Source organism: Streptomyces sp. BI87 (assembly GCF_025957665.1).
Classification (GTDB): domain Bacteria; phylum Actinomycetota; class Actinomycetes; order Streptomycetales; family Streptomycetaceae; genus Streptomyces; species Streptomyces albidoflavus.
Genome location: NZ_CP110079.1, coordinates 3169375 through 3227045, shown reverse-complemented (window position 1 = coordinate 3227045; position 57671 = coordinate 3169375). Strand labels below are relative to the sequence as shown.

Sequence of the window (57671 nt, the reverse complement as noted above, 5' to 3'; positions counted from 1 at the left end):
GCGAGTCCGACGACGTTGTCGACGACCATCGCCGGCTCGTGGCTGTGCAGATGGGCGAGCTGGAAGGGCTGGGGAAGGGCGGCCCCGGCCTCGCTGCGCTCCTCCCATCAGATCCCGGCCCGCTCCCGCCTCTCCGCCCCCGGACTACCTCCACCTGGCCAAGCTCACCGAGGCCGGCGACCGGATGCGCTTCACGGAAGTGGCCAGGCTGCTGGAGTGGGAGAGGAGCCGCAGCCCGGCCTACGGCAGTACCAGCGACCAGGCCGCCCCGCGCACCCGCCAGGTCCGGGTGCGGACCGGGCCCAGCGTCCGCCCGTCGGCCTTGTAGTGGAAGTCGGGCCCGGAGACCGTCACCACCCCGGCGTACGTACCCCCCGGGGAGGGCGCGTCCGCCGTCGCGGCGGCGCGCACCTCGGCGCGTACGCTCCCGTCGGTGCCGGGGGCGAGGGTGACCGAGTGGACCGGGCGGTCCAGGTCGGCGACGAGGCGGCCGTCCGCCTCGACCCGCAGCGGTGTCGGGCCGGTGCGGGCGGCGGGGGACCGGCGCAGCCAGGGGACGCGGCCGGCCGGGCGCGGCGGCGCCGGGACGTGCAGCTCGCCGAGGACCACGCCGTCGCTGTCGTCGACCAGCAGGTCCAGGCGACGCGGCCGCCCGTCGAGGACCGCGCGGGCCGCCGCCACGGCGGAGGCGGGCACCCCGAGGTGGCGGGCGAGGCGCAGGGCGCCGCCCGAGCCGACCGGCACCATGGCGAGGTCGGCCTCGGCCAGCTCCCGCTCCCGGTGGAGCTGGGTGACGGCGCGGACCAGGGAGCGGTCGTCGCCGATCAGTACCGGCCGCCGCGAGCCGCGCCGGGCCAGCGCGCGGGCGTACTCCCGGGGGCTCTCGGGGAGGCAGAGTTTGACCTGGGCGCCGGCGCTGAGCACGTCCTTGGCGATGCGCACGGATTCCCCGTCGAGGCGGCGGGCAGTGGGGTCCACGATGACCAGCAGCGACGGCGTGGTGGTCGTGGCGGGCTCTCGAGCCGACACCTCGGTCCTTCCTCGGGTAGCATCTTTGTGCAAAGGCCCCTTGCGCTCTTGCGCCAGGGGCTTCGTCTATTTCGGGGCATGCGGTCCGACGGTTCTCGGCCAACGGCGGTCGGCGTGTACGCGTACGCGTGTGCGCCCTGAACCTTGGACATGCCCCGCCCGGAAGGGGTGTACGCCTGTGCCCGCACTCGTGCTGCTCGGTGCTCAGTGGGGTGACGAAGGCAAGGGAAAGGCCACCGACCTGCTCGGTGGCTCAGTGGATTACGTGGTGCGTTACCAGGGCGGCAACAACGCCGGCCACACGGTCGTCGTCGGCGACCAGAAGTACGCGCTGCATCTGCTCCCTTCCGGAATCCTCTCCCCTGGGTGCGTGCCCGTCATCGGGAACGGTGTCGTCGTCGACCCGTCGGTCCTGCTCTCCGAGCTGAGCGGACTGAACGAGCGCGGCGTCGACACCTCCAAGCTGCTGATCAGCGGTAACGCCCACCTGATCACGCCGTACAACGTGATCATGGACAAGGTGTCGGAACGATTCCTCGGCAAGCGCCGGATCGGGACGACCGGGCGCGGTATCGGCCCGACCTACGCCGACAAGATCAACCGGACCGGTATCCGCGTCCAGGACCTCTACGACGAGTCGATCCTGCTCCAGAAGGTCGAGGCGGCGCTGGAGGTCAAGAACCAGCTGCTCTCCAAGGTCTACAACCGCCGGGCCGTCGAGGCCGAGCGGATCGTCGAGGAGATGCTGGTCCACGCGGACGCGATCCGCCCGTACGTCGCGGACACCACGCTCATCCTCAACCAGGCGCTGGACGAGGACAAGGTGGTCCTCTTCGAGGGCGGCCAGGGCACCCTGCTCGACGTCGACCACGGCACGTATCCCTTCGTGACCTCCTCCAACCCGACCGCGGGCGGCGCCTGCACGGGTGCGGGTGTGGGGCCGACGAAGATCAGCCGGGTGATCGGCATCCTCAAGGCGTACACCACGCGCGTCGGCGCGGGCCCGTTCCCGACCGAGCTGTTCGACGAGGACGGCGAGGCGCTGCGCCGGATCGGCGGCGAGCGCGGTGTCACCACCGGCCGGGACCGCCGCTGCGGCTGGTTCGACGCGGTCATCGCCCGCTACGCGACCCGCGTCAACGGCCTCACCGACTTCTTCCTCACCAAGCTCGACGTCCTCACCGGCTGGGAGCGCATCCCGGTCTGCGTGGCGTACGAGATCGACGGGAAGCGCGTCGAGGAGCTGCCGTACAACCAGTCGGACTTCCACCACGCGAAGCCCGTCTACGAGTACCTGCCGGGCTGGTCCGAGGACATCACCAAGGCCCAGACCTTCGCCGAGCTGCCGAAGAACGCGCAGGCGTACGTGAAGGCGCTGGAGGAGATGTCGGGCGCCCCGATCTCCGCGATCGGTGTCGGCCCCGGCCGGACCGAGACGATCCAGATCAACTCCTTCGTCTGACCTGACGGCGAGGCGTACGCGCGGCGGGGCCGCGGGGACCGGAGACGGTGCCCGCGGCCCCGCCGTCTTCCGGGGCGGCCGGTGTCAGGCGAACCGGATCTCGACCGGCTCGGCCTCGCCGGTGCGGGCGAAGACCGGCTTCGGACGGAGCGACATGTCCTCGACCCGGGCGCGGGCCAGGTGGCGCGGGGGGCCGTCCGTCAGGGCCGAGGCGACCAGGTAGGCACGGCTCCCGGGGTCGACCGGGGTGATCCGGAACAGCTCGTTCAGCGGGTACCGGGGCGGGTACGTCGGCATGACGATCAGCGGCCGGACACCGACCGGCTCGCCCTCGTCCTCCGGGACGACCAGGCCGGCGCCGGTGCGGGAGGCCAGTTCGATCGTGAACGTGTCGGGGCCGTGCTGCGGCTGGGCCGTCAGGACCCACTGCTCGGGGCGCTGGTCGCCGATGAGGTCGGTGAAGAGCAGCCCGTCCCGCACGAAGGCGGGGGCGCCGCGCAGCCAGAGGGTCAGCGGCGACATCGGCAGCTCGCGGTCACCTTCGGCCTGGGCCGAGGGGGTGAGGACGGCTCCGGCGGCCAGGGCGGCGAGCCCGGCCACGCCGGTCCTCAGGAGGGTGCGGCGGTCGGTTCCTGCGGTGGTGCTCATGTCGGGTACTCCTCAAGTCGTGGGGGAAATGCCGGTGATGGGCTGATGCACTCAACGACTCCGCGTCCCGTTGGTAACCGGCCTCCCGCGCGTCTCGCCCGTTGCGGGGTATGCGTGGGAAAGGGCCCCGCCGTCCGGCTGCGGGCCGGCCGCAGAGCGAGGGAGCACCGTGAGCGAGATCGACATCCACGACCGGATCGCCGCCGTCCACCGGGAGATCGGTGACCTGCCGTTCCAGGAGAGGGACGGCCGCTCGGTGCTGCTGCGCCGCAGCTTCGACGCCCCCGTCATGGAGGTGTGGGCCGCCTGCACCGACCCCGACCGGATCGCCCGCTGGCTGGCCCCCGTCACCGGCGACCTCCACCCCGGCAACCGCTACGAGGCCGGGGACCTGGCCTCCGGCGAGGTGCTGCGCTGCGAGTCCCCGAACCTGGTCAAGGTCACCTGGGAGTACGGCCCCGACTCGGTCACCGAGATCGAGGTACGCCTCACCGACGCCCCCGGCCGGACCACCGCCTTCGAGCTGGAGCACACCTCGGCCGCCGCCACCGTCGACGCCCTCGTCCGCGAACAGGGCCCGGTCGGCCCCGTCGGCGTCGGCGCCGGCTGGGACACCGCCCTGCTCGCCCTCGACCACCACCTCTCCGGCACCCCCTTCGACCGCACCGCCTGGACCGGCTCCCCCGAGTCCCGCACCTACGCCCGCCTCAGCCACCGGGCATGGGGCGACGCGGCGGGGGCGTACTGGGACCTGGACGCCGACGCGGTCGACGCGGTGGTGGCCTTCGCGGACCAGCACTTTCTGCCGGGGGACGAGGTGGGGGAGTAGGGGTTCAGGGGAGGTCGGCCGGGGGCACCCCCAGCTCCTCCGCCAGCTCCCGCACCCTGCGCCCGACCTCGTCCCGGACGCGGCGTACGGCCGGGAGCTCCTGCCCGGCCGGGTCGTCCAGGGCCCAGTCGCGGTAGGCGGTGCCCGGCAGGACCGGGCAGGTGTCGCCGCAGCCCATGGTGACGACGAGATCGGCCGCGCGGACGTCCTCGGGGGTCAGGGCGCGGGGGCGGGCCCGGGAGATGTCGATGCCGGCCTCGGCCATGGCGGCGACCGCCACCGGGTTGACCGCCTCGGCGGGCGCCGACCCGGCCGAGCGGACCTCGACGGCCTCGCCCGCGAGGTGGCGGAGGAAGGCGGCGGCCATCTGGGAGCGCCCGGCGTTGTGGACGCAGAGGAAGAGGACGCGAGGGCGGGCGGGAGTACGCGCGGGGGCCGGTTCAGGCGCGGGCACGGGCGGGGTTCTCCTCGGGGGTGGGGGCGGGGCGGCCGTCCGGCTCCTCGGCGGGGAAGAACCGCCGGGTCCGCAGGGCCACGTGGACCAGGCCGATCAGGACGGGCACCTCGATGAGCGGGCCGACGACCCCGGCGAGGGCCTGGCCCGAGGTGGCGCCGAAGGTGGCGAGGGAGACGGCGATGGCGAGTTCGAAGTTGTTCCCGGCGGCGGTGAAGGCGAGGGTGGCCGCCTTCGGATAGCCGAGTCCCACGGCCCGGCCGAGCGCCAGCGACCCGGCCCACATGACGGCGAAGTAGACGAGCAGCGGCAGGGCGATCCGGGCCACGTCCAGCGGGCGCGAGGTGACGGCCTCGCCCTGGAGGGCGAAGAGGACCACGATGGTGAAGAGCAGTCCGTACAGGGCGAAGGGGCCCAGGCGGGGGAGGAACTTCCCCTCGTACCAGGCGCGGCCCTTGGCGCGTTCGCCGAGGCGCCGGGTGAGGTAGCCGGCGGCCAGCGGAATGCCGAGGAAGACCAGGACCGAGCGGGCGATCTCCCAGACGGAGACGGCGAGCGTGGTCTGCGCGAGGCCGAGCCAGCCGGGCAGGACGGCGAGGTAGAACCAGCCGAGCAGGCCGAACGCCACCACCTGGAAGACCGAGTTGACCGCCACCAGCACGGCCGCGGCCTCACGGTCGCCGCAGGCCAGGTCGTTCCAGATGACGACCATGGCGATGCACCGGGCCAGCCCGACGACGATCAGGCCGGCGCGGTACTCGGGCAGGTCCGGCAGGAAGAGCCAGGCCAGCGCGAACATCAGCGCGGGCCCGAGCACCCAGTTGAGCACCAGCGAGGGCACCAGCAGCCGCCGGTCGCGGGCGACCGCGCCCAGCCGGTCGTACCGCACCTTGGCGAGGACCGGGTACATCATCACCAGCAGGCCCAGCGCGATCGGCAGCGAGACACCGCTGACACCCGTTCCGGCCAGCGCGTCGCCGAGGCCCGGGACCACTCGGCCGAGGCCGAGCCCGGCGGCCATAGCGAGCAGAATCCACCAGGCGAGGTGGCGGTCGAGGAAGGCCAGGCGGCCGGGGGCGGGAGCGGGGCCGGTCACGACGCGGGGGCCGGGGCGGTGGCGGGGCGGGTCAGGACGGCGGCGAGCCGGTCGGTGGCGGCGGGCAGCAGCCGGTAGTAGACCCAGGTGCCGCGCCGTTCGGAGGCGATCAGTCCGGCCTCGCGGAGCAGCTTCAGGTGGTGCGAGATGGTCGGCTGGGAGAGCGCGAAGGCCGGGGTGAGGTCGCAGACGCAGACCTCGCCTCCGGCCCGCGAGGCGATCATCGAGAGCAGCCGCAGCCGCACCGGGTCCCCGAGCGCCTTGAAGAAGGGGGCGAGTTCGGCCGCCTGGTCCTCGTCGAGCGGGGCGGCCAGCAGGGTCGGGCAGCAGCGCGCGACGGTGCCGGCCGCGGCGCCGTCGGCGGAGACCACCGGAAGCTCTTGTTTCGACATGCGTCTATGTTGACAGCCTTCGATGCAGCGCGCAATCTTGCATCGACGTTCATCGATTCAGCCGCTGCGTCGCAGACTCGGTCCGCGCCTCTGGCCCGCACCCTGTCCGCAGCCCGGCCCCGACCCCAGGAGACCGCCGTGTCCCGTGCCCAGCTCGCCCTCAACGTCCCCGACCTGGACGCCTCCGTCGCCTTCTACTCCCGTCTCTTCGGCGCCGAGCCGGCCAAACTCCGCCCCGGCTACGCCAACTTCGCCCTCACCGAGCCGCCCCTCAAGCTCGTCCTCATCCAGGGTGAGCCCGGCGGCGAGACCCGCCTCGACCACCTCGGCGTCGAGGTCGCCACCACCGACGAGGTCGCCGCCGCCACCACCCGCCTCAAGGAAGCGGGACTCGCCACCTTCGAGGAGAACGACACCTCCTGCTGCTACGCCCTCCAGGACAAGGTCTGGGTGCACGGCCCGGGGCGTGAGCCCTGGGAGGTGTACGTGGTGAAGGCGGACGCCGACTCGATGGGCGCGGGCCACGCCCCGCAGGAGCCCGGCCCGGCGGCGGAAGGCGGGTGCTGCGCGGCGTGAGCGGCGGGCGCCGGCGCCCCGTGACCGGCTCGTTCAGGGTGCGCCCGGTGCCGCCAGTGCCTCCGCCGTCGCTGCCGCGAAGCCCGGCAGGTTGTCGAGCATGATGTTGTGCCCGCAGTCGGGGACGGCGGTGACCGTGACCCCCGCCGCGCGCAGGCCCGGGGTGCCCGCCGGAGGGCCGTCGGGCGTCGGGTGGAGGTAGGTCCGGGGAATCGGCAGGGTCAGGAGCAGGTCGCGCATCGAGGGCGTGGTGCCGCGGACCAGGTGGACGGCGCTGCGGTGCAGGGCCTCCAGGCCCGCCAGGCGCATCGTCGCCCACCAGGCGGGGCCGACCGCGTCCCGGACCTCGCGCCAGCCGCCGGCGAGGAACTCCTCCTCCGTGAACGAGGCGATGCCGCTGCTCCCGGCGCCCGGCGGGGCCGGTGTGGTGCCCGGGTCGAGGTTGGCGTCGACCAGGACCAGCCGGGAGACCAGCTCCGGGTGGCGGGCCGCCAGGTGGACCGCCACCGTGCCGCCCATGGAGTGGGCGACGACCTCGGCGCCCGTGGCCCCGGCCGCCCGGAGCGCCGTCGCCAGGGCGTCGGCGTGGGACTCCAGGCGGTAGTCGAAGGTGGTGGGGCGGTCGCTGAGGCCGAAGCCGAGCAGGTCGACCAGGAGGGAGCGGGGGCCGGCGAGCAGCGGGTGGGTGGCCGCCGCCGCGAAGTAGGCGGGTGAGCCGGCGCCCAGCCCGTGCACGTAGACCCGGGGCGGTGGCTGTACGGTCCGCCCGCCCTGGCCGGCTGTCCCGGAGTCCCCACCGCCTCCGGGGATCTCCACCCAGCGCATCCGGTCCCCGTCCGGCGTCACCACCGCGTCGCGCATCCCGCACCTCCGCCCGGCCCGTCCTGAGCCGCCCCCCGGGCACCCCCGGGCGCGGCCACCCTGACCGCGCTGTCACCGAGCGTAGTCGCCGCCGCTGACAACGGGCCCCGCCGCCGGCCGCCCCCGCAAGCGGACTGGCCGGTACTCCCTGTACCTGCTCTCCGGCGGCCATGTCATCATCGACCGCTCAACCACCCGGCCCCCCGCGTCGTCTGGTACACCGGGACGCCACCACGCTCCCGGCGTGCGTCAGGCGTCCCCGGTGTCCAGCCGATCCGCCCGCCACCCGTACCGTTCCGGAGGACCCGACCCGTACCGAAGCAGCCGCCCTGACCCGGCCTCACCCCCACCCGCCGCTCCGGCCCGTACGCCCCCAACCGGGACGTCGCGCCGGGACGCAGCGCCCGGCCAAGGCCACCGCTCGCTGCCACCTGGCCCGTAGCGCTCCACCGTCCACCTCTCACCCCGCGCGGCTCCACCGCGCGGACCCGGCCCCGGGACAGGGGCAGCGGAGTCACGGCGTCGCCGGCTCTCCCGGTCTCCCGTCAGGGACCGCCGGCCGGAACCGCCGCCCGGCCCGTCGGCGTATTCCACCGGAGTACGGCCGCGGGTGGGGAGTCCGGCCCCGCCCACCTGTCCGCCACACTTCACAGATGCGAGCACCTGTCATGCCCATAGCCACGCCCATACGCACCGTACGTACTGCCCGTACCTCCATAGCCAGCTGGCTCACCCGCCGTTATCTCAGCCGCCTCCGCCGCAAGGGCACCACGCTCGATCTGAACGCCCTTTCCAAGCTCCCCGAACCGGCCCTGCTGCCGCTCCGCCGCAACGGCCTCGACCCCGTCCCCGAGATCGGCGCCCTGCGCGACCGCGAGCCCGTCAGCCGGCTCCCCGTCCCCGCCGTCCCGGTCTGGCTGGTCACCGGCTACGACGAGGCCAAGGAGGTCCTGGGCGACGCCCGCGCCTTCAGCAACGATTTCGCCCACCTGGTCGGTACCAACGGCGTCGCCGAGCACCACGAGCCCGGTGGCCTCGGTTTCGCCGACCCGCCGGACCACACCCGGCTGCGCCGCCTGCTCACCCCCGAGTTCACCATGCGGCGCCTGAACCGGCTCACCCCGCTGATCCACTCGATCATCGAGGAGCGGCTCGACGCGCTGGAGGCCGCCGCCGACGCGGACGGCCGTGTCGACCTGGTCGAGCACTTCGCCCTGCCCGTCCCGGCCCTGGTCATCTGCGAACTCCTCGGCGTCCCCTACGAGGAGCGCGACGCCTTCCAGCAGTTCTCGGTGGCCCGTTTCGACGTGCTCGGTGGCCTCGGCGCCTCCTTCGGGGCCATCTCCCAGTCCCGCGAGTACCTGCGGGGCGTCATCGAGCAGCAGCGGCGCGAGCCCGGCGACGGACTCCTCGGCATGATCATCCGCGAGCACGGCGACGCCGTCACCGACGAGGAGCTGACCGGCCTCGCCGACGGCGTCCTCACCGGCGGCCTGGAGACCACGGCCAGCATGCTGGCCCTGGGCACCCTCGTCATGCTCCAGGACCGCACGCACTTCACGGCGATCCGCGAGGCCGAGGACCCGGGAGCCGTCGCCACCCCGTTCGTCGACGAACTCCTGCGCCACCTCACCGTCGTGCAGACCGCCTTCCCGCGCTTCGCCCGCGAGGACACCGCCATCGGCGGCCAGGCCATCTCGGCCGGCGACATCGTCATCGTCTCGCTGAGCGCCGCCGACCGCGACAAGCGCCTCGGCCCCGGGATGGACGTCTTCGACCCGTCCCGCCCGCCGGCCTCCTCGCACCTCGCCTTCGGCTACGGCATCCACCGCTGCGTCGGCGCCGAACTCGGCCGGATGGAACTGCGCGCCGCCTTCCCCCTCCTGGTCGAGCGCTTCCCCGCCCTCCGCCTCGCGGTCGAGCCCCGGGAACTGGAGTTCCGCAAGCTGTCGATCGTCTACGGCGTGGACTCGCTGCCGGTCCGCCTGAAGTGACGCCGCCACGGCACGGGCGATGTTTCACGTGAAACATCGCCCGATGCCCGGGGCGCGTCCCGGAGGACGGCCGGATTCCCTCGGTTCCGGTACCCGCCGCCGTCCCGGGTACCTAGGGTGGCGGGGTGAGCACTCCGCCGGTCAGACGCCTGACGACGCAGCCGCCGCTGAACTATCTCAGCTCCGCCGAGCCCTGGCGGGCGCTCCTCTACCTGCTCTCCGGGGCCGGGCTCGGGGCCGTCACCCTGCTGGTGCTCGGCGTGCTGATCGGGCTGGGCCTGCTGCTCTCGGTGATCGGTGTCGGGGTGGCGATGCTCGTCGGGGCCATCCTGGTCAGCCTCCCGCTGGCGGAGATCGAGCGCCGCAGGCTCCGGCTGATCGAGGAGCCGGGCACGCCCGCCATCCCGTCCCCGCACCACCCTGTCGAGGAGCCGGGGCTCCAGTCCTGGCTCGCCGTCCGGCTGAGGGAGCCCTCCACCTGGCGGGAGTTCGGCTACGCGGTGCTGCTGGCCACCCTCTTCCTCCTGATCGACCTGGCCCTGCTCCTCCTGGCGGTGCTGCTGGCCGCGACGCTGGTGGTGCCGCCCTGGGCGGCGTACCGCTCGGGGCAGCCCGAGGCTCTGATCCTCACCGCGATCGCCGTCCCGGCGGTGCCCGTCGCGCTCTACGGCTTCGGGGCGGTGGCGGCGCTCCAGGCGCGGCTGGCCCGGCTCCTGCTGCATCCCGCGGCCCGGGAGGACGAGCCGGACCGCGACGCCCGGGTGGTCGAGCTCACCCGGTCCAGGGCCCGGCTTGCGGACGCCTTCGAGACCGAGCGGCACCGCATCCAGCGGGACCTGCACGACGGCGCGCAGCAGCGTCTGGTGGCGCTGGTGATGACGCTGGGCCTGGCCGAGCTGGAGCTGAAGGGCGCCGGGCGGGAGGAGAGCCCGGAGGCGGTGGGGCGTGGCGCGGAGCTGGTCGCCCGGGCGCGAGGGGAGGCGAAGGACGCCCTGACCGAACTCCGCGACCTGGTGCACGGCATCTACCCGCAGGTCCTCACCGACCGCGGGCTGCCCGCCGCCGTCTCGGAGGCGGCCGTGCGCTGCCCGGTGCCGGTCCGGGTCGAGCTGGAACTGGCCGAGCGGCTGCCGCGCCAGATCGAGGCGGCCGCGTACTTCGTGGTCAGCGAGGCGCTGACCAACATCGCCAAGCACAGCCGGGCCCGGAACGCCGTGGTCAGCGGCGGCCGTTCGGGGCAGCGGCTGGAGGTCACGGTCCATGACGACGGGGTGGGAGGCGCCGAACTGAAGGTCGGCAGCGGCCTTCAGGGTCTCGCCGACCGGGCCGAGGTGGTCGGTGGCAGACTCGCCCTGTCCAGCCCGCCGGGCGGCCCGACCGCCCTCACCCTGGAGGTCCCGTGCCCGCGCTCCGCATAGTCCTGGCCGAAGACTCCGCGCTGGTACGCGCCGGGATCGAGGAGCTGCTGACCAAGTTCGGCCACCAGGTGGTGCGGTCGGTGGCCGACGCGGACGCCCTCGTCACCGCCGTCGAGGAGTGCCGCCCCGACCTGGTCATCACCGACGTCCAGATGCCGCCCGGCCACGGCGACGACGGTCTGCGCGCCGCTCTGCGGCTCCGCCAGGACCACCCGGACCTGCCCGTCCTCGTCCTCTCCCAGTACGTCGCCAAGGCGTACGCCAAGGAGCTGTTCTCGCTCGACGGGAGCGTGCCCGGGGCCGCCCGGGGCGGGCTGGGCTATCTGCTCAAGGACCGCATCGGGGAGCTGAGCGAGTTCGTGGCGGCGATCGGGTCGGTGGCGGCCGGCGGCATCGTCATCGACCCCCAGGTCGTCCGCCACCTGCTGACCGAGCGCGACCGCAGCACCCGGACCCAGCTGCTCTCGGCCCGCGAGTCCGAGGTGCTGGCCCTGATGGCCGCCGGCCACTCCAACACGATGATCCGGGACGAACTCCACCTGAGTGAGGGGGCGGTGGCCAAGCACATCGGCAACATCTTCACCAAGCTGGGCTTCTCCCCGGACGACGGCAACCGCCGGGTGCTGGCGGTGCTGGCCTACCTCCGGGGCGCGTGAGAGAGGGGGCAGCCCGACCGGCGGCCCCCTCTCGTCATCCCACGGCCCTGACGAGGACCGTCACCGACCGCCCGGCGGCGTGCCGGCGGGCTCCGGTGCGGGGCCGGCCTCGCCCTGGGGCGGGGTGAAGCCGCGCAGGGTCGGGCTGAGGGTGGCGACCACGGCGATGACGGCGGTGCCCGCCGCGGCGGCGACGATCGCCCAGCGCGGGCCGGCCCACTCCATGGTCAGGCCGCCGGCCAGGGGGCCGAGTGCCGCCGAGACGCCCGACACCAGCCCGATGATCCCGCTGAGCCTGCCCCGCAGCCGGTCCGGGGTGGTCAGCAGCTGGTACGTGCTGACGGCCGTGTTGGCGGTCGGTGCGAAGAAGGCCATGCCCGCCAGCAGCAGGCCGAGCAGCAGCCCGTTGGTCACCGTCAGCGAGACGGGGGCCAGCACCGCCATCGCCCAGAAGACCATCAGTACCGAGTGGCGCTGCCCGAGGCGGCGGTAGAGCCGGGGGGCGGCGAGGGCGCCCAGGAGTCCGCCGACGCCGAACATCGCGGCCATCACGCCGATCTGGCCGGAGGGCACGTCATCCTGCTGGGCGGCCATGATGATGACCAGGTAGACGACCTGGAAGAGGAAGTTCAGCGCCACCGCGCAGCAGGCGGTGACCCGGATCAGCCGGTGCCCCCAGACCCAGCGCAGCCCTTCAGCGGTCTCCTTCCAGAAGCCCGGCCGGCTCTCCCCGGGCTCGGGGCGCGGCGGCTTGGGCAGCCGGATGAAGAGCAGCAGGAAGAAGGAGACCACGTGGGCCACGGCGTTGGCGGCGAACGGCAGCAGGTGCTTGATGCCGAAGAGCACGCCGCTGACGCCGGTGCCGAGCAGCTGGCCGATGTTGCTGCGCGCGTGGTTCATCGAGACGGCGGTGGCCAGTTGCTCCTCGGGGACCACGTGGGGCAGGGAGGCCTCCTCCGCCGGGTCGTAGAGGGAGGCGCAGAGTCCGAGGACGGCGGCGGTGACCACCATGTGCCAGATCCGCACGGTGTCCTGCCAGATCGTCCAGACGAGCAGGGTGAGCACCGTGACCCGGGCGACCTCGCAGGAGACCATCACCACCTTGCGGTTCCACCGGTCGAGCAGGGTGCCGGCGGGCACGCCCGCGACCAGCTGGGCCGTCGCGTTCACCGCGGCGACGAGCCCGGCCTGGGCGGGCGAGCCGGTCACCGCCAGCACCAGCAGGGGGAAGGCCATCAGGGTGGCGTTGAACCCGGCCTCGGTGAAGGTCCTGCTCAGCCAGAGCAGGTTGTAGTCGCGGTTGCGCCAGAGCGGGCGGACGGTCTGCTTCGGGGGGAGGGTCTTTCCCTGGGTGGTGGCCATCACTCGCTCTCCCGTCGGGTGGCGCCGGGCAGGGCGGCGCAATGGCGGGCCAGATCGCCCAGCAGCTCCTCGAAGAGCTGGGCGACCTTGGCCATCGTGCCCGGGTGGAACACGGCCGTGGAGTAGTACCAGGTGAAGCCGAGCCGGCCGTCCACCGCGCTGCCGACCACCTCCAGGAGGTGGGTGGCGTGTTCCTCGGGACCGGCGTCCTCGCCGAGCGCCCCGTGCTCCACCGCGATGAGCCGGCCGGAGCCGGAGGCGGTCCTGGCCGGGGCGGAACTCTCGTACTGGCCGAGGTAGTTGAAGACGACCTCGGCCTCCGGGAGTCCGCGCAGCGCGGCGGCCGGGGAGTCCTGCGGAGCGAGGTGGCGCAGGACGCCGTAGTGCAGGCCGTTCTCCGGGACGGCGCGCAGGTCGCGCCGGACCGACTTCATCAGCCGGGCCCAGTCGGCCCCGGCCCCGTCCGGCGCGGACGTGTCCGGGGGGACGGAGAGGGCGACGGGGTGGACCGAGGTGAACCAGCCGACGGTGCGGGAGAGGTCGACCCCCTCGAAGATCTCCTCCCGGCCGTGGCTCTCCACCTCCAGCACCACCCGCCGGCGTCCGGTCCACCGGCCCAGGGCAAGCGCCAGCACGCCCAGCAGCACGTCGGCGGCGCGGGCCCGGAAGCGGGCGGGTGCCGTGCGCAGCAGGTGGGCGCTCTCCTCGGGGCCGAGGCGGATCTCCACGGTGGCGGCGGTGGCGGCGGAGTTGGGGCCCGGTCCGTCGGCCGGCAGCGGCTCGACCGCCCGCAGGACGTCCGCCCAGTGCGGCAGCTCGTCGTCGGCGGCGCCCGCGACGGCGTGCTCCTGGAGCAGGGCGGCCCACTCCTGGAAGGAGGTGGTACGGGCCGACGGGATGATCTCCTCGCCCGCCAGGGCGCGGTGGTAGCCGCGCTCCAGGTCGTCCAGGAGGACGCGCCAGGAGACCGTGTCGACCACCAGGTGATGGACGGTGAGGAAGAGCTGGTCCGGTCCGTCGCCGCTGGTGAACAGCAGGGCCTTCAGCAGCGGACCGTGGGCGATGGCGAAGCCGCGCTGGGCCTCGACGGCGTGCCGCTCGACCGCCTCCCGCCGTGCCCCGGGGGCCACCCGCGACAGGTCGTGGACGGCCAGCAGCGCGTCGGCGGAGGCCGGCAGCTCCTCGGTGACCCACTGGCGGCGGCCGCCCGCACCGTCGGGCGTGAACCGGCTGCGTAGCGCGTCGTGGTGGGCCACCAGGGCGAGCAGGGTGCGGCCCAGCGCCTCCCGGTCCACCGGCCCGGCCAGCTCCAGCAGGGTCGACTGGTTGAAGTGGTCGGGGTACTGGCGGGTGGCGAAGAACCAGCGCTGGGCCGGGGTGAGGGCGACCTCGCCGCTGACCGGGCCGCGCGCTGCGGGCGATGCCCCGCCGCCCTCGCCGGTCTCGACGACGCGGGAGAGTTCCGCGATGGTCTGGTGGAGGAAGAGGTCCTTGCCGGTCATCCGGAGTCCGGCCTCCCGGGCCCGGGCCAGCACCTGGATGCTGAGGATCGAGTCGCCGCCGATGTCGAAGAACCGGTCGGTGACGCCGACCCGCTCCAGGCCCAGCACCTCGGCCCAGATGCCGGCGAGCAGCCGTTGCAGCGGGGTCCCGGGCTCGGTGTGGCCGGCGCCGGGTCCGGCCACGGGGGCAGGGGCGGGCAGGGCGCGGCGGTCCACCTTGCCGTTGGGGCTGAGCGGCAGCTCGTCCAGGACGGCGTAGGCCGTCGGCACCATGTGGGCCGGGAGGACGGTGCTGAGGAAGGTCCGCAGCGCGGTGGGGTCGGGCCGCTCGCTCCCCGGGTCGCCGGCGGGTGTGGCGTACGCCGCGAGGCGCTTGTGCCCGGTGGCCGGGTCGGTGGCGGCGACCACGGTGACCTCGCCCACGTCCGGGTGGGCGCGGAGCGCCGACTCGACCTCGCCCGTCTCGACGCGGAAGCCGCGGATCTTGACCTGGTGGTCCTGGCGGCCGGTGAAGTCCAGCGTCCCGTCGGCCTGGAGACGGACGATGTCGCCGGTGCGGTACATCCGCTCGCCGGGAGCGCCGAAGGGGGAGGCGACGAACCGCTCACCGGTCAGCGCCGGGTTGTGCAGGTAGCCGCGGCCGAGCCCGGGGCCCGCGATGTACAGCTCGCCGTGGCAGCCCGGGGGGACCGGCCGCAGCCAGCGGTCCAGGACGTGCAGCCGGACCCCGGCCAGTGGGCCGCCCAGCGGCACACTCGGGCTGCTCCCCGCGTAGCCGCCGGTGTGCAGGGTGGCGACCAGGGTGGTCTCGCTGGGGCCGTAGATGTTGCGGAAGCGGCGGCCGTCGGCGGACCAGACGTCGGCCAGGGGGGCGGGGCAGGCGTCGCCGGCCGCGCCGACCGCCCGTACCGTCGGCACCTCGGCCGGGTCGAGCGCGGCGAGCAGCGCGGGCGGGGTCATCAGCACGGTCGCCGCCAGCCGCCGTGCCTCGGCGGCGAGTTCCTGGCCACTCTCGGTCTGGCCGAAGCAGAGGGTGGCGCCGGACATCAGGGTGCAGAAGATGTCCGAGACCCCGCCGTCGAAGCTGAGCGAAAGGTGCTGGAGCAGGCGGTCGCCGGGGCCGATGCCGAACCGCTCGGCGAAGTCGGCCACCGTGTGGCAGAGCGAGCGGTGCGGGATCATGATCCCCTTCGGCCGCCCCGTCGACCCCGAGGTGTACACGACGTACGCCAGGTGGTCCGGGCCGGCCGTCCCGTCCGGGGCGGTGGTGGGCAGGCCCGCGAGGTGCTCCCGGTCGCGGTCGAGCAGCACGGTCGTCGCGGGTGACCCCGTCAGCCGCTCGCGCAGCCGGTCCAGGGTGAGCAGCACCGGGGTGCGGGTCTCCTCGGCCATGGCGGCGAGCCGCTCGGCCGGGTAGGCCGGGTCGAGCGGGACGTACGCGCCGCCCGCCTTGACCGCGGCCAGCGCCGCCACCACCGCGTCGGCCCCGCGCGGCAGGCAGACGCCCACCAGGACGTCCGGGCCCACGCCGCGCTCGCGCAGGTGGTGGGCGAGCTGGTTGGCGCGGCTGTCCAGCTCGGCGTAGCTGAGCGTCAGGCCGTCGTCGACCACGGCGGCGGCACGGGGTGCCCGGCGGACCTGCTCGGCGAAGCGGGCGGTGGCCGTCAGCGCCTCGGGCGGCGCGGCCACGGCTCCCGTCCCGGCCCGCAGCAGCTCCGCGTGCTCGTCGGCGGGGAGCAGGGCCGCAGTGTGCAGCGGGCGGTCGGGCGCGGCGGTGAGCGAGTCCAGCAGGGTCCGCAGCCGGCCGGCCATCCGCTGGACGGTGGCGGCGTCGAAGAGGTCGGTGTTGTACTGGATGCCGCCCACCAGCGCCCCGTCCACCTCCTCGAACTGCACGGTCAGGTCGAAGGCGGTGCTGCTGGAGGGAAGGGCGAACTCCTCGATGCGCAGGCCGTCGAGTTCGGCGCGTCGCTGCGGCGTGTTCTGGAGCACCACCATGGCCTGGAAGAGCGGGGACCTGCTCGGGTCCCGGTCGGGGACCAGCTCGTCCACCAGCCGCTCGAACGGCGCGTCCTGGTGGGCGAGGCCCTCGACCACGGTCTGCCGCACCTGGGTGAGCAGGTCGTGGAAGGTGCCGTGCTCGTCGATCTCCGAGCGGACCACCAGGGTGTTGACGAAGAAGCCGACCAGTTCCTCCAGTTCGGCCCGCTCACGGCCGGAGGAGACGGTGCCCACCGCGATGTCCCGCTGCCCGCTGTGGCGGGACAGCAGGAGCTGGCAGGCGGCGACGAGGACCATGAAGAGGGTGGCGCCACGGTCGGCGGCCAGCTCGGTGATCCGGTCGGTCGTCTCCTCGGGGACGCGGAAGCCGAGCGTGGCGCCGCGGGTGGTCCGTACGGGTGGGCGCGGGCGGTCGGTGGGCAGTTCCAGCGGCTCCAGCCCGCCCAGTCGCTTCCGCCAGTAGCCGATCTGCTCGTCGGCCACCGGGCCGGTGAGCCGGTCGCGCTGCCAGAGGGCGAAATCGGCGTACCGCAGGGGCAGCGGGGGCAGTTCGGGCTCCTCGCCGCGGCGGCGGGCCGCGTACAGGGCCTCCAGGTCGCGGGCGATCACGGCGCTGGACCAGCCGTCGGTGACGATGTGGTGGACGCAGAGCGCCAGCACGTGGTCCTCCTCGCCCAGGCGGACCAGCGCGGCCCGCAGCAGCGGGCCTTCGCGCAGGTCGAAGGGGGTTCCGGTCTGCTCGGCGAGCAGGCGCTCCAGGGCATGTTCCTGGGCCGCGCCGCGCAGGGCGCTCAGGTCGGTGAGGGGCAGCGGCACCTCGGCGGGCGGGCGGATCGTCTGCACCGCCTGGCCGCGGACCTCGTCGAAGACGGTACGCAGCGACGGGTGACGGGCCACCAGGCCGCTCAGGGCGTGCCGCAGCGCCTCGGGGTCCAGGGGCCCGCGCATCCGGAGACCGGTGGGGGACACGTAGTCGGTGCCCCCGGGCTCGTAGGCGTCGAGGAACCACAGCCGCTGCTGGGCGAAGGAGAGGGGGAGCCCCTCGTCGCCCTCGGTGCGGGGGATCGGCGCGGTGGCCGGGGCGTTCTCCGGCCCGGTGAGGGCGGCGGCGAGGAGGGCCACGGTGGGGTGGTCGAAGAGCGCGCGTGGCGAGAGGTCGCGGTCGAGCGCGGCCCGCAGCCGGGAGGTGATCCGGATGCTGAGGATCGAGTCGCCGCCCAGCTCGAAGAAGTCGTCGTCGACGCCGATCTCGTCGACCTCCAGCGTCCGGGCCCAGACCGAGGCGATCAGCTTCTCGGCGGCGGTGCGCGGCGCGACCCGGTCCTCGCCGGCGGTACCCGCCGCCGAGGCGGCCAGCGCCCGGCGGTCCACCTTGCCGCTGGGGGTCAGGGGCAGGGCGTCGGTCACCGCGAAGCGGGCCGGTACGAGGTAGTCGGGGACCCGGGTGAGCAGGGCCCGGCGCAGGTCGCCGCCGGTGGTCCCGGCGGCCTCGGCGGCCAGGACGACATGGCCGGTCAGCAGGGTGCGCCCGGCCTCCTGGCGGAGGCTGACAGCGGCCTGGCGTACGCCGGGCAGGGCGGCCAGGGCTCCCTCCATCTCGCCGAGTTCGACGCGGAAGCCGCGTACCTTGATCTGGTCGTCGGCGCGGCCCAGGAACTCCAGCGACCCGTCGGGCCGGGTACGGGCCCGGTCGCCGGTGCGGTACAGGCGGGCGCCGTGGGTGAACGGGTCGGCGACGAAGCGGCCGGCGGTCAGCGAGGCCCGGCCCCAGTAGCCGCGGCCGACGCCCTCACCGCCGATGTACAGCTCGCCCTCGACCCCGGCGGGGACCGGGGAGAGCGTGTCGTCCAGGACGTGCACGCGGGTGTTGGCCAGCGGGCTGCCGACCGGGACGAAGGCGGCGCCCTCCAGCGCGGCCGGGGCGGGGGTGAGCACGGTGGCGTCGATGGTCACCTCGGTCGAGCCGTAGGCGTTGACCACCTCCGTCTCCGGGCCCACGTGGTCCAGCAGCCGCAGGCAGTCCTGGGTGCGCCAGCCCTCGGAGCCGACCGAGAGCAGTTTCAGCGGCGGCAGGACCCGGCCGCGTACGGCGGCCTCGGCCACCAGCGCGTCGGCGAGGCCCGGGACCAGCTCCAGGCCGGTGCCGCCGACGGACTCGATCAGCTCCAGCAGCCGCGGCGGGTCGGTGACCACCTCCTGGGGGCAGATGGTCAGGGAGCCGCCGAAGGGCACCGAGCGCAGCAGGTCGGCGAAGAACAGGTCGACCGAGAGGCTGGTGACGGAGACGAAGTCGAGGCGCTTGTCAGAGAGGTGGTAGCGCCGCTCCCAGGCGTCGAGGATGTAGCCGAGCTGCCGGTGCTCGATCATGACGCCCTTGGGGCGGCCGGTGGAGCCGGAGGTGTGGATGACGTACGCGAGGTCGCGGGCGTCGGCCCCCGCCGGCTCGGCGGTGGGCTCGTCGGCGGTGCCGTCCAGGTCGAGGACGGCGGTGACGGCCTCCTGGCCGTCGGCGGCACGGGCCCACGCGTCGAGGTGCCGGGGGAGGGTCACCACGACGGCCGGGCGGGTGTCGGCGACGATCTGGGACAGCCGCTCCGCGGGGTGCCCCGGGTCCAGCGGGACGTAGGCGGCACCGGACTTGAGGATGCCGAGCACCCCGACGGCCATCTCGACGCCCCGCCCGCACATCAGCGCCACCAGGGTGCCGGGCCCGGCGCCCCGGGCGGCCAGCCGCCGGGCCAGCGCGTCGGTGCGCTCGTCCAGCTCGCGGTGGGTCAGGACGGTGTCGCCCGAGCGGACGGCGGGGGCGTCGGGGGTGCGGCGGGCCTGCTCCGTGAAGAGCAGGTGGACGGGCCGGTCGGCGGGCCGGTGGTGGACCGGGCCGCTCGCCCGGCTCAGCAACTCCTCGCGCTCGCCCCCGGGGAGCCAGGGCAGCGCGGACAGGGGCCGGTCGCTGTCGGTGGCGGTCTCGGTGAGCAGCACCTCCAGGCGCCGCGAGAGGGCTTCGGCGGTCGCGGCGTCGAACAGCTCCGGGTCGTAGGCGATCTCGCAGTGCAGCCGGTCGTCCTGGTGGGCGGTGAGGGCCAGCGGGTAGCTGTTGGTGTCGACGGCGTCGACCGTGCCGATCCGCAGCCCGTGCTCGGTGGCGCCGCCGTCCTGGAGCGGGTAGTTCTCGAAGACCACCAGGCTCTCGAAGAGCGGCGTGCCAGGCGGCACCTCGCTCAGCGACTGGATGCGGGAGAGCGCCGTGTGCTCGTACGGGCGGGACTCCAGCTGTTCGGCCTGGAGGCCGCGCAGCCACTCCCCGAGGGGGCGGGCCGGCTCGACGCGGGCGCGTACCGGCACGGTGTTGATGAAGAGGCCGATCATCGCCTCCACGCCGGCCAGATCGGCGGGGCGGCCGGAGACGGTGGCGCCGAAGACCACGTCGCGGGTGGCGCCGTGGTGGGAGAGGAGCAGCGCCCACACGCCCTGCACCACGGTGTTCATGGTGACCCGGTGCCGGCGGGCGGCGGCGGTCAGCCGTGCGGTCAGCTCCCGCGACAGGGTGAAGGAGACCGGGACGGCGGAACTGGCGCGGTGCGCCTGGGCGGGCCGGCGGTCGTAGGGCAGCGGGGTCGGCGTGTCGTAGCCGGCCAGCCGCTCGCGCCAGAAGGCGTCGGCGGCCCCCGGGTCCTGTGCGGCCAGCCATTCCAGGTGGTCGCGGAAGGGGCGGGCGCCTGTCCGGGGCGGCTCCTCGCCCCGGCGGAGCGCGGCGTAGGCGCCGCCCGCCGCGGAGAAGAGGGCGGCCGCGCTCCAGCCGTCCAGCGCCAGGTGGCTGGAGCTCCACACCAGCAGCACCTCGTCGTCGGCGGTCCGCACGAGGGTGAGCCGGGTCAGTGGGGCCGTCGCCAGGTCGATGCCGCGCGCCTGGTCCCGCGCCAGCAGTTCGCGTACGCGCCGCTCGCGTTCCTGTGCGGTGAGGGCGCGCCAGTCGTGCGACTCGACGGGGAGTTCCACCTTCCGGTGGAGCACCTGCACCGGCTCGTCCAGCCCTTCCCAGACGATGGACGTGCGCAGCGCCCAGGTGGCCTCGACGGTCCGGCGCCAGGCCGCGGCGAAGGCCCGCGGGTCGTCGACGCCCCGCACGGGCAGCGCCAGCTGGTTGACGTAGGCGTCCGAGTCCGGGTCCATCAGCCGGTGGAACAGCATGCCCTGCTGCATCGGGGTGAGCCGGGCGATGTCCTCGACGTCGCGCCCGTCCCCGGCGACCCGGTCCACCTCGTCCTGGGTGAGGCGGGCGAGGGGGAAGTCGGAGGGGGTGCGGCCGCCGGCGCCGGGCGCCAGGCAGTGCGCGACGAGTTCGCCGAGCGCCGCCACGACCTCGCCGGCCAGCCGCTCCACGGTGGCCGGGGCGTGGACCTGGTCGGAGTAGAACCAGGTGAAGGCGAGCCGGCCGTCCTCGACGACACCGACGATGTCCAGCAGGTGCGGGCGGAGTTCACCGTCGGCCAACCGGTCCTCCAAACCCTCCAGCCGGCCCCGGAGCAGGCCGTCGGAGTCGGCGCCGGTCGCGAAGCGGCCGTGGTAGTTGAAGGAGACCTGCGGCAGCGGGTCCGCCGCGAGGACGCTGCCCGGGGTGCCGGGGGCGCTCAGCTCGCGCAGGGCGCCGTAGCCGAAGCCGTTCCGCGGTACGGCGCGCAGCTGCTCCTTGACCGAGCGGATCACCGAACGCCAGCCGTCCCCGGTGTCCGGGCGGAGGGCGACCGGGTGCATGGCGGTGAACCAGCCGACGGTGCCCGCCGGGTCGCAGGCGGGCACGGCGGCCTCGCGGCCGTGGCCCTCCACGGCGAGGACGACGCGCTCGTGGCCGCTCCAGCGGCCGAGGACGGTGCTGACGGCGCTCAGCAGCAGGTCGTTCACGCGGGTGCGGTAGACGGCCGGGACGCGTTGGAGCAGCGTCTCGGTGAGCGCCGCGTCGAGTGCGGCGTGCGCGGTGCGCAGCGACCCGGCGGTGTTGGCACCGTCCCGGTCGACCGGTATCCGCTCGCCGCCGCCCTCGAAGACCCCCGCCCAGTACGCGGCTTCGTGGTCGAGCCCGCCCGAGGCGACGTGGTCGCGCAGGGCGAGGGCCCACCGGCCGAAGGGGACCGGGGGCGCGCCCAGGTCGGCGGGGCGCCCCTCGGTCAGCTGCCGGTAGGCCCGGTCCAGCTCGGCCAGGAGCAGCCGCCAGCTGACCCCGTCGATCACCATGTGGTGCGCGGTCAGCAGGAGTTGGCGGCCCACGCCGGGGCCCTCGTCGAAGAGCACGGCGCCGAACAGCGGCCCCGTCTCCAGCCGGAAGCCGCCCCGTACCCGCTCGGCCGCGCGCTCCCGGGCGGCCTGCCGCTCGGTGGCCGGTACGGGCGCCAGGTCGAGGTGGGTGAAGAGTTCACCGGTGGCCTCGGGGGCCGGTTCCTGCACCCGCTCGCCGTCGCGCACGGTGAAGCGTGAGCGGAGCGCGGGGTGCCGCTCCGCCAGGGTGTGGACGGCGCCGCGGACGGCGGCGACGTCCGCCTCCGGGTCGAGCCGGAGGTACACCGACATGGTGACGCGGTCGGGCGCCGTGCGGTACGTCTCGTGGAACCAGCGCTGGATGGGGGTGAGCGGGGCGGGGCCCGTGGCGACGGCGGCCTCCGGCTCCTGGCCGGCCTCGGCCGCGGCGTCCGCCGCGGCGGCGAGCTGTTCGACGGTCTGCCGCAGGAAGACGTCCCGCGAGGTCAGCCGGAGCCCGGCGGCGCGGGCCCGGGTGGCGGTCTGGATGCTGAGGATGGAGTCGCCGCCGAGGTCGAAGAAGTTGTCCCCCACCCCGACCCGCTCCACGCCCAGCAGCTCGCACCAGATGGCGGCCAGCGTCTCCTCGGTGGGGGTCCGGGGCGCGGTGCCGCCCGACGCGGTGGCCGGATACTCGGGGGCGGGCAGCGCCTTCCGGTCGAGCTTGCCGTTGGCGGTCAGCGGCAGTGCGTCGAGCAGCACGACGGTGGCCGGGACCATGTAGTCCGGCAGGCTCGCGGCGGCGTGCTCGCGCAGCGCCCGGGGGTCCGGGGCGGTGCCGGGGGCGGGCACCGCGTAGCCGGCCAGCCGCCGGTGGCCGGCCTGGTCGCGGTGGACGGCCACGGCGGCGCTCGCCACGTCGGGGTGGCTGTGCAGGGCGGTCTCGATCTCGCCCAGCTCGATGCGGAACCCCCGGATCTTGACCTGCTGGTCGGAGCGGCCCGCGTACTCCATCGAGCCGTCGGGCCGCAGCCGCACCAGGTCGCCGGTGCGGTACATGCGGGTGCCGGGCGGGCCGTACGGGTCGGCGACGAACCGCCCGGCGGTCAGCGCGGCCCGGTCGAGGTAGCCGCGGGCGAGGCCGGGCCCGGCGACGTACAGCTCGCCGGTGATGCCCTGCGGGACGGGCCGCAGGCCGTTGTCGAGGACGCGGGCCGAGAGGTCCGGGATGGGGCGGCCGATCACGCTGCGGCTGCCGGAGTGCCGGGCGGCGGCGGCGTCCAGCGGGATCTGGGTGACGTGCACCGTGGTCTCGGTGATGCCGTACATGTTGACCAGCACCGGGCCGTCCGGGTGCCGCTCGTACCACGGGGCGAGGCGGCCGAGGTCGAGGGCCTCGCCGCCGAAGACGACCCGGCGCAGCGCCGACAGGTCGGCGCTCTCCTCGCCGGCGGCGGACGCCTCGTCGGCCTCGATCAGCTGGTAGAACGCGGACGGGGTCTGGTTGAGCACGGTGACCCGCTCGCGCTCCAGCAGCCGCAGGAAGTCCTGCGGGGAGCGGGAGGTGGCGTGGTCCACGACGACCAGGCGGCCGCCGTGCAGCAGCGGGCCCCACAGCTCCCACACGGAGAAGTCGAACGCGTAGGAGTGGAAGAGGGTCCACACGTCCCCGGCGCCGAAGGCGAAGTCCCGTGCCGTCTGGGAGAAGAGCCGCACCACGTTCCGGTGCGGCACGACGACGCCCTTGGGCAGGCCGGTCGAGCCGGAGGTGTGGATGACGTAGGCGGGGTGGTCGGCGCTGAGCGGCGCGCGGCGCTCCGCGTCGGTCAGGGCGCCGGCCGGCAGCCGCCCGGCGGCCTCGACGGTGGCGGGCGCGTCCAGCTCCAGGACGGGCAGCTCGCCGGCGGGCAGGGTGGGAGCCACCTCGGCGCAGGTCAGCAGGGCGTCCGGGGCGGAGTCGGTGAGGATGTGGCGGAGCCGTTCGGCGGGGTACGCGGGGTCGAGCGGCACGTAGCAGCCGCCGGCCTTGACCACCGCGAGGAGCGCCGTCACCAGGGCGGCGCCACGCGGCAGGGCCACCGCGACGCGGGACTCGGGACCCACGCCGCGCTCCACCAGCAGCCGCGCCAGTTGGCTGGACCGCTCGTCCAGTTCGCGGTAGGTGGCGGTGGTGGAGCCGTCGGTGAGCGCGTCGGCGTCGGGGGTGCGGGCCGCCTGCCGGGCGAAGAGCGCCGGCAGGGTGTCGGCCGCCGACGGGGCCGGGGCGCGGTCGGCGGCGGGGGCCTCGCCGAGGGCCAGGACGTGCCGCTCGCCCTCGGCGTCCAGCAGCGGCAGGCGGGCCACCCGGGTGCCGGCGTCGGCGGCCACCGCGCCGAGGACCGACGCCAGGTGGGCGAGGGTCCGCCGGACGGTGGCCGGGTCGAACAGGTCGGTGGCGTACTCGAGGGTGCAGCGCAGCTCCGCCTCGCCGCGGTCCTCGAACTCCACGGTGAGGTCGAAGTTGGCCGCGCCGCGCGGCACGGTGTACTGCTCGGTCTCCAGGCCGGGCATGGCGGGCGCCGGGCCGGCGCCGCGCTGGAGCACCAGGAGGGTCTGCACCAGCGGTGTGCGGCCGAGGTCGCGCTCGGGCCGCAGCGCCGTGACGACCTCGTCGAAGGGCAGGTCCTGGTGGTCGAAGGCGTCCAGCACGGTGTCCTTGACCTCGTCCAGGAAACGGGCGAAGGGCGCCCGCTCGTCGACGGCGGTGCGCAGCACCACCGTGTTGACGAAGAACCCGGCCATCCGCTCCAGCTCGGGCTGGTCGCGCCCGGAGGTGACGGTCCCCACCGCGATGTCGGAGCTGCCCGTGTACCGGGCCAGCAGCACCTGGTACGCGGCGACCAGCACCGTGTAGAGGGTGCAGCCGTGTTCCCGGGCCAGCCTGCGCAGGCCCAGGGTCACCTCGCCGGGCAGGTCGAGGGAGCAGGTGGCGCCGGCTCCGGTGCGCAGCTGCGGGCGGGGCCGGTCGGTGGGCAGTTCCAGCGGCTCCAGACCGGCCAGCTTCCGCTCCCAGTAGGCCAGGTGCGCGGCCTGGGCGGGGCTGTCCCGGCGGTCCCGCTGCCAGGCGGCGACGTCGGCGTACTGGAGCCGCGGCTCGGGCAGGCCGCTGGGTTCGCCGGTCAGCCGGGACCGGTAGAGCGCCGCCAGGTCGTCGAGGAGCACGCCCATGGACCAGCCGTCGGTGATGATGTGGTGCGCGCAGACCACCAGGACGTGGACCTCGGCCGACTCGCGGACCAGGAACGGCCGGAACGGCGGGGCCTCGCGTAGGTCGAAGGGGACCTGGACCTCGGCGAGCAGCAGCGCGTCGAGGCGTTCGCGCACGGTGCCCTCGCCGTCCGGCAGGCCGATGACCCGCAGGGGGAGCGGGCCGGGCGCGGCTGCCCGTTGCACCGGCTCGGCGCCGTCGGCGGCGAAGGTGGTGCGCAGCACCTCGTGGCGTGCGGTCAGGTCGGTGAGGGCGGCGCCGAGGGCTCCGGTGTTCAGCGGGCCGGTCAGGCGCAGGGCGGCAGCGCTGTTGTACTCCGCGCCGCCCTGGCCGAGTTCGCCCAGCATCCACAGGCGGCGCTGGGCGGTGGAGACGGGCAGCGGTGAGCCGTCCCTGGGCAGGGCGGGGATGCGGTTCCCGGGCTGGGTGCCGCCGCCCGCGAGCCTGCGGCGCAGTTGTTCCTGGAGGTGCGCCGGCAAGGCGGCGACGCGGTCGTTCTGCTGGTCAGGGACGGTCACGTGGGCTCTCCGTGGGCTGTGGTGCGGGAAGTTTCCGGGTGCGGGGAAGGCGGCTCAGGCGGACGGCGGCCGGTCCTGGCCCGCCTCCTCGGCGGCGGCCCGCTCCAGTTCGGCGATGATGCGTTCCTCGATCAGCTGGGCGAGGGCGGCGACGGTCGGTCTGCTCAGGACGTCGCGCGGCGAGAGGTCCAGGCCGAAGGCGACCTTCATCCGCAGGACGGCCTGGAGACTCAGCAGGGAGTCGCCGCCCCGCTCGAAGAAGTCGTCGTGGGCGCCGACCCGTTCGACGCCGAGCAGCGCCGCCCAGAGGTCGGCGACGGCCTCCTCGGTGGGGGTCCGGGGCGCGGTGTACTCCTCGCCGCTCTCCTGCGCGGGCGGCTGCGGGAGGGCGGCGCGGTCCAGCTTCCCGTTGCCGGTCAGCGGCAGCGCGTCCACCACGACCACGGCCGAGGGCACCATGTACGCCGGGAGCTGGGCCCCGAGGGCCGCGCGTATCCCGGCGCCGTCCAGGCGGTGCCCGGCGGCGGGCACGGCGTAGCCGACCAGCCGCAGCCGGGGCTCGCCGTCCCCGGTGTCCGCCGGCCCCTGCCGCGCGGGCGGGGCGGGGAGCGCGAGCGCGGCGGCCTCCGCCACCGACGGGTGGGCGGCGAGCGCCGCCTCCACCTCGCCGAGCTCGATCCGGTGGCCGCGGATCTTCACCTGGTGGTCGGTGCGTCCCACGAACTCCAGGTCGCCGTCGGGCCGCAGCCGCACCAGGTCCCCGGTGCGGTACATGCGGGTGCCGGGCGGGCCGTACGGGTCGGCGGTGAACCGTTCGGCGGTCAGCGCCGGGCGCCGCACGTAGCCGCGGGCCAGGCCGGTGCCGGCCACGTACAGCTCACCGGCGACGCCCTCGGGCACCGGGCGCAGGGAGGTGTCGAGGACGCGCAGCCGGATGCCGGCCCGGGCGCGGCCGATCGGCACGGGACCGGCCGGGATCTCGGCGCCGGGCGGCAGCCGGTACTCCATGCAGCCCACCGTCGCCTCGGTGGGGCCGTACTCGTTGACCACGGTGGCGTCGGGGCGCTCCTGGCGCCAGCGGCGTACCGCCTCGCCGAGCAACTGCTCGCCGCCCAGTACCAGTTGACCGGCGCCCGGGAGCTGCCCGCCGAGCGCGGAGAGCAGCGGCAGGTGGGCGGGGGTGGCCTTGAGGACGAGGGTTTCCCGGCCGCCGCCGGTGACCTGTGCCGCGTCCTCCAGGTCGGCGACGCGCACCTGGCCGCCGCTGATCAACGGCGGGTAGAGCGAGGTCACCGTCAGGTCGAAGGTGAGCGGCGAGTGGAGCACCGAGCCCCCGGCCGCGCCCGGGTAGGCGCCGGCGGCCCAGCGCACGTAGTCGGCGAGCGACCGGTGCTCGACCACGACGCCCTTGGGCCGGCCGGTGGAGCCGGAGGTGTACAGGACGTAGGCGGGGTGGCGGTCCCCCGGCGGTGTGCCGGGCGTGGTCTCCGCCGGCTCCCCGGCCGTCCCCCCGCCCGCCCCGGCATCCTCGACGCGCAGCGTCCGGGTGCCCGCCGGCAGGGCGCCGAGCCCCGCCGCGTCGGCCAGGACCAGCTTCGGCGCGGCGTCCTCGAGGATGTACGCGGTCCGCTCGGCCGGGTGGTCGGGGGCGAGCGGCAGATAGGCGGCCCCCGTCTTGAGGACGCCGATCAGCGCGACGACCAGGTCGGTGGAGGGCCGGGCCGCGACGGCGACGAGCTCCTCGGGGCCCGCGCCGTGGCCGGCCAGCACCCGGGCCAGCCGGTCGGAACGCCTGGCCAGTTCGCGGTAGGTGAGCGTGGTCCCCTCCCCGCTCAGCGCGGGCGCGTCCGGGGTACGGGCGGTCTGCGCGGCGAGCAGGTCGAGGACGGTGGCGCCGGCGGCCGCGGGGACGGGGCCCTGGCCGGCCGCGAGCAGTTCCCGCTCCTCCTCGGCGGTGAGCCAGTCCAGTGCCCGCAGGGGGCTCAGCGGGCGGTGTGCCGCCGAGGTGAGCAGCTGCTCCAGCCGGGCGGCCATCCGCTCCACCGTGGCCTCGTCGAAGAGCTCCGGGTCGTAGGCGAAGCGGAAGGTCAGCCGCTCGTCCGGGTAGACGGTCACGGCCAGCGGGTAGTTGGTGGTCTCGACGTCGCCGTCGACCGTGTGCAGCCGCAGCCCGTCGGGCCGCGCCGCGGTGTCCACCGGGTAGTTCTCGAAGATCAGCACGCTGTCGAAGAGGGCGGTGCCCGAGGCGACGCCGCTGCCCGCCCGCACCTGGGTCAGGGGCAGGTGCTCGTGCTCGCCGGCGGCGGTCTGCCGCTCCTGGAGCCGGGTGAGCCAGGGCACCAGCCGCTCGCCGGGCTCGATCCGCGCCCGTACCGGCAGGGTGTTGATCAGCAGGCCGAGGACGGTCTCGGCGCCCGGCAGCTCCGGGGGGCGGATGGAGCGGGTGGAGCCGAAGCAGACGTCGTCCTGTGCGGCGTAGCGCGACAGCAGCAATGCCCAGGCGCCCTGGACCAGGGTGTTGAGGGTCAGCCGGTGCTCGCGGGCGGTGCGGGTCAGCAGCGCGGTGACCGGCGCGGGCAGGGCGCGGCCGAGCCGCCCGGTGGAGCTGCTCTGCCGGCGGTCCGACGGCTTGCGGTCCCAGGGGAGCGGAGTGGGCGCGGTGAACCCGTCGAGGGCCTGGCGCCAGTGGCGCACCGCCGCACCGGTGTCCTGCCGGGCGAGCCACGCCGCGTACTCCCGGAAGGGGCGGCGGCCGGCGTGGCGGGACCGGGGCTCGCCCGAGAGGACCGCGCCGCAGGTGTCCAGGACGTCGGTCAGCAGCTGGAAGACGCTCCAGCCGTCGAGGAGCAGGTGGTGGAAGGTCCACAGCACCCGCACGCCGCCCCCGGGCAGCCGGGCCAGGGTGATCCGGGTCAGCGGCGGCCGGTCCAGGTCCAGGCCGCGGGCGCGGTCGCGCTCCATCACCTCGGCCCAGTCGGCGGCGCGCCGGGCAGGGTCTGTCTGCTCCCGCCAGTCCAGGTGGGTGACGGGGAGCGAGGCGGTGCGGTGGACCGCCTGGAGCGGCTGGGAGAGGCCGTCGGTCAGCACGGCGGTGCGTAGCACCGGGGTGTCGGCGACCGCCCGGCGCCACGCCTCCTCCAGCGTGCCCGGGTCGTCGAGGCCGTCCACGGTGAAGGAGATCTGCTCCAGGTACAGGCCCTCCCGCGCGTCGGCCATGCTGTGGTAGAGCATGCCGCTCTGCATCGCGGTGAGCGGGTAGAGGTCCTCGACCTCGCGGCCTGCCAGCACCCGGTCCAGGGCGGCCTGGTCCAGCCCGGCCAGCGGGAAGTCGGACGGGGTGGCGCGGCCGGCCGACGGCTCGGCGCTGTGCCGGACGATCTCGCGCAGGGCGGCGGCGGTCTCCTCGGCAAGGCCCCGCACGGTGGCCTCGTCGTGCACGCCCGGGGAGTGCACCCACTCCACGGCGAGCCGCCCGTCCTCCACCCGGGCCACCACGTCGAGCAGGAACGGCCTGCGCCGCGTGGGGTCCTCGGTGAGCTGGACACCCGAACTCCCCCGGACCAGCGCCCCGTCGGCGCCCGCGCCCGAGCCGAACCGGCCGAGATAGTTGAAGCTCACCTCGGGCAGGCCCTCCGCCACCCGGTGGCCGGCGGGGCCGGCGGCGCCGCCGGACAGGTACCGCAGGGCGCCGAAGCCCACGCCGCGGCCGGGAACGGCACGCAGCTGCTCCTTGACGGAGGGGAGCGTGACGTCCCAGCCGTCCTCGGGGCCGACCGAGAGCGCCACCGGGTAGAGGGAGGTGAACCAGCCGACGGTGCGGGTGAGGTCGACGTCCTCGAACAGTTCCTCCCGGCCGTGGCCCTCCATCGCGACCAGGGTGCGCCGCTGCCCGGTCCAGCGGGCCAGCGCCCGGCCGCAGGCCGCGGCCAGCAAGGTCTCCACACCTGTGTGGTACGCGGCCGAGGCCCGCCGCAGCAGGGTGCCGGTCTCCTCGGTGGACAGCTCCACGGTGACGCTCCGGGCGGCGCCGGCCCCGCGGGGGCCCTCGCCGTCGCGGGGCAGCGCGGGGCCGGGCGCGGCGGCCTTCTCCCAGTAGCCGGCCTCGGCGTCGAAGCCGCCCTTGGCGGTGTGCTCCTCCAGCCTGAGCGCCCAGGCACGGAACGAGGTGGTGGGTGCCCCCAGATCGACGGCGCGGCCCGCGGCCGCCTGGTGGTAGGCGGTCTCCAGGTCCTCGGTGAGGACGCGCCAGGAGACCCCGTCGACGACCAGGTGATGGGCGGTCAGCAGCAGCGCGGGGCCCCGCTCCGGTCCCCGCTCGAAGAGGACCGAGGCGAACTTGGCCGGCTCGTCCAGGCGGAACCGGGCCTCCTCGCCGTGCGGCCACGCCTGGACGGCGGCGTCCTGCTCGGCGGGGGTCCGCCCGGAAAGGTCGACGGTGCGCGGTCCGGCCGGCGCCCCCTTGGCGAGGGGTTCGGTGTGCTGGACCCACCGTCCCCTCTCCAGGACGGCGCGGGTGCGCAGTGCGTCGTGCCGGGCGGGCAGCGCGGCGACGGCGGTGGCCAGCGCCGCCCGGTCGGTGCCGGGGGCGAGGTCGAGGACCACGTACTGGTCGAAGTGGCCGGGACGTTCCTGCGGGGTGGCGAAGAACCAGTGCTGCACCGGGGTGGTGGGCACCTCGCCGACGGCCGGGACCTTCTCCCCGGCCGGGCGTGGGGGCGCATCGCCCTCCACGGCGGCCAGCGCGGCCACCGTCTGCCGCTGGAAGACGTCCTTGGAGTGGAGCGGGATGCCGGCGGCCCGTGCCCGCGAGACCACCTGCATGCTGAGGATGGAGTCGCCGCCCAGGTCGAAGAAGTTGTCCTGCGCGCCGACCCGCTCCACGCCCAGCACCTCGGACCAGATGCGGGCCAGCGTCCGCTCGGCCCCCTCGCGCGGCGGGACGAATCCGCCGGTGGCGGCGGCCGCGAAGTCGGGGGCGGGCAGCGCGGCCCGGTCCAGCTTGCCCGCCGGGGTCAGCGGCAGCCGGTCCACCGCGGTGAAGGCCGACGGCACCATGTGCGAGGGGAGCGAGGCCGCGAGGAAGCCCCGCAGTTCGGCGGGGGCGGGCACGGTGGCGCCCGGCGCGGCGACGGCGTAGGCGGCGAGCCGCTTGGGGCCCTCGGCGGGGCGGACGGCGACGACGGCCGCGTCGAGCAGCGCCGGGTGGCGCAGCAGGGCGGCGCGGACCTCGCCCGGTTCCACGCGGAAGCCACGGATCTTGACCTGGTCGTCGGCGCGCCCGATGAACTCCAGGGCGCCGTCGCCGATGCGGCGGGCCAGGTCGCCGGTGCGGTAGAGCCGTTCGCCGGGGTGGAAGGGGGAGGCGACGAATCGTTCCGCCGTCAGGGCCGGCTGGCCGAGGTAGCCGAGGGCGAGCCCGTCGCCGCCGATCCACACCTCGCCCGGCAGGCCGGGCGGCACCGGCCGCAGGTGGTCGTCGAGCAGCAGCACCCGGGTACGGCCGAGCGGCGTGCCGATCGGCACCGAGGGCCGCCGGGTGTCGTCCGCCTCGATCCGGCGGGCGGTGGCGAAGACCATGCTCTCCACCGGCCCGTAGCCGTTGACGAGGGTCAGGTGGGGGAAGGCGGCCCGGACGCGCGCCACATGGGCGGGGGAAGCGGCCTCACCGCCGGTGATGACCTGCCGGACGGGGCCGAAGACGTCCGGCTCCTCGTCGACGAGGACGTTGAAGAGGCTGGCGGAGAGCCAGAGCGTGGTGACGCCGTGGGCCGGGACGAGGGCGGCGATCACCGCCGGGTCCGGGACCGAACCGGGGTGCAGGACGCAGGTGGCGCCGTGCAGCAGCGCGCCCCACAGCTCCAGGGAGAACGCGTCCCACGACATCGGCGCGGACTGGAGCCACACCTGCTCGGGCCCGAACGCCGCGAACTCCTGGCCCAGGACGACGCGTACCGCGGCCCGGTGCGGCGACAGCACGCCCTTGGGACGGCCGGTGGAGCCGGAGGTGAACATGACGCTGGCCGCGTCGAGCGGGGTGACGCCGGAGCGGGGGGCCAGCGGCGAACGGGCGGCGACGGCGCCGCGCTCGGCGTCCAGGTCCAGGACCCGCACCCCGGTGGCACCGGCGAACCGGCCGGCCGTGGCCGAGTCGGTGACCAGGAGCGGAGCGGCGGTCCGGCGCAGGGTCCCGGTGAGCCGCTCGTCGGGGAAGTCCGGGTCCAGCAGGGCGTAGGCGGCACCGGACTTGAGGACCGCCAGCAGGGCGGTGATCAGCTCGGGCCCGCGCTCCAGGCAGACCGCGACCACCTGGCCGCGGCCGGCGCCCTGGGCGACGAGGTGGTGGGCGAGCCGGTTGGCGGCCTCGTCCAGTTCCTGGTAGCCGGTCCGGCGGCCCTCGAAGACCAGCGCCACCGCGTCGGGGGTGCGGGCCGCCTGCCGCTCGAACGCCTCGTGCAGGCAGAGCCCGGCGTCGGTGCCGGCTTGTCCGGACTCGGTGCCGGGCGCGGGCAGCTCCCCGTCGGCGGTCAGCGGCAGCGCGGCCAGCGCCGTACCGGGCCGCTGGACGGCGCTGTGCAGCAGGGCGGTCAGCTGGGCCCCGAACCGTTCGACGGTCTCCGGTGCGAAGAGGGCGGTGCTGTACTCCAGGGCGCAGCCCAGCGCCGTGCCCCGGGGCGTGAACTCGACGAACAGGTCGAACCGCGAACGGCCGCGCGGCAGGTCGTACGGCTCGATCCGCAGGCCGGCCGCGTCGTCGACCGAGGGCAGTTCCTCCTGGAGCGCCACCACGGTCTGCACCAGCGGGTGCCGGCCGGGGTCGCGCTGCGGGGCGACGGCCTCGACCACGCGGTCGAACGGCACGTCCTCGTCGTCGAAGGCGTCCAGCACCGTGCCGCGCACCTCGCGCAGCAGGGCGGCGAAGCCGGCGTCGAGGCGGACGGTGCCGCGCAGCACCAGGGTGTTGACGAAGAAGCCCACCAGCCGCTCCAGTTCGGGGCGGGTGCGCCCGGAGGAGACGGTGCCGACGCTGATGTCCTCCTCGCCGGTGGCGCGGGCGAGGAGCGCCTGCACACCGGCGGTGAGGACCATGAAGAGGGTGGCGCCGTGCTCCCGGCCCAGCCGCCTGAGGTCGGTGGTGAGCTGCGGGGACAGCTCGAAGCGGTGGACGGCGCCCGCGGTGGAGCGGACCGGCGGCCGGACCCGGTCGGCGGGCAGCTCCACCAAGGGGGCGCCGGACAGGCGGGCGCGCCGGCGTTCCAGGGCCGCCTTCCGGGCCTCGCCCGCGGCCTCCTCCCGCTGCCGGAGCGCGAACTGCGCGTACCGGGTTTCCAGCGGGGCCAGGCCGCAGGCGGCGGCGGCCTCGGCGGGCGGCGTGCCGGGGGCCTCGCACAGGTGGGCGTAGAGGGCGGCCAGTTCCTCGATGAGCAGCCGGGTCGACCAGCCGTCCGTCACCAGGTGGTGGAGGTTGAGGACGAGCAGGTGCCGGCCGGGGGCGAGGGTCAGCAGCAGGGTGCGCACCGGCGGCCCGGTGCGCAGGTCGAAGGGGAGTCCCGCGTCCTGCCGGACGTGCCGTTCGACGGCCGCGTCCCGCTCGTGCGCCGGGAGTCCGCTCAGGTCGTACCGGGCGAGGCCGGGTGCCAGCACCTCGTGGACGGTCTGCGTGCCGACGCCGTCGGCCGAGTCGAAGGTGGTGCGCAGCGGCTCGTGGCGGGCGGAGAGCGCGTCCAGCGCCGCGCGCAGCGCCGTGGTCCGCACCGGTCCGGTCAGCCGGAGGCCGATGGGCGTGTTGTACTCCGCCGCGCCGGAGCCCGCTTCGTGGAGGAACCACAGCCGGCGCTGGGCGTCCGAGAGGGGCAGCGCGGTGTGGCCGGCCGCCTCCGGCGCCGGGCCCTCGGGGCGGTGGCCGTCCGGCTCGGGTGCCGTGGCCAGCAGTTCGGCGAGGGCGGCGACGGTGGGCGCCTGGAACAGGGCGCGGGGCGCGACCCGGGTCCGGAGCGCGGCGGCGGTCCGGGAGGCGACGCGCACGGCGGCGATGGAGTCGCCGCCCAGGTCGAAGAAGTCGTCGTGGGCGCCGACGCGCGGCACCCCGAGCACCTCGGCCCAGACGCGGGCCAGCGTCTCCTCCACGTGCCCGCGCGGCGGGACGTGATCCTCGGCGGCGGCGGTCCAGTCCGGCTCCGGCAGGGCGGCGCGGTCGACCTTCGCCGAGGCGTTGTGCGGCATCCGCTCCAGGGCGGTGAAGGCGCTGGGCACCATGTGGGCGGGGAGTTCGCGGGAGAGGAAGGCGCGCAGCTCGGCCCGGCCGGGGGCCTCGTCGCCGGGGGTCGGGACGACGTAGGCGGCGAGCCGGCGCGGGCCGTCGCCGTGCCGGACCGCGACGACGGCGGCCTCGGCGACGGCCGGGTGACCGAGCAGGGCGGCGCGCACCTCCTCGGGCTCGATGCGGAAGCCGCGGATCTTCACCTGGTGGTCGGTCCTGCCGACGAACTCCAGTTCGCCCGAAGGGAGCAGGCGCACCTGGTCGCCGCTGCGGTAGAGCCGTTCGCCGGGGGTGAAGGGGGAGGCGATGAACCGTTCGGCGGTGAGCGCGGGCCGCCCGAAGTAGCCGCGCGCCAGGCCGTCGCCGCCGATCCACAGCTCGCCGGTGCCGCCCTCGGCCACCGGCTGGAGCCGGTCGTCGAGCACGTGCGTCCGGGTGTGGGCGACGGCGCGGCCGATCGGCACGGTGGGGCCGTCCAGCTCGTCGGGGCGGACGCGGTGCCAGGTGGTGTACCCGCCGTTCTCCATCGGTCCGTAGACGTGGAGGAGGGCCAGCGCGGGGTGGGCGCGCAGGGCCTTGGCCAGGTGGCGCGGGCTGCACGCCTCGCCGCCCGTCATGACCTCGCGCAGCCTGCCGATCAGTTCGGGGTACTCGTCGGCGATCGCGTTGAAGAGGCTGGTGGGCAGGAAGGCCGTGGTGATGCCGTGCGCCCGCGCCAGTTCGGTGATGACCGCCGGGTTGGGGGTGGAGCCGGGGTGCAGGACCCCGGTGCCGCCGTGCAGCAGCGCCCCCCACAGTTCGATCGCGAAGCCGTCCCAGGAGACCGGTGCGGCCTGGAGCCAGGTGCGGTGCTCGCCGAAGACCAGGAACTCCTGGCCGAAGAGCAGGCGCACCAGGGAACGGTGCGGGGAGAGCACGCCCTTGGGGCGGCCGGTGGAGCCGGAGGTGAACATCACGTACGCGGCGTCGTCCGGCGTGGCCCGGTTCGGCAGGTCCTCCTCGCCGTACGCGGCGAGCGGTCCCTCGGCCTCGCCCGGGCCGGGCAGCACGACCACGGTGGGGGCCAGGGCGGCGGCCCGGCCGGCGCCCGCCGCGTCGGTGACGACGACGCCCGTGCCGGCCTGGCGGGCCATCTCCGCCAGCCGGGGGCCGGGGAAGGCGGGGTCCATCGGCGCGCAGCCGGCGCCGGTCTTGAGCACCGCCAGCAGGCCGGTGACCAGTTCCGGCCCGCGCTCCAGGCAGACGCCTACCAGGTCGCCCGGGCCCACGCCCTGCCCGGCCAGGTGGCGGGCGAGCCGGTTGGCCCGCGCGTTGAGTTCGCCGTAGGAGACCTGGCGGTCGCCGAGGACGAGGGCGGTCGCGTCCGGCCGGCGGGCCGCCTGCTCCTGGAACAGTTCGTGCAGGCAGGCGTCCGCGGGGTAGCCGGAGCTGGTCGACGGGTGCTTCGGTGGCCGGGGTGCCGTTCCGCGTTCCATGTCTTCCTGTCCTCTTCCGAGTGGGTTTCGGTGCTCCCCGCGCGGGGGAGAGGGCGGGCTCGCCTGGTGCCGTGGCCGCCCCCGGCCGGACGGCCGGAGAGTCGTCAGACGCGCTGCGCGCGCCGCCCGGTCACCTGGATCTGCTCCAGGCGCCCGGTCTCCGGAGCGCGCAGGAACCGCCCCAGGTAGGCCAGCCGGTTGGCGGCCAGTTCGCGCATGGTGAAGCTGAGGTCGTCATGGAAGGTGAGCCGGGCGAAGGGCTCGCCGCCGACCTTCAGACGTGCCTCGCCGTCGGCGGCGAGGTCGATCGTGTAGGTGGTGTCGCCGTTCTCGTAGGTGCCCTCGCACTCGGGCGGTGCGGGCACCTCGCCGCGCTCGCGGCCGGCGCCGGAGTACGAGTAGCCCGCCAGGTCGAGGCCGTCCGCGGCGAGTTCGGCGGTCAGCTCCTCCCACAGCGCCATGCCGGTGTTGGCATTGGTGGTGAGGGCCGCGGCGGTGCCGGTGGCCGGGTCGACGCGCAGGTGGCAGGAGGTGCCGTCGGAGGTGCCGTCGTGGCCGGCCCGCCAGCTTCCGTCCCCGGCGCGGTAGCGGGAGAGCCCCAGCCCCCACCCGTCGGCGAGGCCGAACGGGTCGGCCCCGGGCACCGGCCGGCGCATCGGCACCAGCGCCTCGGCGTCCAGCAGCCCCGGCACCCCCGGGGCGTCGTCGGTGTGGAGCAGGCCGTAGGCGAGCAGGTCGGCGGCGCTCAGTGCGAGCGCGCCCGCGGCCGCTTCGACCCGGGGGAGCGTCTGGCGTACGGGCAGGGCGGAGGCGCCGGCGGCCCGGGCGGCGTGGCCGGGGACGTGCGGGCGGCCGGCGGGAGGGGTGATGTAGGCCGGTTCGACGCCCAGTGGCGTCAGGAGGATCGTCTCCAGCGCCTCCCGCCAGTCCATCCGGGCGACGTGTTCGACCAGGAACCCGGTGACGACGTAGCCGATGTTGGAGTACGAGAACGACGAGCCGCACTCCGGGATGGGGCGCATCCGGGCGCAGTCGGCGAGGTAGCGGCGGCGGGTGGTCTCGGCCAGGTCGTCGCTGTCCCGGCCGGGCGGCAGGCCGCTGCTGTGCGACAGGAGCTGGCGCAGGGTCTGCTTCTCGCCGAACGAGGCGTCGGGCACCCGCAGGTCGGGCAGCTGGTCGGCGAGGGGCAGGTCCAGGTCGAGGTCGCCCTCGTCCACCAGGACCATGGCCAGCGCGGCGGTGAACGTCTTGGTGATCGACCCGGTGGGGAACTTGCTGTCCTCCCGCACGGGCCGGCCGGAGCCCGCCTCCTCCTCGCCGAAGAGCACGGTGTGCGTCGCACCGTCGTGCCGCAGGGCGAACTGGCCGCCCGGCACACCGTGTTCGCGGGCGAGGTCCAGAAGCCGTTCGGAGAGCGTGTCCACGTTCACGAAGTCCCCCTATGGCGCGGGCGGGAGACCTGGGCGGCAGTCGCCACCGGCGGGGCTCCCGGCAGGAATTGGGCGCGCCGCCCGGGGACACTCCGGGTGGGGAGGGGCGGGGCCCGGCGGGCCACGCGCCACCCACGGCGCGACGCGGACCCACCCTCGCCGAGGGCGGCAGCGGGTGCCACCTTCGGAAGCTCACGCCTAAAGGTCCTGTCCGGCGGATCTTCGTGGAACAGCCTGTGGCGTCCGGTGCCCGCGCCCGGATCTCCCTCGTACTGGACGTACCTGGGTGATCCGGGCGTACGGCGAGCGTGCGTACCAGGCGTCGCAGGCCCGCGAAGATCCGCCGGACAGGACCTGAAGTGCGGCCCCGCCCGGCCCGGACCACGAGGGTCCGGACCGGGCGGTGCGTGCCGCTCGGCCGACGCCGGCCGGGGGATGTACCGGCGGTCAGGAGCGGCTGTGCACCGGCGGCTCCACCTCCTGGGGAGCCGTCGGCAGCCCCGCGCCGGGAGGCGGTGTGACCGCCTTCGGCCGGGGAGTCCGGGTGGAACGGAGCTGGAGGACGGTCGGGATGAGGGAGGCGATCATGGCGATCAGCAGGCAGCCGCCGAGGACGCCGCCCATCTCGGCCCACGGGACGGGGAACGAGGCGCCCCCGGCGCCGTCCAGGGCGCGGCTCATGCCGAGCACGGTGACCCCGGCCGCGGCGATGCCCAGGATGCCGCCGACCACGACGACGGTCAGGGTCTCCCACAGGACGCTGCGCAGGACCTGGCCGCCGGTGGCCCCCAGCCGCCGCAGCAGCAGGACGCCGGAGGCGCGCTGCTCGGCGGCCATCACCAGGGTGTTGGCTATGGCGATGCCGGTGTAGAGCAGGGCCATGCCCAGCAGGACGAGGACCAGGATGCGGCCCTCCCGCTCGGAGTCGGCGGCGCTGCGCTCCAGCCAGCTCTCGCGGTCGAACGCCGCGGCGCCGTACTCGCGGGCCACCGCGTCGGCAGCGCCCGCGACCTGGGCGGCGTCCGCGCCCTCGTCCAGCGCCAGGTAGACGCGTCCGGCGGCGAGGCCGGGGTCGGCGTCCAGCAGGGTGTCGCGGGGGAGCAGGGCTCCCGGCAGCCCGGCGGAGGCGTCCAGGACGGCCACCACCTTGAGCTTCAGCGCGGTGGTGTCGGAGAGCCGCAGCGACACCTCGTCGCCGGTCTTCCAGCCGGCCTGGGCGGAGAGGGTGCGGCTGACCGCCACCGTGTCGCCGCGCAGGCCGGCGAGGTCACCGTCGGCCGCCTTCAGCTCGAAGCTGTCGGCCAGCCGGGCGGGGTCGACGGCGCCGACGTCGCTGGGGATGAGGGCGTTGAAGCCCACCAGGAAGCCGCTGGTGACCTCGACGGGGGAGGCGCTGCGCACGTCGGGCAGGCCGCCCAGTTCGCGTACTCCCTCCTCCGGTACGCCGATCCGCGTGCCGGACTCGACGACGGCTCCGGCGCGCAGGTGGGTCCGCTCGTCGTTGACGGCGCTGGCGGAGGTGGCGTCGCTCATGCTGACGAGGGACCCGGCCACGGCGACGGTCACCAGGATCGGCGCGGCGCACGAGGCGGTCCTGCGGACGGCGGCCCGCGCGCTGTCGGCGGCGAGAGTCCCGGTGAACCGGGTGAGCGCGGCCACCGGCCAGGCGGCGACCCGCACCAGCGGCGGGACCAGCAGCGGGGCGAAGGCCACCATGGCGATGACCAGGATCTCGGTCAGCAGCAGGGAGATGACCACGGCCCCGTCGTCGCCCGCGCGGGGCAGCTGGACCAGCAGCAGGACGGCGAGGGCCAGGAACAGGCCACCGGTGATCCACCGGCCCCGGGTCATGACCTTGGTGTCGGTGTCCGACTCCCGCAGGGTCTCCGCGGGACGGACCCGGGCCGCGCGCCGGGAGGCCGCGAGGACGCCCGCGAGGGCGACGGCGAGGCCGATCACGAAGCTGATGACCAGCACCGGGACGGAGACCGGCACCTCCATGTCGGCGGGGGCCATCCCGTAGTGCTGGAGCACCGCGGTGATGCCGTCGCTGCCCTGGACGCCGATGAGGCAGCCGACGGCGGAGGCGGCGGTGCCGAGGGCCGCGGCCTCGGCCGTCACCATGCGGGTCACCTGCGCGGGGGTGGCCCCCACGGTGCGCAGCAGCGCCAGTTCGCGGCGGCGCTGGGCGATGGAGAAGGCGAAGGTGCCGGAGACGACGAAGACCGAGACGAAGCAGCCGATCAGCGCCATGATCGCGAGCAGGGTGGCGACCTCGTCGAGGGCGGCGGCCCGGTTGGCCCCGGCGGTGCCGCTCTCCTTGCCCGGCCCGGTGTGCACCGCGAGCGGGGAGTCGGGCAGGGCGGCGCGGACCGCGTCGGCCACGGTGCCGGCGGCGGCGCCGGGCTCGGCGAAGACGGCGACGGCGTCGGCCTCGGCGGGCGCCGGGTTCAGCCCGGCGAGCGCGTCCTCGGTGAGGAAGGCGGTGGCGGCGCCCTCGGGCTCGGCGGGGCCGGGGCGGGTGGCGATGCCGACGACCCGCACCTCCTCGCGGCCCTGGGCGGTGAGCAGCGCCAGCCGGTCGCCCACCCGGGCCCCGGCCTCGGCGCCGGGCGCGGGGGCGAGGACGACCTCGCCGGCGGCGGCCGGCTCCCGGCCGTCGCTCAGCAGGTGGGGGGCCAGTGCCGCGGCGGTCCAGGCGCGGGCGGTGGTGACAGCGGTGGCGTCCGCTCCGTCGAGCAGCTGGGCCGGGACGGACCGGTCGACGACGACCCGGGCGACTCCGTCCACCGCGGCGACCTTCCCGGCGACCTCGCCGGCGTCGTCGAGGCGATGGGTACGGGTGCCGGTGCGGGTCTCCTCGTACGCGCCGTCGCCGCTGCCGAACGTCACGGAGTAGGACTGCGGGGCGCGGACGACGGCGTCGGCCGCGTCGTACCGTCCGGCGGCGGCCGGGCCGTCCTGCTTGCGGGTGGCGTCGAGCACCTGGCCGGTGCCGGCGATCAGCGCGACGCCCAGCGAGAGGGCGATGAACGTGCCGATGAACAGGGTGAATCTGGTGCGCAGGGTCTGGAGGGCGATCGTCAGCATCGGTCAGCCACCCAGCCGTGCCATCTGCTCGCTGACGGCCTCCACGGTGGGGGAGGCCAGCTCGCCGTAGATCGCGCCGTCGGTCAGGAAGATCACGCGGTCGGCCCAGGCGGCCGCCACCGGGTCGTGGGTGACCATGACGACGGTCTGGCCGGCGTTGTCGACCAGGGCGCGCAGCAGCTTGAGCACCTCGCGGCTGGTGTTGGTGTCCAGGGCGCCGGTGGGCTCGTCGGCGAAGAGGACGTCCGGCTGGCTGATCAGCGCGCGGGCGATGGCCACCCGCTGCTGCTGGCCGCCGGACATCTCGGCGGGCCGGTGCTTGCCGCGGTCGCCGAGGCCGACCTGCTGGAGCACCTCGTCCACCTGGCCGCGGCCGGGGCGCCGCCCGGCGAGCCGCATCGGCAGGGCCACGTTCTTCCGGGCGTTGAGCGAGGGCATCAGGTTGAACGACTGGAAGATGAAGCCGATCCGCTCGCGGCGCAGCTTGGTCAGCTCCGTCTCGTTGAGCGTGCTGATGTCCGTCTGCCCGATGAGTACCTGGCCGGTGCTGGGCCGGTCGAGCCCGGCGGCGCACTGGAGCAGGGTGCTCTTGCCGGAGCCGGAGGGCCCCATCACGGCGGTGCAGGTGCCGCGGGCGAAGGCGCAGTGGACGTCGTTCAGTGCGGTGACCTGGCCGTCGCCGCGGCCGTAGAGTCTGCCGACCCCGCGTAGCGTGACGGCCTGGTCGATGACGGCTTCCGACACGGATTCTCCCTTTCCGGGTGGTGGTGCTCCGGTGGCTGGGCCGGGGCGACTCGTCCCGGCGTGATGAAGTACAGCAAGGCGGCCGGTGTCCGGGCACTGACCCTGGCTGCCCTCTTGGAGGTGGAGAAAACTCCACCTCCCGGGCGGCCCGGGTCGAGCCAGCTCCCCACCTGCCGGATTGCCTTGAAGTGCCCGGTGGGCGGTGCTTATGGTCGCCCGGCAGCGGTCGGACCGCCGTCGCACGCACCGCGTGGAAAGGCACGCGGACGGTCGCCGCCGAACGGGAGGATGGAAATGCGGAAGAACGCGCGGACATGGGCCGGGGTGCTGGGCGTCACGTTGCTCTGCGTTTCCGTGGCCGCCTGCGAAGGGCCGGGAAAGGGAGAGGAGAAGACGGAGAGCAAGGCTTTCACCTTCTCCGGTGACAAGCTCACCGTCAGCGCCACCAATTCCGACGTGCGGCTGCGGACGGGCGGTACGGGCGGGGAGGTGCGGGTCCAGCGCACGGTGGAGGGCGACGCCGGCAAGGACGACAACTCCCAGTGGGAGCTGTCCGGCTCCACCCTGAACCTGCGGACCGAGTGCCACGGCATCTCGATCAGCTGCGCGGCCCGCTACACCGTGACCCTGCCCGAGAACCTGGCGGTGAGCCTGACCAGCAGCAACGGCTCGGTCGACTCGGTCGGCCTCACGCAGTCCCAGGAGATCGAGTCGTCCAACGCGGCCGTCAAGGTCGAGAAGGCGTCCGGAGACGTCAGTCTGAAGGTGCGCGACGGGAACACCGAGGCGATCGGGATCAGCGCCGGGCTGCTGACCGCCGAGACCCGCAACGGCCGGCTCAAGGTGGTCTTCACCGAGCCGCCGCGCAAGGTGACCGCCAGCACCGACAACGGCAATGTGAACGTCACCCTCCCCCCGGGTGAGGACCGTTACCAGATCCGGGTCGACGCCGAGAACGGCCGGTCGGACTCCTCGGTGAAGAACAGCCCGGGCGCCGAGCGGAGCATCGAAGTCCGCAGCACCAACGGGAGCGCCCGGATCGATCAGGCGGACTGAATCCTTCCGGTCAAGTGGAAGAGGAACTTCCGAAAGAGCTGAATCGGTCAGTTCCGATCAGTCTTCTCGTCAAGAACTGGAAAACATAGGCGCGTTCGCGCGTTTTAGTTCAGATCGAAACTCCATTTCGTGCGTTTCCGGCTGACATACGTTCGCCGGCGTGACGGAGGCGACCGACGGACCACTCAGCAGAGCACTCCTGCGCCTGATGCCCAACCTGAACGAGCGTCAGCGGCGCCTCGCCCTGGGAGCCGTCGCCGAGGGTCTGGGCCGCGGCGGCGTCCGCACCGTCGCCAGGGCGGCCAGGGTCGCGGAGTCCACGGTCTCCCGGGGGGTCCGCGAACTCGACGGTCCCGACCTGCCGATCGGACGGGTACGCCGCGCCGGCGCCGGCCGCAGACCGCTCACCGAGCGGGACCCGGGGCTGCTGCCCGCCCTGCTCAGCCTGGCCCGCTCCACCGGACCGGACGGCACCGTCCGTTCCCCGCTGGAGTGGACCACCCTCTCCGTCCGCGAACTCGCCCAGGCGCTCACCCTGCTCGGCCACCCGGTCGGCCCGGACACGGTCTCGTCCTTACTCAAGGCCGAGGGCTTCACGCTCCAGCCGTCGGCCTACACCTCCGTCCGCGGCACCAGGGAGCACCGGATCGCCCGGCTGCGCCACGGCGCCGCGCTGCTGCGCGGCTTCACCGACGCGGGCCACCCGGTACTCCGGGTCCGCACCGAACCCGTCCCCGAGCCCGGCCCGCGCCCCGGCGCCGGCCGGCCGGCGCTCCCCTTCGACGACGCCGGGACCGCCGTACTCATCGCCAACGCCGTCCGCCACTGGTGGGCGCAGGAGGGCGGGACGCCGCACCCGCGCACCGAGCGGCTGCTGGTGGCCGTCGAGGCGGGCTCGCGGGCCACCAGCCCCGACACCCTGCGCCGGGCCCTGGCGGAGTTCGCGGCCGCCTCCGGTACCGAGGTCACCGCCTGCCATCTGCCGCCGGCCACCTTGCGCTGGCGGACGGCCCAGCACCGCCTCTCCTGCCAGGTCACCGCCTGCTGGGACGGTCTGCCGGCCGCCGGTGAGCACGTCCTGATCGGCACCGTCGGCCCGCTCCAGGGCCAGGTCCCTCGCCCCCTCGCCGACCTCCCGGTCCCCCCTGGCGCCCAGGAGTGGAACTACAGCCTGCGCCCCGGATCGGCCGCCCGCTGAGCGGCCCCGCGGCACCCGATCGCAGGGACCGGGGAGTGTTCGCGTGAGCTTACGAAGGTGGAAACCGCCCGGAGCCCGGGCAACAGTGGGCCCCTGCTGAGGCCGTGCGGTGAAAATCCCCGCGCGAACCCGGCGAAAAGCGAGCCGTCCACCGGGAGCGGCTCATCTCTACACGGGAACGGAGTCGCACTCCATGAGCGGCGGAGCCACTGAATTCGCGAAATCGGCACAGCTCTTCAATTCATCGATCGCCACCTGGGCGGTCAGCGCGGCCTGGGACATCGACCTCTTCCAGGCGCTCACCGAAGCGGACGAGATTGACATACCGTGGTACGCCAAGAAGGAGGAGATGGACGAGCCTTCGCTGCGCTATCTGCTCCGGGCGCTCTCCTACGCCGACGTCGTGAAGGTCGACGTCGACCGGGTGACCAGAGGGGACACGTTCGAGGAATTCGCCCAGTCGAAGGGGCTTTTCCAGTGGCTCACCAAGGGCTACGGATCGCTTTTCCAGCGCATGGGCGAGGTCGTCTACGACAAGCACCGCACCGGCGACTACATCCGGCGTGACAGCACCGCCGTGAGCATCGCCTGCCGGGACGCCAACGACGTCTTCATGGACGCCGCCTTCACCGAGGTGCTGAACGGCCTCGACTTCTCCGTCGCCGCGGACCTCGGCTGCGGCAGCGGGGAGCGCCTGATCCAGCTGGCCAAGCGCGACCCCTCGGTGACGTGCGTCGGCCTCGACATCGCGGCCGGCGCCATCGAGGTCGGCACCGCCGCGGTGGCCGCGGGCGGCCTCCAGGACCGGGTGACCCTGATCCGCGGGGACGCCCGCAAGCTCGGCGAGTACGAGGCGTTCAAGGACGTCGAACTCATGACCTCCTTCCTCATGGGTCACGATTTCTGGCCGCGCGAGCAGTGCGTCGAACTCTTCCGGGGAATCCGTACGCAACTCCCGAACCTGAAGCACTTCGTGCTCTGCGACACCCACCGCAACGCGGACGACGAAACGCCGGATCTCCCGCTGTTCACCATGGGGTTCGAGACGGCGCACGCGCTGATGGGCCAGTACATTCCCACCCGAGAGGAATGGTATTCGGTCTTCGAGGAGTCCGGCTGGAAGTGCGTGAAGCAGCACGTGTACAGCACTCCGGCGAACACCGTGATCTTCCAGCTGGAGCGGGTCGACAGTGAGTGAGCGCGTATTCACGGGTCCGCACGGAACAGAGGGAGCGTCGTGACCGCCGTCGACGAGAAACCGCTCACTCTCCATTCCCTGGCCCTCAACGAAACGCCGTACCCGCCGCTGGAGTCGGTGCGGAAGGCCATTGCCGACGGCATTCCCGATCTGCATCGCTACCCGCAGTTCTACGCGGACGGCCTGATGGAGTTCATCGCGCGGTGGCGCGGGGTGACGGCGGAATCCGTGGTCGTCGGCAGCGGCTCGGTGGGCGTCGCGCTCCAGGCCCTCCAGGCGTTCACCGACGGCCCGCGGGACGAGGTCGTCTACGGCTGGCGGGCCTTCGACGCCTACCCGATCATCACCGAAATGGCGGGCGCCGGCCGGGTCGAGGTACCGCTCACCCCCGACGGGGAGCAGGACCTGGCCCGCATCCTGGACGCCGTCACCGACCGGACCCGCGTGGTGATCCTGTGCAACCCGCACAACCCGACGGGCACCCCGGTCGAGGCGGGGGCGCTGGAGCGGTTCCTCGACGCCCTGCCCCCGCACGTACTCGTCCTGCTGGACGAGGCGTACATGGAGTTCGCCGGTGACGCCGTGCTGCCGCAGGGCACCGACCTCCTCAAGGCCGGGCGAAGCCGCCTGGTGGTCCTGCGCACGTTCTCCAAGGCGTACGGGCTGGCCGGCCTGCGTATCGGGTACGGCCTGACAACGCCCGAGACCGCCCGCCGCATCCGGACCATGTCGGTGCCGTACTCCATCACCGAGACGGCGCGCACCGCCGTCGTCGCCTCGGTGGGCGCCGAGGCCGAGCTGAACGAGCGCATCGCCGCCCTCACCGCCGAGCGGGCCCGTATGCAGGCCGCGCTCCGCGGGCTGGGCTGGCGGGTGCTGGAGAGCCGCGCCAACTTCCTCTGGCTGGACGAGCCGGAGCGGTGCGCCGCCTTCCACCGGGCGTGTGCCGGTGCGGGGGTCCAGGTGCGGCTCTACCCCGGCGAAGGCATCCGCCTCACCATCGGCACCTCCGACGCCAACGACCTGGTGCTGCGGGCCGCGCGCGGGCTCTGAGCGGACCGGGGAGGCCGGGGCGCCGCACCGGCAGCCCCGCCCTCCCGCTCCTCGAACCCCAAGCTTCCCCGGAAGGGGAGCGAGACCGCCCTCCGACCGAGGGCGCCGAAAGGAACGACCATGGCCAACCCCTTCGACGACCCGGACGGAACCTTCAGGGTCCTGGTCAATGACGAGGGCCAGCACTCGCTCTGGCCGGACTTCATCGACATCCCGGACGGCTGGTCCACCGTCCACGGACCGGCCGGGCGGGAGGCCTGCGCCGAGTACGTCGACACCCACTGGACCGACATGCGGCCGGCCTCGCTGAGCGCCGGCAGTGGCTCCTAGCCCGCAGGGGGAGAAGAATGCGCAGGCTGCGACTGACCGAGGCCGAACAGGGCGAGCTGAACACCCTGGTCGGCCGGTTCCTCGACGCGGGACACGACTGGGACCCGCTGGGCGCCGCCGAGGCCGCCACCGCGGCGGCCCCCGGACTGCCGCTGCGGCTGAGGGAGTTCCTGGCCGAGGCCCGGACCGCGGAGTCCGACATCACGGTGGTCTCCGGCATCCCTCTCGACCCCGCGCTGGTCGCCACCCCCACCGGCTGGGAGGCCGCGGCCAAGTCGGCCGCGGGGCGCCGGGAGGAGGCCGCGCTGCTGTTGTGCGGCTCGGCCATGGGCGACGCCTTCGGCTGGGAGAGCCAGCAGGAGGGGCGCATCATCCACGACATCTGCCCGGCCCCGGGCATGGAGTCCTCACTGACCAGCGCCAGCAGTGAGAAGACGCTCTCCCTGCACACGGAGGACGTCTTCCACCCCTGCCGGGCCGACTACGTGGCACTGCTGTGCCTGCGCAACCCGGACGGCGTGGGGACCACGGTCGCCAGCGTCGAGGACGTCGGCCTTCCGGCCGAGGTCCGCGGGACACTCGCGGAGCCCAGGTTCCGGTTCTTCCCGGACGACTCGCACAGCGGCCCGGTGCCTGGCCGCGAGGGCGGCCCCGCGGCCTACCCCGAGGAGCGGGTGCTGTTCGGCCCGGCCCACGCCCCGTACCTCCGCTTCGACGTGGACTTCATGGCGGGTGCCGACCCGGCGGCGGCCGAGGCGGTACGCGCCACCGACGCGCTGCTGCGCTCCTCGGCGGGACGGGTCGTCCTCCACCCGGGCGACCTGGTCTTCATCGACAACTACAAGGTGGTGCACGGCCGGGACCCGTTCACCCCCCGGTACGACGGCGAGGACCGCTGGCTCAAGCGGGTCAACCTGCTCCGCGACGTCCGCCGCCTCTACGCCCAGGGCCGCGTCCGCTCCCGGCTCGTCCCCGCCTGATCCGCCCTGCCGCGAGGTGCCCGGGGGCCGCCACGTCCCCCGGGCACCACGGCGTGCGCTGCCGCCGGGACTCAGCAGGCGGGCACGGGGAGCAGTGACACCGTCGCCGGCCGGCGGTCCGCCGCGCCGCCCTCCAGGTTGGTCAGCATGGCCCGCCCCAGCGGGGTCAGTTCGTGCCAGGCCATGTTCCGCTCGCGGCGCGTGGTGATCAGCCCCGCCTTCCGCAGTACCGCCGTGTGCTGGCTGGCCCCCGGCCCGGAGATCCCGGCCAGCTGGGCCAGCTCCCCCGTCGTCCGGGGCTCCGTGAGGGCCTGGAGCACCCGCGCCCGGCCCGCGCCGATGAGGGCGGCGAGGGAGCGCTCCCCGCCCGCCGCGGCACCCCACAGGGTCGGGGCGTCCTCCTCCGAGAGCGGGGCCGGCAGGTAGAGCGTCGCCTGCCCCCTGCCGTGGCCCAGCTCCAGGACCCGGCGTCCCCGCTGCTGGTGGAAGAGCGAGGAGGCCAGGCGCAGGCCGTGGCCGGAGAGACGCACCTCTCCGCCCCGCTCGTCGGGCAGCCTCAGCACCGGCTGCTGCCAGCTGCTCCCGCCCGGCAGGTGGGAGAGCAGGTCCTCGACCCCGCCGTGGGCCAGCCTTTCGCGTAACTCCTGCTGGCACCGCCGGACATGGGCCGTGATCTGCCGCCAGTACGGCTCCAGGCCGACCTGCCAGAAGACGTTCAGGGCCTCGCGCAGCTGCTCGCCCGGGGCGCCGGTCCGCAGCTGGGCGGCCCGGGTCTCGTGGGCGCCGCCGAGCGTGAGGCCCATCAGGGCGGACGGTGACGGGAGCCACTGCCCCAGCTGTTTCAGCAGCCCGAGCAGAGGGCCGAGGCCGGGTCGGACCAGGGCCCGCCAGTCGGACAGCGCGGCGTTCGGCGGGGCGGAGAGGGAACGCAGCGCGAAGTACGTCTCGACGTGCGGGAGGACCTCGTCGCCGATGCGCACCTTGAGGAGGTCGTCGAAGGTGAAGTGGAGGTGCTGGGAAGTGGCGCGGCGTCCGGTTTCGGGCATGACCATGTCTGAATCCTTTTCCGGCTGGAACGGAGCGGCGGCAGCCTCGGTCCACGGCATGGCGAGCCGTGACGGGGCCACCGGGGCACCGGATTCCGGGCCGTGCCGGCAGCGGAATCCGTGAAGTCGGCACGCCGGAGGGCGGCCGTGAGGGCGGGGAGGAGGCGCGCGGGGCCGGCTCAGTGCTGCCGGCGTGGGCCCACGGGGCCGGCGCACCGGCCGGCTCGGCCGCGCGCCCGGGCGGGGCGTGTGGAGGCGACGCGTGCGGGCACTCTGATCCTGCTGGCCATGTCTCTGATCCCCCTTGCCGTGAAAGCGACCCGGCCCCGCGGAATGGTCGTCGCACCGGCGAACGCGGGTATGGCCGCCACAGACCTACACTGCCTGCTCGCCGGGCGTCGGAGGGGGTGCCGAAGAATAAGTCAGCGACCGATCTACCCGCGTCGTCAAGGCACCGCCAGCGGGATCTCGCACCACACCGTCTTGCCGTTGCCGCGCGGCTCCACGCCCCAGTCGCTGGTCAGTTCCTCGACCAGGAGCATGCCCCGCCCCGAGGTCGCCTGGTCCGTGGCGGCCCGGCGGCGCGGGGAGGCGGGAGAGGTGTCGGTGACGGAGAGCCGCAGGGCCCGGCCGCCGCCCTCGCGCCGTACCGGGCGGGCGGTCAGAAGGGTCTCGCCGCCGGAGTGCAGCAGGGCGTTGGTGACGAGTTCGCAGGTGAGCAGCACGGCGGTGTCGGCGAGGGAGTCCAGCTGCCAGCCCTCCAGCGCGACCCGCAGATCCTGCCGGGCCGCCCGCAGCGCCTCCGGGTCGCCCGGTGCGATCACCGCCTCCATCAGCTGCGCCGGGGTCGAAGGCCCCGCCAGACGCCGCAGCACCAGCAGTGCCACGTCGTCCTCCTCGCCCGTGTACGGCGCCATCGTGCCCAGCAGGTGGTCCGCCAGCCGCTTCGGCTCCCCGGGCCCCTCCTCCAGCGCCTCCAGGAGCCGGGCGCGCCCCGTGTCGATGTCCTGGGTGCGCGACTCGAAGAGCCCGTCGGTGCAGAGCAGCAGGCTCGAGCCGGGTTCGAGGACGGTCTCGTACGCCGGGTAGACGGGCTGGGCCTCCGGTGAGGTCAGGCCGAGGGGGAGGCCGCCGGGGGTGTCGAGGGAGGCGGTGGTGCCGTCGGCGAGCCGCAGCACGGGGTCCGGGTGGCCGGCCCGCACGATCGTGGTCAGGCCGGTGCGCGGGTCGAGGACGGCGAGCAGGCAGGTGGCGAAGCGCCCGGTGTCGAGTTCGGTGAGGAAGACCGAGCCGCGCGCCATCACGGTCGTCGGCGGGTGCCCCTCGGCCGCGTACGCCCGCAGGGCGATGCGGAGCTGGCCCATGATGGCGGCGGCCGTCACGTCGTGGCCCTGCACGTCGCCGATGACCGCTCCCACCCGCCCGTCGGAGAGGAGCAGCGCGTCGTACCAGTCGCCGCCGATGCCGCCCCGCGCCCGGGTCGGCCGGTAGCGGGCGGCCAGTTCCACGCCGGGCGCGTCCGGGAGGTGGCCGGGGAGCATGGCCGTCTGGAGGCCGGCGGCGAGTTCGTGCTCCTGGTCGTAGAGGAGGGCGCGTTGCAGGGCCTGGGCGATGACCTTGCCGAGGGCGCGCAGCACGGTCTGTTCGTCCTGCGGGAAGTGGGCGCGCCCCTCGTAGGTGAGGCCGACGGCGCCGATGGCGTCGCCCTGCGCGATCAGCGGGAGGTAGACGGCCGCGGCGGCCTGCGGCAGCTCCCGTACGTACGGTTCGAGCGACGGGTACCGCTCGATGAAGTCCTGGCGGCCCAGGAGGAAGACGGCCTCGCGGGTGCGGGCCGCCTCGGTGAGCGGCAGCGGCTGTTCCAGGCGGGAGAGGTGGAAGTCGCGCAGCAGGGTGGCGGAGATGCCGTTGGCGCCGATCAGCCGGATGTGCCCGGCGTCGACCATGCCGAGGATGATGCTGGAGGCGCCGATCTGCTCCAGCAGCTGGTCGGAGGTGAGCGCCTCGGCGAGGTCGTCCAGGGTGAGGGTGGGCACCAGGGTGTCGCTGACGTACCCGACGATGTCGGCCTGGCGCCGCCGCTCGCTGCGGGCGCGCCGCAGTTCCTCGGTCTGGTCGACGGCGCGCAGCTCCTGGCTGGCGTCCCGGATGATCCCGATGACCCGCACCGGATTGCCCCGCCGGTCGGTGATCACGTTGCCCTGGGTGTGGGTCCAGCGCAGTGCCCCGTTCGGGTGCCGCACCCGGAAGTACAGGCTGAAGCTGGACCGCTCCCGCAGCGCCCGTTCCACCTGCTCCTGGACGGCCGGCAGCTCCACCGGCAGCATCCGCTCGCCGAGCATCTCCAGCCGCCCGTCGAACTCCCCGGGCCGGAACCCCATGACCGCCTCGCCGCCCCGGTCGTACCGGAGCTTGCCGTCGGCCAGGCTCCAGGTGAAGCTGCCCATGTTGTTGACGGCCAGCGCCACCCGGGCGGTGGACAAGGGGTCGGACGGCGCCTCGGTCTGCGGATCAGGTTCGCCGGATGCGGCGGCGCTGCGCTGCATGAGCCTCCTCCTGCCCCGGCCCCGGACTGGCCGCGACGGCACTCGGTACGCGGCCGAGGGCCCCCGGCCTCGCCGCACACACGACCCGCCAGGGTGGCCGACCCTCCCATTCTGCGCGGAAACGGGCGGGTGTGCCTGTCCTGGCCGCCCGCCCGGAGACGGTGCGGGCACGGCAGGGCGGAACCGCCCTGACCCCGGGCGGCGGCAGCCCGGAACCCGCCCCTCACCCCGACCGGGGCACCCGATCCGGCCCCCGGTCCCGGGCCTGGTCCCACCGCCGTATCTCCCCGGCCAGCAGCACCGCCACCCCCGCCACGACGAAGAGCGTCGCTCCCATCCCCAGCGCCATGCGCAGCTCCGCCCCCACGACGGCGAGGTAGACCTCGCGGGAGACCCCCACCGTCTCGCGCACCGCTCCGTCCCAGGCGAGATACCGCCCCGCACCGCGTTCCTCGGGCGCATGGAAGTGCGCGTACGGTCCGGCGAAAGTCGAGGCGAGCGTGGCGACCGCCGCCACCAGCCCCCCGCCGAGCCCCAGCTGCGCCCTTCCGGGCAGACACCGGAAGGCGTCCCACAGCGTGGCCTTGCTGACCCGGGCCAGCAGGAGCCGGGCCATCGCCGTCACGAAGACGGGCAGCGCCAGCAGGAGGGCGGCCAGTGGAATCCCGGGGTTCCACTGCGGCGGCACGACACCGGGTATCCAGGTCAGCGCGGCGAGCAGGATCAGCGCACCCCCCGGCACCAGGCCGAACCCCGCGTGTATCAGGAAGCTCCGTCTCATGCGCGTCAGCATCGCACCAGGCCGGAGCGGCAATGCGGCTGCGTCGCGCCCACCCCGCGTGAAAGCATCCCCGCGCACCGCGCGCACGTCGCGCGCCCGCCGACCGGAAGGCCCCCATGTTCACGCTCCCCCTCGGCCCCGAAGGCGCCGAACTCCGCCCGCTGGAGACCTGGCAGGCCGACGCGTTCCTGGCCCACATGGACCGCGCGCGGGAGACCGTGGGCGAGCAGAACGGCCTGCCGGACGTCGTCCGGGACCTCACCGAAAGCCGCGCCTTCCTCCGGACGTACGCGGAGAGGCAGGCGGCCGACAGCGGCAGGCTGTACGGGATCTGGCTGGACGGGACGCTGGTCGGCGGCGTCCTCTTCCGCACCTTCGACCCCGTGCAGGGCGTCGCCGAGGCGGGCTGCTGGCTGGAACCGGCGGCGGTCGGGCGGGGCCTCGTGACGCGGGCCTGCCGGACGGTCATCGACTGGGCGTTCACGGTGCGCGGGATGCGCCGCGTCGAATGGCACGTGGCCACGGACAACGAGCCGAGCATCGCCGTCGCCCGCCGCCTCGGCATGACCCGCGAGGGCGTCCAGCGCTCGGCCTACGTCCACCGGGGCCGACGCCTCGACATGGAGCTGTGGGCGGTCCTGTCGGAGGAGTGGCACAAGCCCGCGTCCTCCTGACCCACCTCACCCGGAGTCCGGCGCCAACTCCCGCACTCTCCCCGCCAGACACGCGGCACAGTCCGCCACCCGCCCGGGCCCGACCCGGCCCCAGTTCTCCTCCGCCTCCCCGAGGTACACCTCCCGCGCGTGCGCCAGCGCGGGCCGGTGCTCCTCGGGCAGGCGGTCGAGCGCCCACCGGGCCGCCGCGTCCTTCGACACGACCTCCCCGGTGGCGAGCGTGACCCAGCCCCGGGCGAGCGTGAGCAACACGTTCCGGGTGTCCTCGGCCAGCTCCCCGAGCAGCCCGGGCACCCCGGCGGCCACCGCCCGCGCCACATCCTCGGCGGGCACCCCGGGCAACACCTCACCCGCCGGCGCCCCCACCAACACCCGCCCGTCCGCCACCACCATCCGCAACAACACCGCGAGATCCGGCTCGACCCGCGCCCCCGGAACCTCCCCGCGCTCGTACGCCTCCCGCAGCCACTCCCCGTACTGGTACTCCTGCCGGGCCGGATACCGCCACGGCACCACGTCCCCGAGCACCACCACGGTCAGCTCCACGGGCCGCCCCGGCGCCCCGGAGATCCCGAGCAGCCGAGCGGTCAGCCCCCGCCGCTCCTCGTCCCAGAGCCCGCGCCGCAGGACCACGAACACGTCGAGATCGCTGTACGGCCGCAGCCCGGTGGTCGTGGCCGAGCCGTACAGGTAGACGGCGACGAGGTCGGGCGCGGGCACCAACTCGCGTACCAGAGCGCCGACTTCCTCAAGCTGATCCGTCATGCAGAGGCGAGGAAAGCGGCCCACGCGGTGCTGCTGAGGGCGAGGGCGGGTCCGGTGGGGTTCTTGGAGTCACGAATGTGGACGGTGGTGGGGGTGGGGCAGGTGCAGGGGGAGACCTCTACGCAGGCTCCGCCGCCGCCGTCGCTGTAGGTGGACTTGTGCCAGGTGAAGGCCGCTTCGACGCAATTGCCCCCGCCCCCGTCGCTGTAGCTCGACTTGAACCAGTTGAGGGTCTTGCTCATTCCGTCTCTCCTGCCAACCGCTTGATGAAGGCCACGGAGTCGTCAGGACTCAGTGCCTGTGCCCGGATCTTCGCATAGCGATGGGTGAGTTGAGACACCTCCGCAGGCTGGCTGATCAGCAGTCCTTGGTCCTCAATTTCCATGTACACGACATGCTCATGCTCCTTGGTCTCTACGAGCTTCATCGAGCCTCGGTCACCAGCGTGACGGCCGTTCAACCCTCGTTCTATAGGCAGGACTTGGACGCTCACGTTCGGACGCTCGGCGTCCTCTACCAGGGCAAGCAGTTGCCCCCGCAGGATCTCGTAGGAGCCGAAGGGCCTGCGCAGCACGGACTCCTCCAAGACGAGCTCAAGGTAGGGCGGGTCCTCTCGGTCGAAGATCGCGCGGCGGCTTCTGCGAGCTTCGACCAATTCTTCACGCTTTGACTCAGCGGCCGGCGGATAGCTTCCCCCGATCAGTGCACGTGCGTACTCCTCTGTCTGAAACAGGCCGTCGACCACGAAGTTCTCGTACGTCGAGATGCTGAGCGCCTCCGCTTCCAGTATCGAGAAGTCCCGGAACCGCTTCGGGAACCGCTCCCTGAGGATGTACGGGCGTGCGACCGTGAACACCCCCAGGCCCTCGCCGATGGCGGGTTCCAGTGCCACCAGCATTTCGCCGCTGACCGGTTGGGCCCGGGTCTCGACGGCGCTGATCGCGGACCCGGTCCAGCCGATCAGATCGCCCAGTTGGTCCTGCGTGTAGCCCTTTCTCTTCCGCAGGATGCGAACGATCTCGGCCACGAGGCCGCTCGCGGGACGGTCGTCCTTCTTCGTGCTCTCTTCGCGCCCCAATTCGGTCACCCCTGACCCCAAACGAACTCAAATGGTCTCGTCGCGTACCCGCCGACTTCCCACTGTTGGCAATCATCGACAGAGAGTCATGGAAACGGTACTGCCGGGGTACTTCACTGGTCCTATGAATACGGAAAGTCACGCGACGGAACTGGACTGGGTGCCCTCCTGCGGGGTCCAACTGCGCAAGGCGGGCGTGCGGTTCGACGCTGTGCGGGTGGACGGGTGTGCCGGGCGGCTGATCGCTGAGGCGATGGCGCAGATGACCTTGGGCGAGCCGGGGCCCGTGGTGGAGGAGGTCAGGCGCAGGCGGGCGGTGTACTTCCTGGTGCCGGTCGGGTCGACGGGGCACCGGAGTTGGCCGGACGGGGTGACGCGGCTGACGGGGGAGGCGGGGCGGATCGCGTTCATCCCCGTACCGGCGCTGAGCGGGTGGACGTGGCCGCTGCGGTGGCGGCACCAGCCGGGGGCGACGGGGCAGTTGGTGCATCCGCTGCTGCTGCGGAGCACCCTGCTGGCGTGGGCGGCCGGCGACTTGGGGGTGCTCGGGGAACTGGAGGAGAACCCTCCGGCGCCCCCTATTCACTCGGGAGAGTGAATATCACTCTGTGCGGGCCCAAAATGCCTGTTCGGGCTTGCCTTCGCCCTTTTGGCCGCACATAGAGTCGCCGCTGAACGGCGCATATGCCCGCTCATAGGAAAAGCCCCCGGTGCTGAGCACACGGGGGCAGACGTACACGGGAGTTGCCGCTCCCTGCCGTCGCGACACCAGGAAGCAAAGACCTTCCCGAATGCGCATTTACCGTAGCGCGCCCAAGCGCTCTTTCACCAGTCTCCCCAACGCCACGACGCGCGACAAGCACCTTTCGTGGGCGGCGATGGGCATCCTCTCGTACCTCCTCGGGCTCCCTGACGGCAGCAGGACCTCGGTACGCCAGCTCGCCGGACTCAGGGCCGAAGGGCGCGACCGTGTGGCCGCCGCCCTGCGGCAGCTGGAGGAGTTCCGGTACCTCCGCCGGGTCAGGCGTCAAGGCCCCACGGGCCGCTTCACCACCGACTACGAGGTCTTCGACGTCCCGTACGTCGACGAGCCCGACGCGTCCGCCGAGCCGGGTGTGGCGAGCCTGGGCGAGGTCTGCGTCGCGGTGTCCGGAAACCCGGCCTCCGGTGGACCGGCCGTCGGCGCCCCCGGCCCTACCCTTACGGGCAAGACGGGGAGTACAAGACCCCCCACCCTGGGAGTCCCCTCCCCCGGAGCGGACGGCCCTCAGGCGCCGGACGCGGGCTGCGGCGAACGCCGCCCGAAGCGCCGCCGGGCGAGGCGCGAGGCGGCGGAGGAGCTGGTTCCCGCAGGACGACTGGCGGCCGCGCGGGCCGAGTCGGCGGTCACCCTCCCCGGACCGCGCGCACCGCTGGACGACCGTCCCGCCGAACCCGCCGAAACGGCAACCCAGACTCCGCCCACGCCAACCGCCACGGGCCCTGTGACCTCCCCGCCCCCGCCAGAGCCCTCAGGCGCCCCTCCCATCGTCTGGGAGACCTCCGAGGCGGCCGAGGGTGAGGTTCCGCCTCCCGACCCCGCAGACGCGCCCCAGCGGCCTCGCCGCGAGGAACCTCTCACCGGGAGCGCCGAGGTGCTGTCGCGGCTCGGGCAGCGGGACCGGCGGCTGACCCTCGGGGCGGACGAGGCACGGCAGCTGGCGCCGCTGCTGGACGAGTGGTTCGCGGTCGGTGCCGACGAGGCGTCCGTGTTCCACGCGCTGACCAGCGGCCTGCCACCCCGGGTCCACGCGGCGGCCGCCCTGGTCGCCGACCGGCTACGCCGTAAGAAGCCCGCCCCACGCGCCCCGAAACCCCGCCCGGCCTCCCGGCCCCGGTGCGTCAACTGCAACGCCAACATGTTCCAGCCGGGCCTGTGCAACGCCTGCGTCCGCGAACGGGCCCGCTACGGCGACCTGCCCCCGGACCCGACCGACTACTCCGTGACCCCGGAGACCGCCGCCAGGGGCGCCGCCGCCGTACGGGCCGCGTTCCACGTCAACGGGCCCGCGAGAGGGTCGCAGCTCAGGGGGGTGCCGTTGCCGGGGCCGGGCGTGACCCCCGCCTGGTGAACAGGCAGGGGGCGGGGTGGCTCAGCCCTCGGTGACCAGGCCCTCGTACTTGGCCGCGTCGAGGAGGTGGTTCATCGCCGGCCCCACCTCGATGACCTGGCCGACCTGCGGATGTTCGACGTAGACGATGTCTCCCAGCAGCGACTGGGCGAAGTGGGCGAGCCCGGCCCGGGCCCTGCCGCCCTCCGGCACCCCCACCCACATGTGCTCTTCGGTGTACTTCAGCTCCGCCGGAACGCTCACAGATCTCTCCTCCGTGCTGTACGGGTTCTCAACGCTCCGGGGGATGAGCGGCCCGGCCGCCCGACACGGCCCTGCGCGGCAGCGGGAGGCCGGGCGGACGGGCCGGAGGGCCGGTAGGCCCTGGCACAAGGCACCCCGTCACCCGCCCGGCCCCCTCAAGCTCGCCGCCCCCTCTGGCCCGGCGGAGGGTGGGATGGCCTCGGGTCGGCCGGGGCGAGTCGGGGTGCCGTCGTCGTGGAGGGCCGGAGTATGGGCAGGGGAGCGAGGGCGCGGGCCGGGGTTGCCGTGGTGGCGGGCGTGGTGCTGGTGGCGGGGTGCCAGGGGGCCGGGGGCGAGGGCGGGCCCGAGCGGTCGCGGGCAGCGGGGGCGGGGGAGAAGGTACCCGGGTCGCAGGCGCCGGTGACGCCCGCCGCCGACGAGCCCGATCCCTCCGTACGGCAGGCGCAGGAGGAGTGCCGCAAGGAGCAGCGGACCTCCTGCTACACCTTCGACCAGCTGCGGACCGTCTACGGCGTGAAGGAGCTGAAGGCGACCGGCAAGGGGCAGACGGTCGCGGTGGTCATGCCGGTGGGGTCGCCGGTGCTGGAGACCGACCTACGGGCGTTCAGCGAGAAGCTGCGGCTGGCGGCGCCGCAGATCGAGGTGGTGCGGCACGGGCCCGCCTCGGGCGAGGCCGCGCCCTTCGACTGGGACAGCGACGTCATGGTCTCGCAGGCCAAGGACACCACCCTCGCCGTACAGGCGGTCCACGCCATGGCGCCCGAGGCCAAGGTGGTGCTGCACCAGGTCGACGCGGCACCGGGCGAGGCCGACGAGGGGCTGACGGCGGACGGGGCGCGGCGCCTCGCCGACGTGGCGCGCCAGGTCATCGAGGACGACTCGGCCGACGTGCTGTCGGTCAGTTTCGCCGTCCCCGAGAAGGGGGAGCTCGGGCGGGAACTGCGCACCGAGTTCAAGGAGATGGCGCCGGTCTTCCTCGACGCGGCCCGCAAGGGCATCACCGTGGTCGCGCCCGCCGGGGACGGCGGCGCCGCCCCGACCGAGGAGGACGGCAAGCCCGTACGGGGTGTCTCCTGGCCTGCCTCCGACCCGAGCGTGTTCGCGGTCGGCGGGCTGCGGCTCGGCCTCGACGACGAGGGGCGGCGGACCGACCCGGACGTGGTCTGGGAGGACCGCGCGGGCGCCTCCGGCGGCGGCGTCTCCGAGGTCTTCGCCCGCCCTTCCTACCAGAACCGGGTCGAGCCGGCCGTCGGCGACAAGCGCGGCGTCCCCGACCTCTCCCTGACCGCCTCCGGCGACGGCTCGACCATGATCCACTTCACCGAGGGCGGGAAGACCCCCAGCTGGGTCCCGATGGCCGGAACCAGCCTGGCCGCCCCCCTCTTCGCCGGCCTCGTCGCCGATGCCGACCAGGAGGCCGGCGACCGCGTCGGCCGCCTCCACCACCACCTCTACGAACTCGGCCGCGACGTCGACGCCGGCCGCAAGGCGGGCCTCCTCGACATCACCCACGGCACCAACGGCGACGACGGCCACCGCGCCACCCGGGGCTACGACCTGGCCAGCGGGCTGGGGACGCTGGACGCGTCACTGCTGGTTCCTGCGCTGACGGAGCGGTGAGCGGGGCGCCCGGGGGCGCTGGGCTCAGCGGGCCTCCGCCTCCCCGGCCGCCCGCTCCACCCGCTCCCGGTGCCGCGCCCAGCTCTCCGCGTCGTCGGTCGCCAGCGCGTCCTTGCCCCGGATCCACCCGGCTGCTCCGTCGAGGAGTTCGCGGAGGATGTCGGCGTGGCCCGCGTGACGCTGGGTGTCGGCGTTGACCCGCACCATGATGTGGTGCAGCGTGACCGCGCTCCGCTCCTCCGGCCACCACGGAACGCGGCCCACCGCGTCCAGGGGGAGCGCGTCGAACGTGGCCTGCGCGTGCTCCCAGGCCCGTCGGTACAGGCCGGTGATCTCCTCGCGGGACTCGTCCGGGGTGGCGTACATGTCGGCGTGGGGGTCGTCGGTCTCGGTCCACCACCACGAGGGCGGGGGCTGCTCCTCCGTGAAGTACGGACGCCCGAAGGTGTCCCCGAAGTAGCCGAGTTCGACACCGGAGAGGTGTTTCACCAGGCCGAGGAGGTTGGTCCCGGTGGGGGTGAGGGGCCGCCTGGCGTCGTACTCCGACAGGCCGTCGAGTTTCCAGAGCAGGGCTTCCCTGGACTCTTGGAGGTAGCGGACTAGGTCGGCTTTGTAGGTGGGGTCGGGGTTGGGTTGGGTCATGGGGGGAGTGTGGCTCCTGCCACTGACACGGCACCGGCGAGATCGCCGTCGATCTGGCCGACGGTCGCACCTTCACC

36 protein-coding genes and 1 pseudogene (1 of these 37 running past the window's edge) are annotated in these 57671 nt (G+C 74.4%); 16 read left to right on the top strand and 21 right to left on the bottom strand.

Annotated features, from left to right (window positions below; translation table 11 throughout):
* Together OIM89_RS14165 and OIM89_RS14160 are read right to left on the bottom strand one after the other, a co-directional pair.
* Positions 1 to 71: pseudogene (locus OIM89_RS14165) on the bottom strand (isochorismatase family protein) (its annotated part extends 388 nt beyond the left edge of the window); the annotation flags it as partial.
* A 169-nt stretch (positions 72 to 240) separates the two neighbouring features.
* Complete coding sequence (locus tag OIM89_RS14160; protein WP_030696130.1) at positions 241 to 1029, bottom strand: diacylglycerol kinase family protein; 789 nt, start codon at positions 1027 to 1029, stop codon at positions 241 to 243.
* Between the two features lie 178 nt (positions 1030 to 1207).
* Here OIM89_RS14160 and OIM89_RS14155 point away from each other — a divergent pair, with 178 nt between their 5' ends.
* Positions 1208 to 2491: an adenylosuccinate synthase gene (locus tag OIM89_RS14155; protein WP_030696131.1), complete on the top strand. Its 1284-nt coding sequence runs from the start codon at positions 1208 to 1210 to the stop codon at positions 2489 to 2491.
* 84 nt (positions 2492 to 2575) lie between these two features.
* On the opposite strand, the gene OIM89_RS14150 is transcribed toward OIM89_RS14155, so the two are convergent.
* Positions 2576 to 3139 (bottom strand): I66 family serine proteinase inhibitor, encoded by a 564-nt coding sequence (locus tag OIM89_RS14150; RefSeq protein ID WP_030696132.1) that lies wholly within the window; start codon positions 3137 to 3139, stop codon positions 2576 to 2578.
* Positions 3140 to 3308: 169 nt separating this feature from the next.
* Between OIM89_RS14150 and OIM89_RS14145 the strand changes: the two genes are divergently transcribed.
* Positions 3309 to 3968, top strand: a complete 660-nt coding sequence (locus OIM89_RS14145) for an SRPBCC family protein (RefSeq protein WP_226964137.1) — start codon at positions 3309 to 3311, stop codon at positions 3966 to 3968.
* Positions 3969 to 3972: 4 nt separating this feature from the next.
* Here the strand turns inward: OIM89_RS14145 and OIM89_RS14140 are convergent, their stop codons facing one another.
* The 3 genes from OIM89_RS14140 to OIM89_RS14130 are packed head-to-tail and all read right to left on the bottom strand — an operon-like array spanning position 3973 to position 5910.
* A complete protein-coding gene (locus tag OIM89_RS14140) occupies positions 3973 to 4422 on the bottom strand; it encodes an arsenate reductase ArsC (RefSeq protein ID WP_195730681.1) in 450 nt (149 codons plus the stop codon).
* Positions 4409 to 5518: an ACR3 family arsenite efflux transporter gene (gene arsB, locus OIM89_RS14135; protein ID WP_047466136.1), complete on the bottom strand. Its 1110-nt coding sequence runs from the start codon at positions 5516 to 5518 to the stop codon at positions 4409 to 4411. The genes OIM89_RS14140 and arsB overlap by 14 nt, the downstream gene beginning before the upstream one ends.
* Complete coding sequence (locus OIM89_RS14130) at positions 5515 to 5910, bottom strand: ArsR/SmtB family transcription factor (protein ID WP_264491323.1); 396 nt, start codon at positions 5908 to 5910, stop codon at positions 5515 to 5517. Before OIM89_RS14130 ends, arsB begins: the two co-directional genes overlap by 4 nt.
* 138 nt (positions 5911 to 6048) lie before the next feature.
* Here OIM89_RS14130 and OIM89_RS14125 point away from each other — a divergent pair, with 138 nt between their 5' ends.
* Positions 6049 to 6486 (top strand): ArsI/CadI family heavy metal resistance metalloenzyme, encoded by a 438-nt coding sequence (locus OIM89_RS14125; RefSeq protein ID WP_030696137.1) that lies wholly within the window; start codon positions 6049 to 6051, stop codon positions 6484 to 6486.
* 33 nt (positions 6487 to 6519) lie between these two features.
* Here the strand turns inward: OIM89_RS14125 and OIM89_RS14120 are convergent, their stop codons facing one another.
* Positions 6520 to 7347 carry an alpha/beta fold hydrolase gene (locus tag OIM89_RS14120; protein ID WP_195730680.1) on the bottom strand — a complete coding sequence of 276 codons (828 nt, stop codon included), beginning with the start codon at positions 7345 to 7347 and terminating at the stop codon, positions 6520 to 6522.
* Between the two features lie 668 nt (positions 7348 to 8015).
* Between OIM89_RS14120 and OIM89_RS14115 the strand changes: the two genes are divergently transcribed.
* From OIM89_RS14115 to OIM89_RS14105, 3 genes are all read left to right on the top strand, one after another.
* Complete coding sequence (locus OIM89_RS14115; protein WP_257203728.1) at positions 8016 to 9341, top strand: cytochrome P450; 1326 nt, start codon at positions 8016 to 8018, stop codon at positions 9339 to 9341.
* Positions 9342 to 9466: 125 nt separating this feature from the next.
* Positions 9467 to 10759, top strand: a complete 1293-nt coding sequence (locus OIM89_RS14110) for a sensor histidine kinase (protein WP_257203712.1) — start codon at positions 9467 to 9469, stop codon at positions 10757 to 10759.
* Entirely contained in the window at positions 10741 to 11415 is a 675-nt protein-coding gene (locus tag OIM89_RS14105) for a response regulator transcription factor (protein ID WP_204369280.1), read from the top strand. The genes OIM89_RS14110 and OIM89_RS14105 overlap by 19 nt, the downstream gene beginning before the upstream one ends.
* A 60-nt stretch (positions 11416 to 11475) precedes the next feature.
* On the opposite strand, the gene OIM89_RS14100 is transcribed toward OIM89_RS14105, so the two are convergent.
* The 6 genes from OIM89_RS14100 to OIM89_RS14075 all read right to left on the bottom strand — a co-directional run bounded on the left by OIM89_RS14100 (position 11476) and on the right by OIM89_RS14075 (position 40273).
* Entirely contained in the window at positions 11476 to 12777 is a 1302-nt protein-coding gene (locus OIM89_RS14100; protein ID WP_052230988.1) for an MFS transporter, read from the bottom strand.
* Positions 12777 to 25277, bottom strand: coding sequence for a non-ribosomal peptide synthetase (locus OIM89_RS14095; protein WP_264491322.1), 12501 nt, complete (start codon positions 25275 to 25277; stop codon positions 12777 to 12779). Before OIM89_RS14095 ends, OIM89_RS14100 begins: the two co-directional genes overlap by 1 nt.
* A gap of 54 nt (positions 25278 to 25331) precedes the next feature.
* Complete coding sequence (locus OIM89_RS14090) at positions 25332 to 35009, bottom strand: non-ribosomal peptide synthetase (RefSeq protein ID WP_264491321.1); 9678 nt, start codon at positions 35007 to 35009, stop codon at positions 25332 to 25334.
* 104 nt (positions 35010 to 35113) lie between these two features.
* Positions 35114 to 36439, bottom strand: coding sequence for a serine hydrolase domain-containing protein (locus OIM89_RS14085; protein WP_264491320.1), 1326 nt, complete (start codon positions 36437 to 36439; stop codon positions 35114 to 35116).
* Between the two features lie 447 nt (positions 36440 to 36886).
* Positions 36887 to 39529, bottom strand: a complete 2643-nt coding sequence (locus OIM89_RS14080) for an ABC transporter permease (protein WP_151168727.1) — start codon at positions 39527 to 39529, stop codon at positions 36887 to 36889.
* Positions 39530 to 39532: 3 nt separating this feature from the next.
* On the bottom strand, positions 39533 to 40273 hold the full coding sequence (locus tag OIM89_RS14075; protein WP_030696147.1) for an ABC transporter ATP-binding protein: 741 nt from the start codon (positions 40271 to 40273) through the stop codon (positions 39533 to 39535).
* Between the two features lie 294 nt (positions 40274 to 40567).
* Between OIM89_RS14075 and OIM89_RS14070 the strand changes: the two genes are divergently transcribed.
* The 6 genes from OIM89_RS14070 (at position 40568) to OIM89_RS14045 (ending at position 46088) form a co-directional block, all read left to right on the top strand.
* Positions 40568 to 41329 carry a DUF4097 family beta strand repeat-containing protein gene (locus OIM89_RS14070; protein ID WP_030696148.1) on the top strand — a complete coding sequence of 254 codons (762 nt, stop codon included), beginning with the start codon at positions 40568 to 40570 and terminating at the stop codon, positions 41327 to 41329.
* Between the two features lie 160 nt (positions 41330 to 41489).
* Entirely contained in the window at positions 41490 to 42527 is a 1038-nt protein-coding gene (locus tag OIM89_RS14065; RefSeq protein ID WP_147483948.1) for an ISAzo13-like element transposase-related protein, read from the top strand.
* A 193-nt stretch (positions 42528 to 42720) separates the two neighbouring features.
* Positions 42721 to 43725: an SAM-dependent methyltransferase gene (locus OIM89_RS14060; protein ID WP_195730677.1), complete on the top strand. Its 1005-nt coding sequence runs from the start codon at positions 42721 to 42723 to the stop codon at positions 43723 to 43725.
* A gap of 39 nt (positions 43726 to 43764) precedes the next feature.
* Positions 43765 to 44778, top strand: coding sequence for a histidinol-phosphate transaminase (locus tag OIM89_RS14055; RefSeq protein ID WP_047466127.1), 1014 nt, complete (start codon positions 43765 to 43767; stop codon positions 44776 to 44778).
* A 120-nt stretch (positions 44779 to 44898) separates the two neighbouring features.
* Complete coding sequence (locus OIM89_RS14050; protein WP_023418532.1) at positions 44899 to 45108, top strand: MbtH family protein; 210 nt, start codon at positions 44899 to 44901, stop codon at positions 45106 to 45108.
* A 17-nt stretch (positions 45109 to 45125) separates the two neighbouring features.
* The gene (locus tag OIM89_RS14045; protein ID WP_030696152.1) at positions 45126 to 46088 is read left to right on the top strand and encodes a TauD/TfdA family dioxygenase; all 963 of its coding nucleotides are present in this window, start codon (positions 45126 to 45128) and stop codon (positions 46086 to 46088) included.
* A gap of 71 nt (positions 46089 to 46159) precedes the next feature.
* On the opposite strand, the gene OIM89_RS14040 is transcribed toward OIM89_RS14045, so the two are convergent.
* From OIM89_RS14040 to OIM89_RS14030, 3 genes are all read right to left on the bottom strand, one after another.
* Positions 46160 to 47140 carry an ArsR/SmtB family transcription factor gene (locus OIM89_RS14040; RefSeq protein ID WP_151168721.1) on the bottom strand — a complete coding sequence of 327 codons (981 nt, stop codon included), beginning with the start codon at positions 47138 to 47140 and terminating at the stop codon, positions 46160 to 46162.
* Positions 47141 to 47580: 440 nt separating this feature from the next.
* Positions 47581 to 49680, bottom strand: a complete 2100-nt coding sequence (locus OIM89_RS14035) for a SpoIIE family protein phosphatase (RefSeq protein ID WP_047466123.1) — start codon at positions 49678 to 49680, stop codon at positions 47581 to 47583.
* A gap of 223 nt (positions 49681 to 49903) precedes the next feature.
* Positions 49904 to 50461, bottom strand: coding sequence for a hypothetical protein (locus OIM89_RS14030; protein WP_264491319.1), 558 nt, complete (start codon positions 50459 to 50461; stop codon positions 49904 to 49906).
* Positions 50462 to 50577: 116 nt separating this feature from the next.
* On the opposite strand from OIM89_RS14030, the gene OIM89_RS14025 reads away from it, so the two are divergent.
* The gene (locus tag OIM89_RS14025; RefSeq protein WP_264491318.1) at positions 50578 to 51135 is read left to right on the top strand and encodes a GNAT family N-acetyltransferase; all 558 of its coding nucleotides are present in this window, start codon (positions 50578 to 50580) and stop codon (positions 51133 to 51135) included.
* Between the two features lie 6 nt (positions 51136 to 51141).
* Here the strand turns inward: OIM89_RS14025 and OIM89_RS14020 are convergent, their stop codons facing one another.
* Genes OIM89_RS14020 through OIM89_RS14010 form a run of 3 tightly spaced genes read right to left on the bottom strand, consistent with a single transcriptional unit; the run spans position 51142 to position 52987 of the window.
* The gene (locus tag OIM89_RS14020; RefSeq protein WP_264491317.1) at positions 51142 to 51900 is read right to left on the bottom strand and encodes an aminoglycoside adenylyltransferase family protein; all 759 of its coding nucleotides are present in this window, start codon (positions 51898 to 51900) and stop codon (positions 51142 to 51144) included.
* Positions 51897 to 52142, bottom strand: a complete 246-nt coding sequence (locus OIM89_RS14015; RefSeq protein ID WP_101276079.1) for a DUF397 domain-containing protein — start codon at positions 52140 to 52142, stop codon at positions 51897 to 51899. Before OIM89_RS14015 ends, OIM89_RS14020 begins: the two co-directional genes overlap by 4 nt.
* Positions 52139 to 52987 carry a helix-turn-helix domain-containing protein gene (locus tag OIM89_RS14010; protein WP_264491316.1) on the bottom strand — a complete coding sequence of 283 codons (849 nt, stop codon included), beginning with the start codon at positions 52985 to 52987 and terminating at the stop codon, positions 52139 to 52141. The genes OIM89_RS14015 and OIM89_RS14010 overlap by 4 nt, the downstream gene beginning before the upstream one ends.
* A gap of 115 nt (positions 52988 to 53102) precedes the next feature.
* Between OIM89_RS14010 and OIM89_RS14005 the strand changes: the two genes are divergently transcribed.
* Positions 53103 to 53576 (top strand): hypothetical protein, encoded by a 474-nt coding sequence (locus tag OIM89_RS14005; RefSeq protein ID WP_264491315.1) that lies wholly within the window; start codon positions 53103 to 53105, stop codon positions 53574 to 53576.
* Positions 53577 to 53769: 193 nt separating this feature from the next.
* Positions 53770 to 55089, top strand: a complete 1320-nt coding sequence (locus OIM89_RS14000; RefSeq protein ID WP_264491314.1) for a hypothetical protein — start codon at positions 53770 to 53772, stop codon at positions 55087 to 55089.
* A 21-nt stretch (positions 55090 to 55110) separates the two neighbouring features.
* Here OIM89_RS14000 and OIM89_RS13995 read toward each other — a convergent pair whose 3' ends face one another.
* Positions 55111 to 55332 (bottom strand): hypothetical protein, encoded by a 222-nt coding sequence (locus OIM89_RS13995; protein WP_195730672.1) that lies wholly within the window; start codon positions 55330 to 55332, stop codon positions 55111 to 55113.
* A gap of 249 nt (positions 55333 to 55581) precedes the next feature.
* Between OIM89_RS13995 and OIM89_RS13990 the strand changes: the two genes are divergently transcribed.
* The gene (locus OIM89_RS13990) at positions 55582 to 56952 is read left to right on the top strand and encodes a S8 family serine peptidase (protein ID WP_226964149.1); all 1371 of its coding nucleotides are present in this window, start codon (positions 55582 to 55584) and stop codon (positions 56950 to 56952) included.
* 24 nt (positions 56953 to 56976) lie between these two features.
* Here OIM89_RS13990 and OIM89_RS13985 read toward each other — a convergent pair whose 3' ends face one another.
* On the bottom strand, positions 56977 to 57594 hold the full coding sequence (locus tag OIM89_RS13985; protein WP_195730671.1) for a DinB family protein: 618 nt from the start codon (positions 57592 to 57594) through the stop codon (positions 56977 to 56979).
* Positions 57595 to 57671: the final 77 nt, after the last annotated feature.

Bases quoted from the DNA above. Each gene is read 5' to 3' on its own strand.
- OIM89_RS14150 (WP_030696132.1), bottom strand. From the start codon at position 3,139: ATGAGCACCACCGCAGGAACCGACCGCCGCACCCTCCTGAGGACCGGC.
- OIM89_RS14130 (WP_264491323.1), bottom strand. From the start codon at position 5,910: ATGTCGAAACAAGAGCTTCCGGTGGTCTCCGCCGACGGCGCCGCGGCC.
- OIM89_RS14120 (WP_195730680.1), bottom strand. From the start codon at position 7,347: ATGCGCGACGCGGTGGTGACGCCGGACGGGGACCGGATGCGCTGGGTG.
- OIM89_RS14115 (WP_257203728.1), top strand. From the start codon at position 8,016: ATGCCCATAGCCACGCCCATACGCACCGTACGTACTGCCCGTACCTCC.
- OIM89_RS14100 (WP_052230988.1), bottom strand. From the start codon at position 12,777: ATGGCCACCACCCAGGGAAAGACCCTCCCCCCGAAGCAGACCGTCCGC.
- OIM89_RS14090 (WP_264491321.1), bottom strand. From the start codon at position 35,009: ATGGAACGCGGAACGGCACCCCGGCCACCGAAGCACCCGTCGACCAGC.
- OIM89_RS14080 (WP_151168727.1), bottom strand. From the start codon at position 39,529: ATGCTGACGATCGCCCTCCAGACCCTGCGCACCAGATTCACCCTGTTC.
- OIM89_RS14070 (WP_030696148.1), top strand. From the start codon at position 40,568: ATGCGGAAGAACGCGCGGACATGGGCCGGGGTGCTGGGCGTCACGTTG.
- OIM89_RS14060 (WP_195730677.1), top strand. From the start codon at position 42,721: ATGAGCGGCGGAGCCACTGAATTCGCGAAATCGGCACAGCTCTTCAAT.
- OIM89_RS14050 (WP_023418532.1), top strand. From the start codon at position 44,899: ATGGCCAACCCCTTCGACGACCCGGACGGAACCTTCAGGGTCCTGGTC.
- OIM89_RS14045 (WP_030696152.1), top strand. From the start codon at position 45,126: ATGCGCAGGCTGCGACTGACCGAGGCCGAACAGGGCGAGCTGAACACC.
- OIM89_RS14040 (WP_151168721.1), bottom strand. From the start codon at position 47,140: ATGGTCATGCCCGAAACCGGACGCCGCGCCACTTCCCAGCACCTCCAC.
- OIM89_RS14035 (WP_047466123.1), bottom strand. From the start codon at position 49,680: ATGCAGCGCAGCGCCGCCGCATCCGGCGAACCTGATCCGCAGACCGAG.
- OIM89_RS14030 (WP_264491319.1), bottom strand. From the start codon at position 50,461: ATGAGACGGAGCTTCCTGATACACGCGGGGTTCGGCCTGGTGCCGGGG.
- OIM89_RS14025 (WP_264491318.1), top strand. From the start codon at position 50,578: ATGTTCACGCTCCCCCTCGGCCCCGAAGGCGCCGAACTCCGCCCGCTG.
- OIM89_RS14020 (WP_264491317.1), bottom strand. From the start codon at position 51,900: ATGACGGATCAGCTTGAGGAAGTCGGCGCTCTGGTACGCGAGTTGGTG.
- OIM89_RS14015 (WP_101276079.1), bottom strand. From the start codon at position 52,142: ATGAGCAAGACCCTCAACTGGTTCAAGTCGAGCTACAGCGACGGGGGC.
- OIM89_RS14005 (WP_264491315.1), top strand. From the start codon at position 53,103: ATGAATACGGAAAGTCACGCGACGGAACTGGACTGGGTGCCCTCCTGC.
- OIM89_RS14000 (WP_264491314.1), top strand. From the start codon at position 53,770: ATGCGCATTTACCGTAGCGCGCCCAAGCGCTCTTTCACCAGTCTCCCC.
- OIM89_RS13990 (WP_226964149.1), top strand. From the start codon at position 55,582: ATGGGCAGGGGAGCGAGGGCGCGGGCCGGGGTTGCCGTGGTGGCGGGC.
- OIM89_RS13985 (WP_195730671.1), bottom strand. From the start codon at position 57,594: ATGACCCAACCCAACCCCGACCCCACCTACAAAGCCGACCTAGTCCGC.